Genomic DNA, 42779 nt, shown 5'->3' with positions numbered 1-42779 from the left:
CCACCGGCGGTGGCCGAGGTGCCGCTCGTGCCATTGGTGCCTGCAGCGCCGTTGCCCCCATTGCCACCGTGGCCGCCGGCGCCACCGGCGCCCATGCTGCCGTTGGCGCCGCCATTGCTGCCGCCGCTGCCCGCGGCGCCGCCTGCGCCGCCGGTGCCGCCCTGGCCACCGGCCGCGCCGCTGCCGCCCGAGCTTCCGGTGTTCGAGCCACCGTTTCCGCCGTTTCCGCCTGCACCGCCGGCACCGCCGTTCCCGCCTTGCCCACCGGTGGCTCCGAGCAGGCCTACGCCGCCATTGCCGCCGGCGCCGCCTGCGCCGCCAGTGGCGCCCTGACCCCCGGCGGTGGGTGCAGTTGCCGAGTCGATGCCGTCGGTCCCGTCACCGGCAGCGACGCCGTTGCCGCCAGCGCCGCCTGCTCCGCCGGTGCCGCTGGCGCCGTAGGCGAACCCGCCGTCTCCACCTGCGCCGCCCGCGAGGGCTGCTCCCACACTGTTGGCCCCTTTGCCGCCTGCGCCGCCGGTGGCTGACCCGGTGGAGAGGTAGTTGTAGGCGGCCCCGCCGGTTCCGCCGTTCCCTCCGACTGTTGCTCCAATGCCGCCGTCGCCGCCGACCGCGCCGATGGCCGTGCCCACGGGAACCGGCACTGTGCTGTTGAGCGTGAAGTCGTAGGGACCCATGATCGCGGTGCCGCCGTCGCCGCCGTCACCGCCCGCGCCGAGAGTGCCGGTGCCCCCCTTTCCGCCGACTCCGCCGACGGCGTTTCCGAAGCCGTAGCTGACCGCCACGCCACCGGTGCCACCGGCGCCACCCGTGCCGCCGGTCCCGCCCTGACCGCCGGCTCCGCCGAAGAGCATGCCGCCGCCGCCGGTGCCGCCGGTGCCGCCGGTACCGGTCCCGCTGTTGCCACCGTTGCCGCCCGTCCCGGGCAGGTTGAGATAGCCGCCGGCTCCGCCGGCTCCGCCGGCTCCGCCCTTCCCGCTACCGAGACCGTTGCCGCCGTTACCGCCGTCGCCGCTGTTGCCGCCACCGATCAGCCCGCCTTGACCGCCCGCGCCGCCGTTGCCGCCGGCCTGACCGGAAACGGTGGCGTCCCCCCCGGTCCCGCCTACACCACCGGAGCCGAACCAGAGTGCCGATCCGCCGTTGCCGCCGGCCTGACCGTCGGTGCCGTTGCCACCTTTGCCGCCATTCCCGATGAGCCCGGCCAAGCCGCCATTGCCGCCCGCCAACCCGGATCCTGTCGGCGCAGACCAGCCGTCGCCGCCATTGCCGAAGAACCACCCACCGGGCTTCCCGTTCGGGCTATCCGCTGTCCCGTCGGCACCGTTGCCGACGAGCGGCCGGCCGGTCAGCACCGTGATGGGGTCGACGTACGCGTTTGCTCTCGGTGTTTTGGCGGCCACCAGACTATTGGGGGAGGGCAGCGAAACCCCGGATAGGGACGGGACGTGCCGCGTCGAACGGGCTGGGCTGGCGGGCGGGCGCTGAGGGAGAGGGGAGCCGGGGAGACTCGGCGTCGGGCCGCTGCGGGGACTTACGTTGCCTGTAGTCCGGCGCTGCGATGGCGCGGTGCGGCCGGTGGTTGCGGCTTTCGCGCTCGTGTCGTGTTGAGGCGAGGCGTCAGAGGGGGAATCTGCGTGGGCGACGCCGGTCGCGGCGGCAAGCGTCGCACAGAATCCGAATGTGAAGGCACCGGTTCCAAGCCACAGGGAGACTCTGCTGTGCCGTTGCTGCGCGCGACAGGTCGCATCGGCTTTCGTCCGCCCCGTCGCACGGTGCCTTCCAGCCATGGTTTGCTCCCACTTGGCACTTGGTACAAGTTCGGGAGTTTAGCAACGAACCATCTCGATGATGGGGATTCTTGGTAACTGCTGTGTCATGCCTGAAGCTTGGGTCTAAAGCCGCAGTTTAAGTAGCTTGTCTGTGACAATCGCCCTCGTTTGCGAGGTCGTGAGTCCCAAGAAATTAACAGAGAAAGGTGCTAATAGCCGCGTTGCGGCAACCTCGTGGCTATTCAGCGGATTTCTTGCCAGAAATACCAGGCCGTGCTGAACCAGCAGCCTTCTTGTTGCCGCCGCCGGTCCGCGCGGTGGCAGGAGACTTCCTCTGTCCGACGACGCGGGTGTTCGACGCACTGGCCTTCTTTCCGCTGGAAGCGGACGTCGTCGTCGTGGTCTCTGTATTGGTGCCGGCTGCGGCCGGTGCGGCTTTCCTGCTGCTGCCGACGGCGGCAGCTCCACCGGCCATAATCCCGTTGACATTGACCCCTGGCAGGGACCGCGTAATGGTGCGCAGGTTCTGTGAAATCGCACCCGCGATGGCGAAAGGCCCCCACCCGGCAGTCACGGTGTTGTTGTCGCCGAAGAAGTTGAACGCCAGGCTCAACGTGGTGTTGGGGTAGGGGCCGGCAGAGGTTACGAGGTTTCCGTTGCCGAGGAGATTCCCGGCAGCGGTCAGGATGCCCAGTGCTTTCACGATGCTATCGCCCAAGATATTGGTGGCGGAGCTCAGAAAACCCTGGGTCAGAGCGGTCCCAGCGTTACCGATGTTGAGCGCAAGATTCCCGAAGCCACCAGCGCTCGTTGCTTTTGATCCGCTTCCTCCGGTGGCGCTCGCAAGTGTGAGGTTGAGGCTGCCAATATTCGTCATGGTGCCCGGCCCTATCTGAAAGGCAATGTTGCCGACGCCGGCGACACCTGTTGACTGCGACCCGCTGCCGCTCGTCAGAACCCCTATCGCGAAGTTGAGCGCACCCATCGCTGCGGAGCTCCCCGGCCCTTGTTGCCAGGCGATGTTCAGAAATCCGGGGAGCGTCGAAGCCCTCGCGTAGTCGCCCACCGCAACCGCGAAGCTGAGGAAGCTGAGCGTGGTCGCGGAGACCGCGTTGTTGCCGAAGGAGACCGCGGTGCTGAAGAAGCCGTTGCCGGCATCGGCGGTCGCATTGGTACCGATCCCTATGGCGAAACTGGTCAGGTTGCTCGTGCAACCGCCACCATTTCCTATGCCGAAAGCCGAGATGCAACTTGCCTGCGCTGCGGGGGCTTCACCAAGGGTGCCGATGGCAAGCGCGCCGGAAAGGAGGGTGCACAGCAACGTACCGCCTCGAGCGCGAACCTGATTCATCTGCACGCCTCATGAAGTAGATATCTTTGCTGGCTGTGACCGTACGCGATGCGGATGGAGCTTACAGCTTTTCTGACGGATATTCACCCACGCTTTTCAGTCAGTGGGCAAAGCGTCACGGCGGATCGCTCGCGCGGTCGGCGGTCGGCTGGACCCGTGTTGGTTCGCGGGCCGTTCCGAATCTGCAGCTATTCACTCACTTCAGCCGGTTGCAATGAGTTGGCGCCGGAGTGCAACTTCGGTCGCTTTGCGCGCCGGGCTCGCACCGCGATCGACTCCGTTGTGTACCGGTCCGCAGGCGCTACGCCTCACCTGTCATTTAGTTTTCGGCAACGAACTGATGTTAGACACAAGTATTTGCCACGCTTAAATAAAAGCCGAAGCGGCGGTGCGGTCGCTTGCGGGGGAGTCCGCCCGGTTGCGGCTGATGACCAGAGAGATTTCGCACGAAACGTCAGCCTCGCTCCCGCAATGGCAGCTCCCTTATGGCTTCCGGTGCTTCCCGGCGCCGGTGCCGTGGGAGCCGCCACCGTTGGAAGCAGATTTCGCACTATCGCTGGAGTTGCTCGCTGAATCTGGTTTCCGATGGCGACCGCCGGAAGCGGTGGACCTTGTCTGTCCGGTGTCGCCGGTCGCGGTTGTTGCCTCGGGAGCGCGATGACGACCGGAGTAGGTCAGGTTCTTGGTGTTGCTGTCGTCGGATACGGCCGTCCCGGTGTTCGTGTTGCTGGACGGGGTCGCTGCGCTGGTATCGACGCTGGCCGTAGTCGTGGCCTCGGCGGACACCGCGGTGGCGTTAGTCGTTGTCGTCGTACGTAAGGAGGTCGAGCGCCGTCCGCTGCTGGCGACTCCTTCTTCGGACCCGCCAGACCCGTTGGTCGAGCCACCGTCGCCGCCCGTCGAGTCGCCGCCAGACCCGGCAGCGGGCAGGTGAAGAGTCGGCAGGTGAAGTGTCGGCGGCGAGAACGTCAGTGAAGAGACCGTCGGCAAGTGAAAGTTGTTGAAGTTGATCCCGGGGCCCTTGAGGAAAAGCGTCTGAGCTTCCTGATTGAAGGACAGCATGAACGATAACGGGCCATTGATGGCGGTCAGGACGTTGTCGATGCCGAGCAGGTTGACCACCATGCTCAGCGGCGCCAAGGGGGCGCCGGTCAGACTGATGGAGTTCCCGGTGCCGAAGAGGTTCGCCCCAAGGCTCAGCAGTCCTTGGACCAGGATGTTGTTGCCCTCGCCGAGTATGTTCAGGGCGGAACTGAAGTAGCTCTGCACCACCGTCGAGCTCGCCCCGCCGAAGAAATTGAGAGCGACGGTGCCGATGAGCCCGGCGACAGTAGATTGCTGCCCCCCATTGTTTGGCGCGATACTGATGGCGACGTTAAGGCCGCCGACGGTGGTGGTGCTGCCCGGCCCGATCTGCAGAGCGAGATTGCCCAGGCCGGAGGCGCCAGTAACTTGACCCCCGCTGCCGCCCGGCAGTCCAACTACGATATTGAGGCCACCCAGCGCCGACGAAGTGCCGGGGCCTAGTTGGATCGCGACGTTGCCGAGACCGATCGCGCCAGCTACCGCACCAGTTTGCGAGGCGCCGAGGACAAAGTTGAGAACGCCGCCGAGGGTTGATGCTGTACCCGGCCCAAATTGCAGATTGATCCCGAAGAGGGACGACAGCGTTGACGAAATAGCACCGGCACCGAACGCCCCCGCGAAGTTGAAAGCTGCGATGTTGGTGATCGCGCTCGCGCCGTTGCCGATCGCGATGGCGCCGCCGAACAGGGCATTGCCGGCGTTTGCGGTGGCGCCGGGGCCAATCGCTATCGCCAGAGTGGTCAGGTTGCTCGTGCAGCCATTGCCGTTGTTCAAGCCGAAAGCCGAGAAGCAGTTGGCCTGGGCTGAAGGTGTTGCGGTGAACGCCCCAGCCGCAAGCGCGCTGGAGACCAACGCGCCGAGCGCCGCGTTACGACTCCGTTGGACCCGCCCCACCGACCATCCCGTCACTCGAACCTGTCTTTGCTGGTTTGGACCGTACCGGACAAGTACGCGCAACTGACAGTCTTCTTATGGATCTTCGCCGGTGATTCATGTCTGATCGTCGACGGCCAGTGAGTGATGACGAGATCGCGCAGCGCGAGACCGTTGGGTCCCGAGGTCCACAAATCGCACCGAAATTCGCGAGCTGTCGATGGGTGGCTTGAGGCGGTGGCGTCGGACGCGCGTGGAGCACACTCGATCGTGACTGCATTCCAAAGGGGCGCAGCAGAATTACCTCAACGGCGATCGGCATTCTGACGACGGCGGTCCCATCTGGATCCCGCTTCGACATGAGTGCCCCCGGCAGGATTCGAACCTGCGGCCTTCTGCTCCGGAGGCAGCTCAGACCCGTTCACGGCGGTTCGCGCCCGGTCGCAATCCGACTTCCAGAGTCCGCAGAAAACAAACCTCACCTGCGGGGATAGTGCGTAGCCGTTCACGTCAGTTCACCCTCGTTCGCCAGGGAAGTTGCGGGGGAGTTGTGACAGCGTCGTGACATCGGGCAAGGACGTCGGACGTCGAACTATCCTGAGCTGTCCTATTGCACGCGACTCGGGGTGTCAACAGAAGTGACGAACGACGACGAGTCTTCGCCTGGCTACTGGGATGGCGTTCCCTTGATGCAGGAGCGGACCGCAATCGAGTGGTTGATGGCCACCAACGACGGGACCGGTGTAGACAGCTGGCATTGGCTGATCGAGTCGACCACTACGTCGTTTTACGTCAAGGCGATGCATCACGCTCTAGAGGGAACCAAAGTCAGCATCCACGGCCCCGATGACAACCACCCCGGCGCAGATCATTTCCGATTCGATCTGATACGTACCGACGGTGAGACCCTAGATCAGAAGGCTGCCGACAAAGCTGCCCGCGCTGGTGGCCGCTGGCTCACCGACCCGAACGAAATGCCGCACTACTTCCCTGGCAGAGGCATCAACGATGACGTGAGGCATGTCGTTCGATTCAGCACAGCTTGGGATGCGTTCATCGCAGGAGCGGAACCGGCAGGTCCGTCAAGAATGCCCAAAGCGAAATCTGACATGAAGGTACTCGTGCCCGTACCGAAAGAGGGGCGCGTCCGATATGTTGACCTCTACCTCAGCACCAACGGGGAGCCGTACTGGCCCCACGGGGAGCAGGCAATCCGAGCAGCGGGCGCCGGCATCGGCTATCTCACCAACTCGTTGAACTGGAAGCTGTCGGCAGTGATCATGGATCACGAGGCGACCGAGGAAACCGACCCCGTCGGCAGCGGCTTTCGTGGTGACACACCGCTATCTCAGTGCTCGCGGGGTCTCGTTGCCTGGGTTGATGACACGGGGCTTCTGTGGCTGTGCGAGACGCTGATGGCAGCACCACCCCCCAGCCGGGCCGAAGCACAGCACGAGACCGCGACGTGAACCTGAGGCAAAAGACCCAACGCGACACCCATCATGGGGAGTTCAATATCGAAGTATGACCACACCGACGAGACCGCCGCTTGACTGGACCGAGGACAACCACGCTTACCGGGACCGTGCCCACTATCACGCTTATAAGCGGGCATCACCTGATCCATCTGGCCGAGAGTGGAATCTGGCCGTATTCAGCATGCACAGCAACGAACCGGGCGGAGTCGAGGAAAAGCTCGGCGATTACGTACTGACGACCCTTCTCGATGCCAGAGAGTTCGCTCAAGGGCTGGCGGATCAGCGCAGCTGGGCTTGGTAGACCAGTGGATCGGCTCCCCGCAATAGAGGCTAAGTCGGTGGTCGGAGCGTGTACAGCAGACAAGCCCTTCAACCCGCTGGTCCCGCCAACCCATCGGGTCGCCGCCAAGTAGCAGGCCAAGAGAATCGGCCCACCTGCCCCAAACAGGTGTGTTAGAACATCAGGCGACTGCCGATCTCGGGTGTACGTGCGAGGGGACGGACGGGCTATGAGCAGTATTGCGCGACTAGGCGTGGCCGCTGGGGTGGTCGCGCTGGTAGCCGTGACGGCAGCTGGAACAGCCCACGCCGACGTCGATCCGACCAGCTACTACGACGATTTGCGCTCATGGGGCGATTTCCAGGTGGACGCCAGCAACGAGAACTACTTCTTGAGCTTGGCGAGCATCGTCTGCAACATGGAAAACGCAGGTATATCGGGTAGCGACATCGGCGATTACATCGCCCGACGGGAGAGCCTGACAAATCGACAAGGCAGCCGGATTCAGTTGTCGGCCAGCATCTACATCTGCACACAGCTTCATCCGAACCTGTTGGCTCCCGGACACTGACCACCAGTACAAACCATCTCACCGGTCGTCAAAGTCGGCGTCTTCGAGCCGCGCCAACGCGCGCGACACGCCGCCTTTAGACATGCGCGGCACCACCGCCGCCCCGATGGCCTCGAGCGACCTGCCCTCACGGCGCAACCTCATGATGGTGGCGTCCCGTACATGCTTCGGCATCGCCTCCGGTGGGCGCGGCTCCGTCGCCGGCACCGGCACCCCCCGCTCCCGGTATGCCCACACCGACTGCAACCGGTACAGCTCCAGAGCGTTAAGGCCCGCCGTCACGTACTCCCGGGTCCAGCCCATATAGGCCAGCTCGACATCCGACAACACCCCCGGATCATCAGGCTCATCCGGCGCGGCCACAGCCACGGCGCGGCGTGCCAGCAGGACACGATGGACCTTCCCTCGGTTGATCCCGAGATCTTGGGCAATCCCCCGAACCGACCGCCCAGCGGCAGCAAGCGCGCAAATCTGATCCTCCATGTCGACCATTGTCGGCGCCCGTGTTCGACGAAGCCGGTGTCACACGCCAAAACGTGACACTGTCACGCCATCATCAACCAGTGTAAAGTTGGTGTCATAGCGTGAAAAACATTGGGGGACAACGTTATTCGCGCAAACTCCTGACTCCAAATCCGTTGCTGCGGCGCCGATTCCGCACGTCAGCGCCCCGTCACGGTTGCGGGTATCGCGATTGTGAGCGACCGCTCCCCGGACCTCCAGTTCGGCCAGACTTTGCCCGTAATCGCTTGTACCACAGCACATTTGGATGGACCGAAGCGTCTGCGCGTCGTAGGATCGAAGGTACTGAGATGAACGTATCGGCCCAGTTCAACGACAAAATTGGAGGCAGTATGGACGTAGATTTTGACCCCGTCAGCAAATACCGACTGGCCACGTGGACGGACGATCCGATTGACCAAGCGGTGAGCGACGTGCTCGCGGCGTTCTTCGAAGGCTTCGAAGGCAATCCGATGTCGCCTGCGGTCTATGAGCCGCCACCGGCACCGCCGGCGCCAAGCTCAATCCCCGTGCACACCGTCGCCGTGGGTGATGACCTCATTCTGAGTGTCGTTCGTGTGGACCTGCCCGGGATGTTGGTCTCGTACCAGCTATACGCCGCGTCGGCTGAGACGTGGGCGTTGGTAGGGGTGGCCGGGCTGTTCGCGGATGCGATTTCGGAGATCTGCATATGGCAGAACTACGTCCGCCGGGGTGGCACGCTGGCCGCCTGGAAAATCGCGCACCCCGATGGCGTCGAGGTCCAGTCATGACGGCCATTGCCCAAAAAGTAGGGAACGTCTGGGATCGTGTCGTGGCCGGTGCGGTTGTGGCCAACGCTGGTGTGGTGTTGCTCGCCGGTCTGCTCGGTCTTGATGAGCGGGTGCTCGACGTGGCGGAGCATGCGTTCCTAGCGTTCTTTTGTCTCGAATGGGCGGTTCGGTTTCGGGCTGCCGGCTGGCGGCTCGGCGCTTGGGGTTGGTTCGATTTGGCGGTCATCGTGGTGGCGTTGTTGCCGTTGGGGGGTGGCGTGCTGGCGCTGCGCGTCGCCAGGGTGGCGCGGCTGGCGCGACTATTGCACTTGACGAAGCATGTCGCTGTGCATCTCCGTCACATGCGCGTTCGACAGCTTGGCGTCATCAGTTCGAGGCGCTGATTCGGTCCCGTTCTGCCTTGGCTGCCGTTGTCACTGCCGCAAGCAACGGGTAGTGCGCGGAAATGTCGGACGCGGTGGGTATCGTCGCCTGTCCGTCGGCGTCGCAGGTGATGGCAACGTATGCGAGGACGGTCAGTTCGTCGTCGGTGCAACTGTGGGTGCTCATTGTGTGGCGGAGGAGGCGGACGGCCCCTTCGAAGCGTGGATGCTTGTTCGGCAGCTCGGGCAGGTCAGGGTTGATCACGGCGTGTCAGTCATCAGGCTGTTGCTCTTTCAGTTGAGGTACTCGGTGTAGTCCGAATACGGGCACTGACCGGGCTCACACGCATCACACGGGCCTGCCCAATCGGCGGGGGTGAACTGGTTACCCGGGTCGGGATCGGCAGGGTTCTCGCCGTCGTCGAACTGCGACGGGTCGAACATCTCGCGGAGCTGGCGTAGCGCGTCCTCGACGGCGGTCATGCGACCGACCCCCACGCGCTCCACTCACACGCTTGAATGATCGGGAGTTCGACCGTGTCGCCTCCTTCGTACACGTGGCCTTCGTGGAGGACTCGCCAGCCCGGTAGCACGGTCACCGTGGCGGTCATGTCGGCAGCCCACTGACGAGCATGATTGCCGGCGGACGGGTCACACAAAGAACGAGTCTTTCCTCGCACACGGTGCGCAGTATGTTGTGTACGAGGTCATCCCCGCTATAGCCGATCCGCATGGACAGGGGTTCGCGCACTGCGACGTAACCGAATTCGGAAGTGTCGATCAGCAGCCCGTACCCAGCTGGCTGCTGCGTGGTCTGGAGGACCGGTATTCCCCACAGCTCGTTAGCTTCCCCAGTCGTGGGATCGGGCTGCACCAGGAACCGACCGTACAAATCTTTTGTGCGTCTGACCGCTGACCACGTTTCAGGGTTAAGCACCAGAAGGTCCGGGACTGCCAGGGCAGGGCCGGTTCGCATTCGGGCGATAGCGATCTCGATGCTGTCCAAACTGGTGACGGCGGTACCGGTGTCGCCGGCGGCGTCGTGGGTCAAGATGCCCGGGGTCGACATGAAGCCGTTCATGCCCGAGGGGCCAGCTCCGACAGTGGTTCCGGTGAACTCGGCGCCGGCGTTGCCCTGGATCAACTCCTCATTTTCGACGTCGATGAGCTGTCGGTAAAGCTCCGTCCCGCAGTAGGACTGGAAGGCCGGCCAATCGTTGATGATCTCCCACGACAACCCGTTGTGAGCGGCGAGCTTGACCGCGGTCGCGGTCAGGGAATCGACGTTGAAAATAACTTCGGGTTTGAGTCCGCCTTCGGCCGTGGCAGCTGGCGCACCAGTTGTACTGACGTGCCTGATGAAAGTGACGCTCGGAGTTTCGATGGCATATCCCGGCAGCCGGTCCAGCAGGCGTGACTCGTGGATCGCGCTCACCGGGTACGGAAAGAGTTGGCTGGGTAGCAGCGGGTCGGCGGTGGAGAAGTCACGCGACTCGATCCGCGCACCCTCCCCACGCTGCGCCGCCACCTGTAACCGGCGGAGCTCTTGATCCGGGAATGCGAGGGGCGACAGCTGGCCGGCCGTGGTCAGGGAGCGGCCGGCGCCGGCACGGCCGGGCTGACCGAACTGCGGAATGCTGCCCGCACGCTCCACCTCGGCCTCTTGCTCCTTGATGCGCTGATCAAGTTGACGCAATTCGCCCAAGATGGCTTTCTCGCGGGGCAGCATGTTCTCGCGGCCATCACGTTTGGCGCGCTCAAGATGTTGGTCCAACAGGTCGCGCAGTTCGATTCGGCGGTCACGCAGCATTGACAACTGGCCGACGATGGCGCTGGGTCCGGACATGGTGTTCCTTATCGGGGATCATTGAACGAGACCCGGCGAAACCCCGGGCCGATTATGAAATTCGGCTGTCCCCGATTGGACAGAGACCCGACGCCGGTAGCCGCTGACCCCGGTGCGTCGAACGTCGTGTTTCACGGTAGGGCAGGTGTGAGCGGCGTGTCCATAGGCAGCGCGCTGTGAATTGGGTTGCGCTGGAATCTATTTCAACAGCGCGCTGTGAATTAGTTCTCTTTGAGCCAGTCGAGTTCCGTTTGGGCGTTGTCGACGGTTGTGGTGGACGCGGTCGACCACGGCGGTGGTGGGTTGTCCAGGGGGGCAGCCGGATCGAGGGAGCGGTCCAAGGCCCAGAGGATGGCCGCCTGTGCGGCGTCGTATGCCGCTAGAGCCGCTTCCCGGCCTCTGGCTATCTCGGCGGCTGTGAACGTGCGCCGCCGGAAATTCTGGGGGCCAAATGGTTCATTCATCGGTGCTCGGTCCTGGTCGTCGGCGGCAACGCGAACCGAAACGACGACTGTCGACAACCGCGAACGGCAGGTCGGTGGGCGCGGCGGCGCGGGCTGCGGCCTCGGTCGCGAAGTATTCGACTCCGGCTAGGCTGCCGGCGTCGGTGTACCGGATGAGCGCCCACGGCGCGGCAGGCGGTTCGGGTTCATGGCGTTGTGGATTTGGCTTTCCTGGCCAACGGTGTTCGTTTGGTTGGCCGTTTTCGAGGTGCACGGTCAGGCCCCGTCGTCGAGTTCGGCCAATCGTTCCCGGATGACAGATGCCCGCTGTTGCGCAAGGTCGGTGCCGGCGTCTACTATCTGCCAGCCCAGCGCAACTGCTGTTTCCAGCGCCGCCAAAAAGTCCCGCAACGTGGCATCAGTCATCCGGGTTCCCCTCCACTGGTCTGCCTGTCGCAGACGACGCGGACCCTGGCCTGCCAATGCGCCGGTAGCGAGCCGGTTCCCTCGTGCGACTGGAACGCGTCACCCGTCGGGCACGGTGCGTTCAGCTGGCTTGGATCCATCAACCAGTAAGTCGAATTGCCGGCGGCATCGACCACCGAACCGGCCCAGTGGTCCCAGTCGCCGTATTCGCAAAGGCAGATCAGGCCAGCCCAATCCACCAGCAAGGGCGGCATCTCGTCGTCAGTCATCGTGGCGCGCCTTTCCGTCGTAGCGCATCAATCCGGGGTTCTGCTCATCACGGGGCAGCTTGTCGAGTTGGCACTGGTAATGCGCTGGGATGCCGGAGCGCGTCACCTGACGAGCTGCGCACACTTCGCGGCACACGATGCACGTGACCGCGTCAGGGTGGACCTGAGGGCCGTTCATGACGCCGCCTGCGCCGGTGGCTGCCAATCGGTGGTAGGCACCGGCCCGTAAATTTTCATCCCGCTGCCGCTCTTGCGGGATTTGTTCGCGGTGGCAACTGCAAGCCCAGAGTCCACTGCGAAAGTCAGGGCGTGGTAAGCGGGGCCGTTGCGGATCGTTTCGTCGGGGTGTGTCCGCAGCGCTCGTTCGATGTCATCGAAAGTCATCTCCCGGTGGTGGTACGTGCGGAGGACGTGAACAACAGCGGCCACGAGCGGCGGCAGTTCCGCTTTTGGGGTATCAACGACGACGAAGTCGGCGTTGGGGGCTTCTTCAGGTTCTTCACTCAGTTCTACAGAAGAAGAAGAATGTGCAGATTCATACAGGTGGGTGTGCAGATTCGCAACGGCCCCTTGCAGATTCGCACATTGCAGGTCGGCCACCTGTTGCGAATCTGCACATTGCTGGTTAGGACTGTTGCGATTCTGCACATTGCTGGTCAGAGGGGGGTGTGCAGATTCGCACATTGCAGCGCGGTACGCCTTGGTTTGATCCCCGCCTGAAGCGCCCGGAGTGCGGCACTCTAAAGCGCCGGCCTCTTCTAGGCGCGACATGATTCGACCGACGGTGTAGCGGGTGAGACCGCCTAGGACATAACCGATTTCACGATGTGTGACTTGCCAAAACATCTGCCCGGCTATCAGTAGGCGCCCGTTATGTTCGCCCGGAAGGCCCGTCACGTAGCGGATCAATGCCAGCACGCACGCGGCATCGGCACCGTGGACCCCAATGTCGGCGGGTATCACCTTGAGGAACGGGGGCGGCTTCATCCCGGCCGCCCGCGTCCGGTAATGGCAAGTGTTACAGTGGATGTCAGTTCGTTGGTTTGTTGAGGTGCCGTCCCGTCGCCACGGGGCGGCCCTTTTTTGGCGTTGGCCACGTCAAGACGCCCGCCCTGTGGTCGATGCCTCGGTCAGCCGGGCAACGTAGGCGTGCAGCGATTCGTTGACGATGTACGAACGTGAGCCAATCTTGACCAACGTCAGTTCGCCGTTTCTGACCAGCTGATACAGCATTGTCTTGCCGCAGCCGAGGGCTTCCCACGCCTCGCGGACGGGTGATAGCAGGCGCCCGGCGGGGCGGATATCGGAGACAGGTTGGGCCATAACGGGCCTCTTCCAGTGAAATTGGGGACACGCCAGTGGACGGGGGACTGTTGCCCGAACCCCCGCATTTCTGCGGTTAGAACCAATTTCACGGGGCGCGCAGGGTTCTGCGTGCTGCCTTACGTTGTATCACAGCATTTCCGTGGACGTATTCGTTCGTCCGTGTGCGTATGTTGCTCTTGACGTCCCTCTTACCTGGGGCGGAAACTGCGGCCATGGCGAAAGCACGGCAGCAGTTGCCGCCGCAGATCAAGAAAATCGAAATCGTGGATCGTAAGACAGCGAAAGTTGTTGTCCGCTATCAGGTCACTGTCGATGCTGGCATAAATCCCGATACTGGCAGGCGGCAACAGGTGCGCCGTCGATACAACAGCGAGAAGGCGGCACGCGATGCTCTCGGCGAAATCACCGACCAAGCAACCAAGGGGATGTTCGTCCCGCGTAAAGCCGTCACCGTCGAGCAGCTATGCACCAACTGGTTGGCGTCGCTGCACAATACCCGCGCCACGACCTCTCTCGGCTACGAGTATCTGCTGGCCCCGCTGCGCGAGTCATACGGCGATGTCGCGGTGCAAAGGTTGACCCGCGCCGACCTCGACACACTGCTGATCGCGCTACGTGACGGCGGCACCAAAACCGCCAAGGGCGCGACCCGCCGCCCATGGTCAGCCCGCTCGGTGAATAAAGCCGTTGATGCGTGGCGGGCTGTGCTGGCCTACGGCGTCGAGTCCCGCGAAGTCGCCTACAACGTCGCCGAGTCCATGAAAAAGGTTCCCCGGGTCCGCAAAGAGATGGACACCTACACCCCGGCGGAGATCGGCGCGGTGCTGCGCGCCGCTGATAGGGACCGCTCCGGACACCTGTGGTATCTCGCGTTGAGCGGTCTCAGGCGCTCGGAGATAGCGGGCCTGCAATGGTCGGACGTCGACCTCACCGAAGGCACCCTGAGCGTGAAACGGGGCCGTGTGCAGGCCGGTGCCGGAACCGTGGTGGAGAACGAGCCCAAGACGAAGTCGTCGAAACGGACGTTGCCGCTCGATGAGGGATTAGTGGCGGTGCTCAAGCGCGCGTCGGCGCGCTACGCCGAGGAGAAACTGGCTCTCGGTGCTGCCCACGCCGACAGCGGGTACGTCGCGGTCAACGAGGCCGGGAACCCGTACACGCCTGACACCCTGAGTCGGATGTGGCACAAGAACACCAAGACAGCCAAGGTGCGTCCGATCCGGTTGCACGATGCCCGCCATTCCTGCGGCACCGCGATGCACCTCCGAGGTGTGCCGCTGGCCGTGATCGCTAAGTGGCTGGGCCATGCCGACGCTGAGACCACTGCCCGCATTTACGCGCACTCGCAGGACGCTGAGCTGAGAGCCGCCGGGGTGACGCTCGGTGCAGTCGTCACGGCCAGCCACTAGAGATGAATGTTGGCGACTCAGTGACCCATGCGCTCCGCGAGTGGGGACGATCAGAGTGGGACGCTGCGATGCTCCACGCATGCAATGCCGTCGACGGGACCGGCAAGAAGCGTTACCCAAACCGGCGGGTCGGGGCACGTTTTAAGCGGACCATCCGCGACTCCATCGACATCTTCGGCGCGGTCGCCCTTACCGGACTTAACGTCCCACTATTGCGCTTCCCGGTCGCGGTGAAATCGGACCTTCCTGACAAACGTCCCGACGTGGCAGACGTGATCTACGGTATCCACCGCTGCACCCACGGTCACGGAGACGAACTTCCAGAAGGCTTCGAACTAACGCCGATCCAAGACGGCGGCGACGCAGTGAATATTCGGCTGACGCTTGATGGCAAGCTGCAACTCCCGACCTCGGTCGTCATGGGCCTGCTGGCTGTCGCGATCTTCGCGCCGGAAAACAACGACCAGGTCATCGGGGGCGGCGGCAATTATGGACTCACCCTTGTGTGGCAGCGGTTGATGGTGAACGACTGGTGGGGTCGAGGAGACGATTTCCGCGAACTCGTCAGACTTGACCAAGCGCCCAGCGGGTTCACTGTCGACTTCGGGCGGTTTTGGAACGACTGGAAACCTGTTTGATTCGAGTTGTGACAACGTCGTGACAGGGAGCCATTCCGTCTTGGCGAACGAAAAGGCCCGATCTGCGGACTTGCAGGTCGGGCCTCGTTTCGATGGTGCCCCCGGCAGGATTCGAACCTGCGGCCTTCTGCTCCGGAGGCAGACGCTCTATCCCCTGAGCTACGGGGGCGCACGCACAGCTGCGCCAATGGGCTCCGACAGCCTAACTCATCTGAGTGACTGCTCCTGCCCGCCGGATCCATCCCCGGGTCGCTGCGCTCCTGCCCGCCGGATCCATCCCCGGGTCGCTGCGCTCCTGCCCGCCGGGGGCCGAGATATGGATTCGGGCGCTGACCACGTCAGACCATAGGATGGACCCTCGTGACACCCGCCGACCTCGCCGAGCTGCTCAAGAACACCGCCGCCGCGGTGCTCGCCGAGCATGACCTGGACATCGCCGCCCTGCCAGCGACAGTGACCGTCGAGCGTCCACGCAACCCTGAGCACGGTGATTACGCGACCAACCTGGCGCTGCAGCTGGCCAAAAAGGTCGGCGCCAACCCTCGTGAGCTGGCCGGCTGGCTGGCCGCGGCGTTGGCTGAGGCGGACGGCATCTCCGCCGCCGAGGTCGCCGGGCCCGGCTTCGTGAATCTGCGCATCGAGGCCTCCGCGCAGGGTGTGATCGTGAGCAACGTGCTCGCCGCGGGCGCGAGCTACGGCAATTCCACCGCGCTCGACGGCACCAACATCAACCTCGAGTTCGTCTCGGCCAACCCGACCGGCCCGATTCACATCGGCGGCACCCGCTGGGCCGCCGTCGGTGACGCCCTCGGTCGGCTGCTGAGCACCCAGGGTGCCGCGGTCACCCGGGAGTACTACTTCAACGACCACGGCGCACAGATCGACCGGTTCACCAACTCCCTGATCGCCGCGGCGAACGGCGAGCCCGCGCCCGAAGACGGCTACGCCGGCGACTACATCAAGGACATCGCCGACCAGGTGCTGACGAAGGCCCCCGACGCGCTGAGCCAGACCGGCGACGAGCAGAAGGAGACTTTCCGCTCCATCGGCGTGGACCTGATGTTCAACCACATCAAGGAATCGCTGCACGAGTTCGGCACCGACTTCGACGTCTACACCCACGAAGACTCGATGCACACCAGTGGGCGAGTCGATCAGGCCATCGCCAAGCTGCGCCAGACCGGCAACATTTACGAGAAGGACGGCGCAACGTGGTTGCGCACAACGGAATTCGGTGACGACAAGGACCGGGTTGTCATCAAGAGCGACGGTCAGCCTGCGTACATCGCCGGCGACCTGGCCTACTACCTGGACAAGCGTCAGCGCGGATTCGACCTGTGCATCTACATGCTGGGCGCCGACCACCACGGCTACATCGCCCGGCTCAAGGCCGCCGCGGCCGCCCTCGGTGACGACCCCGACACCGTCGAGGTACTGATCGGACAGATGGTCAACCTGGTTCGCGACGGACAGCCGGTCCGGATGAGCAAGCGCGCCGGAACCGTCATCACCCTCGACGATCTCGTCGAGGCCATCGGCGTGGACGCGGCCCGCTACTCGCTGACCCGGTCCTCGGTGGACACCCCGATCGACATCGACTTGCAGCTGTGGTCGTCGGCGTCCAGCGAAAACCCGGTCTATTACGTGCAATACGCGCACGCACGGCTGTCGGCTCTGGCCCGCAACGCCGCCGATCTGGGGTTGGCTCCCGACACCGCGCACCTGGAACTGCTCACCCACGACAAAGAGGGCGCGCTGATCCGCAACCTCGGCGAGTTCAGTCGGGTGCTCACGGCAGGCGCCTCACTGCGCGAGCCGCACCGGGTGTGCCGCTACCTCGAAGACCTGGCCGGCGACTATCACCGCTTCTACGACTCGTGCCGGGTGCTGCCCATGGGCGACGAAGAGCCCGGCGATCTGCATCGTGCGCGGTTGGCTCTGTGTGCGGCCACCCGGCAGGTGATCGCCAACGGTCTGAACATCCTCGGCGTGTCGGCACCGGAGCGGATGTGAACGCTCACCCCGCGGGTCCACGCCATGCCGACGAGATCCATCACGGTGGCGCGCCGCAGCAACCGCAGACCGCCGCAGACGCATTGTCACTCGCGCCGAATGTGTGGCCGCGCAACCTTGTTCGTGGTGACGACGGCGAGGTATCGATCGCGGGCATGTCGGTGACCGACCTGGCGGCCGAATACGGAACGCCGCTGTTCGTCATCGACGAGGACGATTTCCGCGCCCGGTGCCGCGAGATCGCCTCGGCGTTCGGCGGCGGCCACAACGTGCACTATGCGGGTAAAGCGTTCCTGTGCAGCGAGATTGCCCGCTGGGTGGACCAGGAAGGTCTCTCGCTGGACGTCGCCAGCGGCGGGGAACTCGCCGTTGCACTGCACGCCGGGTTCCCGGCCGAGCGAATTGCCTTCCACGGCAACAACAAATCGGTCCAAGAGCTCACGACCGCCGTCAAGGTGGGTGTCGGACACATCGTGCTGGACTCGATCACCGAAATCGAACGCCTCGACACGATCGCCGGCGAGGCCGGTGTGGTGCAGGACGTGTTGCTCCGGGTCACCGTCGGCGTCGAGGCGCACACTCACGAGTTCATCGCGACCGCCCACGAGGACCAGAAGTTCGGCCTGTCGCTGGCCAGCGGTGCGGCCATGGATGCGGTCCGCCGGGTGTTCGCCGCCGATCACCTGCGCCTGGTCGGACTGCACAGTCACATCGGCTCGCAGATATTCGACGTGGCGGGTTTCGAGCTTGCTGCCCACCGGGTGATAGGTCTGCTGCGCGACGTGGTCGCCGAGTTCGGGGTCGACAAGACCGCGCAGATGGCCGTTGTCGATCTCGGTGGGGGATTGGGCATTTCCTATCTGCCCCAAGATGATCCGCCGCCGATCGAGGATCTGGCCGGAAAGCTCGACGCGATCGTGCGCAGTGAGTCGGCAGCTGTCGGGCTGCCCGCGCCCCGTCTGGTCGTCGAGCCCGGACGGGCGATTGCAGGGCCGGGCACGGTGACGCTGTATGAGGTCGGCACCGTCAAAGACGTCGCGATCGGCTCGGGCGCCTCGCGCTGCTACGTCAGTGTCGACGGCGGGATGAGCGACAACATCCGGCCGGCGCTCTACGGTGCAGAGTACGACGTGCGGTTGGTATCCCGAGTGTCCGACTCCGCGCCGACGCTGGCCCGGATTGTCGGAAAGCATTGCGAGAGCGGCGATATCGTCGTCCGAGACGCCTGGGTGCCCGAGGACGTCACACCCGGTGACCTGCTGGCGGTAGCGGCGACGGGCGCCTACTGCTATTCGATGTCCAGTCGATACAACCTGATCGGTCGCCCCGCAGTGGTGGCCGTGCGCGACGGGCGGGCTCGCCTGATCCTGCGCCGGGAGACTGTCGACGATCTGCTGAGTTTGGAAGTGAGGTAGGAACCGATGACGGAAAAAGCAATAGGCGTAGCGGTATTGGGCCTGGGTAACGTCGGCAGCGAGGTTGCCCGGATCATCGAGGAGAGCGCGCCGGACCTGGCGGCCCGCATCGGCGCACCGCTGGAGCTGCGTGGCGTGGCGGTGCGCCGGGTCGCCGCTGACCGCGGTCTGCCGGTGGAGTTGCTCACCGACAACGTCGAGGAGCTGGTCTCCCGCGAGGACGTGGACCTCGTCGTCGAGGTGATGGGCCCCGTCGAACCCGCGCGCAAGGCCATCCTGACCGCGCTCGAGGGGGGCAAGTCGGTGGTCACCGCCAACAAGGCGCTGCTGGCCCAGTCCACCGGTGAGCTGGCCCAGGCCGCCGAACGGGCGCATGTCGATTTGTATTTCGAGGCCGCTGTGGCCGGCGCCATCCCGGTGATCCGGCCGCTGACCCAGTCGCTGGCCGGTGACACCGTGCTGCGGGTGGCGGGCATCGTCAACGGCACCACGAACTACATCTTGTCCGAAATGTCGTCCACCGGCGCTGATTACAGTTCAGCGCTGGCCGATGCGAGCGCTCTGGGATATGCCGAGGCCGATCCGACAGCCGATGTCGAGGGCTACGACGCGGCGGCCAAGGCCGCGATCCTGGCATCGATCGCGTTCCATACCCGGGTGACCGCCGACGACGTCTACCGCGAGGGCATCACCAAGATCACCCCGGAAGACTTCGAGTCGGCCAAAGCCCTGGGCTGCACCATCAAACTGCTGTCGATCTGCGAGCGCGTCACCGGAAGCGATGGACAGCAACGGGTTTCAGCCCGGGTATACCCGGCGCTGGTCCCGCTGAGTCACCCGCTGGCCAACGTCAACGGGGCCTTCAACGCTGTCGTCGTCGAGGCCGAGGCTGCCGGCCGGTTGATGTTCTACGGCCAGGGCGCCGGCGGCGCGCCGACGGCCTCGGCTGTGATGGGCGATCTGGTGATGGCAGCCCGCAACCGGGTGCAAGGTGGCCGCGGTCCGCGCGAATCCAAGTACGCGCAGCTGCCGATCGCGCCGATGGGCATGATCGAGACCCGGTACTACGTCAGCATGACCGTCACCGACCGACCCGGCGTGTTGGCCTCGGTCGCAGCCGAATTCGCCAAGCGTGACGTCAGCATCGCCGAGGTGCGCCAGGAGAGCATGGCCGACGAGGGCGCCCGCATCGTCGTGGTGACCCACCGGGCCACTGACGCGGCGCTGTCGGAAACCGTCGCCGCACTTGCCGATCACGACGCTGTTCAGGAAGTCAACAGCGTGCTGCGTCTGGAGGGAACTAGCGAATGAGCTCCATCAAGGCATCTCCCGTACACACCCCGTGGCGCGGACTGATCGAGGCCTACCGGGACCGGCTGCCGGTTGGCGCGGACTGGACCCCGGTCACCCTTCTCGAGGGTGGCACCCCACTCCTCAGCGCACCCCGGCTCTCTGAAAGAACCGGCTGCACAGTCCATTTGAAGGTCGAGGGCCTCAACCCCACCGGCTCCTTCAAGGACCGCGGTATGACCATGGCGGTCACCGACGCCGTCGCCCGCGGCCAGCAGGCCGTGCTCTGCGCCTCGACCGGCAACACCTCTGCGTCGGCGGCTGCCTACGCCGCGCGGGCAGGCATCACCTGTGCGGTGCTGATCCCGCAGGGCAAGATCGCGATGGGCAAGCTGGCGCAGGCGGTCATGCACGGCGCCAAGATCATTCAGATCGACGGCAACTTCGACGACTGCCTGGAGCTGGCCCGCAAGCTGACCAACGATTACCCGACCATCGCGCTGGTCAACAGTGTGAACCCGGTGCGGATCGAGGGCCAGAAGACCGCGGCATTCGAAATCGTCGACGCGCTGGGCATTGCGCCGGACGTGCACTCGCTGCCGGTCGGCAACGCAGGCAATATCACTGCGTACTGGAAGGGCTACCGCGAATACCACCGCGACGGCCTGTCCGAGCGGCTGCCCCGCATGCTCGGCACGCAGGCTGCCGGCGCGGCGCCGCTGGTGTCGGGGCAGCCGGTCACCAACCCCGAGACCATCGCCACCGCGATCCGCATCGGTTCGCCGGCGTCCTGGGACGGGGCGGTGACGGCCCAGCAGGAGTCCGGCGGCCGGTTCCTGGCGGCCACCGATGACGAGATCCTCGCGGCATATCACCTGGTCGCCGAGCTGGAGGGCGTGTTCGTCGAGCCGGCGTCGGCCGCCAGCATCGCCGGCCTGCTGAAATCGGTCGAGGACGGCTGGGTCAAGCCCAATTCCTCGGTGGTGTGCACCGTGACCGGCAACGGTCTGAAGGATCCGGACACCGCGCTGCGCGACATGCCGGAAGTCAAACCGTTGCCGGTGGATCCGGGCGCCGTCGTCGCCGAGCTTGGCCTGGTCTGAGAGACGCACCCCGGTGACCGTGAAACTGCCTGCCGGCCTGACCTCCCACGCGACCGTGGCGGCGTCCAGCGCCAACCTCGGCCCGGGCTTCGACAGTCTTGGCCTGGCGCTTGGGCTTTACGACGAGATCGTGGTCGAGACCACCGATGCCGGGCTGATCATCGAGGTGGAGGGCGAAGGCGCTGGGCAGGTGCCGCAGACCGCCGAGCACCTGGTGGTCCGGGCTCTGCACCGGGGCCTGACGGCCGGTGGTGCGGGAGTCCCGGGACTGCTTGTGCGCTGCCGCAACGCGATTCCGCACTCCCGCGGTCTCGGCTCGTCCGCTGCGGCCGTCGTCGGAGGGCTGGCAGCGGCGAATGGCCTTCTGGCACAAGCGGATCTGGAACCGTTGACCGATGCGCAACTGATCCAACTGTCCTCGGAATTCGAGGGTCATCCCGACAACGCGGCGGCCGCGGTACTTGGTGGGGCAGTGGTGTCGTGGACCGACACCCGGACAACGCCCCCGACGTACGCGGCGGTCCCGCTGCGGCTGCATCCCGACATCCGCGTGTTCCCCGCAATTCCGCAGGTGAAGTCGTCGACCGCCGAGACCCGGGTACTGCTTCCTGACCACGTCAGCCACGTCGACGCTCGGTTCAACCTCAGCCGCGCGGCATTGCTGGTGGTCGCGCTCACGCAGCGCCCGGACTTGCTGATGGTCGCCACCGAGGACGTCCTGCACCAGCCGCAACGAGGCCCGGCCATGCCCGCCTCGGCGGAATACCTGCAGATGCTCCGGCGTTGTGGAGTCTCAGCGGTGCTTTCCGGTGCTGGTCCGGCCGTTCTGGCCCTTACGACCAGCGCAGAACTGCCGGCGGAGGCCGTCGAGTTCGGCACCGCGACGGGATTCACCGTCAGCGAGATGAGCGTCGGCGAAGCAGTTCGCTGGAGCTCAGGCGTCGCCGTCCGCGGTTGAGTTGCGCACACGCCGGTGGCGATTTCTTGCTTTCCGGCGGTAAAGGGGGATATCCTCGGTGCCGTCCCGGCAATCGCAGCGACTGTTCCTGCGCCGACACTAGGACGACCACCAATTTCTCTTGTGTTCAACTCATGGACTGACGGTTCGCCATATCTCCATGGCCGCGAATCCCGGCGATCACCGTTGACACACAGACGATGGTGAGACTTCGCATTCAGCGAATCGGCTGAATGCCAGAACCCCTCGCCCCGATGAACGGCGGGGGAAAGAAAGGAAATCCGTGACCGATACGGACCTGATCACGGCTGCAGAACGCGCCCCCCAGACGGAGGCGCCCGCCGTGACCGCAGAATCCCCCTCGGCGCCTGATTCTCGGCCGGACACCTCCTCGCAGGCCGCCCCCAGTGGGGACGCCGGCCCGAGCGGCTCGCTCTCCACGATGGTTTTGCCCGAACTTCGTGCCCTGGCCAGCCGCGTTGGTGTCAAGGGAACCTCCGGAATGCGCAAGAGCGATCTCATCGCCGCCATCAAGGAGCACCAGAACGGCGGCAACGGGACCGCCCCGCGCAGTGCCGACACCGCCGAGAAGGCGCCTGCCGCGCAGCCCGCCGAGGCCCGCGACAACGCCGCGAACACCGCCGACACCGCCACCGCCGACACCAATGGCGGCGAGCCGCGTCGCCGTGAGCGGCGGACCGCCACCCGTGAGGCGGGCGCCACCGGATCCGACGCCGGAGAGCAGCCGAAGTCGCAGGACAATCGGCCCGAGCAGGGCGAGAAGCAGTCCGAGAACAAGGCCGACACCCGCGACTCGGGTGCCCAGGGCGCCAACCAGTCCGGCGGCCAGCAGAACCAGAACCGCGGTGACAACCAGAACCGCGGCGACAACCAAAGCAATCAGAACCGTGGTGACAATCAGAACCGCGGCGACAACCAGAACAACCAAAACCGCGGCAACAACCAAAGCAACCAGAACCGCGACAACGACGGCGACGATGACGACCGCCAGGGCCGTCGCGGCCGCCGGTTCCGTGACCGTCGCCGCCGCGGTGAGCGGCAGGGCGGCGAGGGCGGTGGCGGCAACGACACCGAACTGCGCGAAGACGACGTCGTCCAGCCGGTTGCCGGCATCCTCGACGTGCTGGACAACTATGCGTTCGTCCGCACCTCGGGCTACCTGGCCGGTCCCAACGACGTCTACGTCTCGATGAACATGGTCCGCAAGAACGGCCTGCGGCGCGGCGATGCCGTCACCGGTGCGGTCCGGGTGGCCAAAGAGGGTGAGCAGAACAACCAGCGGCAGAAGTTCAACCCGCTGGTCCGCCTGGACAGCGTCAACGGCGGCCCGGTCGAGGCGGCCAAGAACCGGCCCGACTTCACCAAGATGACGCCGCTGTACCCGAACCAGCGACTGCGCCTTGAGACCACGAGCGACCGACTGACCACCCGCGTCATCGACCTGATCATGCCGATCGGCAAGGGTCAGCGGGCCCTGATCGTGTCGCCGCCCAAGGCCGGTAAGACCACGATCATGCAGGACATCGCGAACGCGATCACCCGCAACAACCCCGAGTGCCACTTGATGGTGGTGCTGGTCGACGAGCGTCCCGAAGAAGTCACCGACATGCAGCGTTCGGTCAAGGGTGAGGTCATCGCCTCGACCTTCGACCGCCCGCCGTCAGACCACACCCAGGCCGCCGAGCTGGCCATCGAGCGGGCCAAGCGCCTGGTCGAGCAGGGTAAGGACGTTGTCGTCCTGCTGGACTCGATCACCCGCCTCGGCCGCGCTTACAACAACGCCTCGCCGGCGTCCGGCCGCATCCTGTCCGGTGGTGTGGACTCGACCGCGCTCTATCCGCCGAAGCGGTTCCTGGGCGCGGCCCGCAACATTGAGCACGGTGGCTCGCTGACGATCATCGCGACGGCCATGGTGGAGACCGGTTCGACCGGTGACACCGTGATCTTCGAAGAGTTCAAGGGCACCGGCAACGCCGAGCTCAAGCTCGACCGCAAGATCGCCGAGCGCCGGGTGTTCCCCGCGGTCGACGTCAACCCGTCGGGCACCCGTAAGGACGAGCTGCTGCTGAGCCCTGACGAGTTCGCGATCGTGCACAAGTTGCGGCGCGTGTTGTCCGGGTTGGACTCGCATCAGGCGATCGACCTGTTGATGAGCCAGCTGCGCAAGACCAAGAACAACTACGAGTTCCTGGTTCAGGTGTCCAAGAACACCCCCGGCGGGCCCACCGGCAACGGCGATCTGGACTAGTCCGAAACTTCGGCGCGCCAACCGGTGCTGTGCCCCGGTTTTCGCGCCGAACTAGCTCTGTTTCAGCGCGTCCATGCCGGGCGCCAGCAGACCGTCGAGTGCCGACCAGGGCACTGTGATCGTCGGTGTGCCGTGGAAGAACTGGTAATCGGCGAAGTGGATCTCCAACCCCGCCGGCGTTGGGATCCAGTTCGCAAAGTTCGCCTCTACAGGCGCGTTGCCCGGTTCGTCGGGCATCGGGGTCGGCCCAACTCCGCTGACTGCGGGCAATAACGCTTTCGTCTGTTCGGAGAGCTTGTCCAATCCCGCTTGCTTGTCGGTGAACAAGTCTCCCAACGTGATCGGCTTGGCGCTGCGCGCGTCGATCACCACGGTGCTGACGAAGCTGCTCGGATGCGCCGACGGCGTATGGACGTACAGGCCGCTGATCAGTTCCGACACCGATGCGCCGCCGAAGTAGATCTGCGGCTGGGTCTCGAACGTCCAGGTGCCGTCCGGATCGGCGTCGCGTTTGACCGGTTCCAGCTGTCCGGCCGCGGAGGCGTGCACCGCGCTGTTGAAGGCGCCGGCCACCCGCGGATCGCCACCGGTGATGGTGTCGACGACCAGTGTCCATCGGCCCTTGCCGTCGGTGGTGGCATCCCCGGCGGTGGACCGGGTGACCGAGTATGTCTGCTTATTGGCCACGCCCTTGGTGGGCGCCTCGGTCGTGGGCGAGGCTGTCGCGGATCCCGACGAGCTGACGGCCGCTGTGGTGGCCGTCGTCTTGGCCGACGTGCTTGTCGAACCCCCGCATGCGGTGAGACCGACGGCCAAGACTGCAACCAAGACCGCCCCCCGGCGGCTGCGTGTGCCCATGTCCGACATTGTGTCAGGAGGTTGGTCGGTGCGGCGCATAGATCATGATTACGCTTGGCGCACAATGCTTTTCGGCAGTGTCTACTCTGCTGCGGGTGCCGTACGAAGTCCTGGCAGCACGTAGCGGCGCATGAAGCGCAGCACCGCGGCGTGGTCGTCGGGGTCGATCGTCTCCCCGGGAACTGTGCCCAGGGTGATCTGCACCCGGGCCACCCACTCGGCTGCCTCGTCGAGGTCGGTCTCGGCGTGGATCTCGCCGCCGTCGCGTGCCGCCTCCAGGTATGGCCGCCAGAACCGGCCGAGATCGGGCACCAGGCCCTGCACGCCGGCGCCTGCGCACGCCGCGAACTCCTCGGGTTCGTCGCGTCGCAGCTGCATCACGAGCGCGCCGGGGGAGTCGTAGGCGCTGCGGCCGAGCCGGACCCCGACGGCCAATCGATCTTCGAAGGTGTCGAGTCCGTCGAGCACTTGGTGCGATTCGGCCCAGAACGCATTGTTGAGGCGCACGATCGCCGCACCCAGCAGCGAGGCTTTGTCGGGGTAGTGCCGGTAGAGCCAGCCTCGGGAGACCCCCGCGGCCTCGGCCACCTCCGAGACCGTGGTTGCCCGGATGCCCTTGGCCCGCAAGCAGGATTCCGCGGCGTCCACCAGCCGCTCCTGCACGGACTTCTGTCGGCTGTCGGCGCCGGCGCTGGCAGTCACCTTGGTGGCCCTCCTTGTCTCGACCCGACAGTCCCGATCCGGACATCCTGTCAAACGGCACGCGGCAGCCGTCCCGCACACCGGTAGACAGATTTGGCATTCTGTTTACCCTGCGCTTCTATTGTGACCTAAGGCACCCTGGAAAGCCGGGGGATGCCGAAGTTGGCCCGAGAGGGGAGATCCGTGGCCGAGACCGTCCAGCAGCTGCTTCGTCAGCGCGTCGACGACACCACCCCGGCGGTGAAGTTCGGCGAGCAGGTGTGGACCTGGCGCGAACACCTCGACGAGGCGGCGCGCCAGGCGGCGGGCCTTATCGCGATCGCTGACGCGGAGCGGCCGCTGCACGTCGGGACGCTGCTGGGCAATACCCCGGCGATGCTGACCGCCATGGCGGCGGCCGGCCTCGGCGGCTATGTGCTGTGCGGAGTGAACAACACCCGCCGTGGCTCCGCGCTGGCCCGGGACATCCTCAAGGCCGACTGCCAGATCCTGCTCACCGACTCGTCGCACCGCGAACTGGTAGACGGTCTGGAGCTGCCGGGCGTGCGGGTGTTCGACGTCGATTCCGACGAGTGGTCGGCGCTGCTGGCCGGCGCCGGGGAGCTGACACCGCACCGGGAAGTCGCCGCGACCGACACGTTCATGCTGATCTTCACCTCCGGCACCAGCGGCGAACCCAAGGCGGTGCAGGTCGCGCACATGATGGTGCCGTTCGCCGGCGTCGCACTGGCCGACCGGTTCGGGATCACCGCCGACGACGTCTGCTACCTGTCGATGCCGCTGTTCCACTCCAACGCGCTGATGGCCGGCTGGGCGGTGGCGCTCAACGCCGGCGCGGCGATGGCCCCGGCCGCGTTCTCGGCGTCCGGTCTGCTCGCCGATCTGCGCCGATACGGCGCCACCTACATGAACTACGTCGGCAAGCCGTTGGCTTATGTATTGGCGACGCCGGAGCAGCCCGACGACCACGACAATCCGCTGCGGGTCGCCTTCGGCAACGAGGCCACCGACCGCGACATCGCCGAATTCGGCCGCCGGTTCGGGTGTGCGGTGTGGGACGGGTTCGGCTCCACCGAGGGTGCGGTCATCATCACCCGCGAGGACGACTGCCCGCCCGGTTCGGTCGGGCGGGGCTTCCCCGGCGTCGCCATCTACGACCCCGAGACCCGGCAGGAATGCGCGACGGCGGTCTTCGACGAGACCGGCGCGCTGGCCAATGCCGACGAGGCAGTGGGGGAGATCGTCAACACCACCGGCGGGGGCATGTTCGGCGGCTACTACAACGACGGCAACGCCACCGACGAACGCCTGCGCCACGGAATGTACTGGTCCGGTGATCTCGGCTACCGCGACGCCGACGGCTGGATCTACCTGGCCGGCCGGACCGCCGACTGGATGCGCGTAGACGGTGAGAACATGGCGGCTGCGCCCATCGAGCGGATCATCCTGCGGTTGCCCCAGGTCAGCCAGGTCGCGGTGTACCCGGTGCCCGACGAGCATGTGGGAGATCAGGTGATGGCGGCGATCGTGCTCGCCGACCATGCCGAACTGACCCCCGCCGAGCTCGAGGAGTTCCTGGCCCAGCAGTCGGACCTGTCGCCCAAGTCGTGGCCCCGGTACGTCTGGATCGCCGACGAACTGCCGGCCACCGCCACCAACAAGGTGCTCAAACGCGAGCTGATCACCCAGGGGACCAAGCCGCAGAAGGGTGTGCTCTGGACCCGCGCTGCGCGGTCGAGGAGCTACGAAATCGCCTGAGGAATAGGCCGAGACGACCGCGCGTTTGGGCTGGTGACGGTCCACCTGGCATACTGGATCGTCGACCACCTCAGGTACCGGTTCACGCTCGAATTGCCAGGAAACACTCGGGCGACCCGGCGACCATCGAATGCAGAGGACACCATGAAAACTGGGATTCATCCCGCTTACGCCGAGACCACCGTGGTCTGCGGTTGTGGCAATTCGTTCACCACTCGCAGCACCAAGGACGGCGGACACATCACCGTCGAGGTGTGCTCGCAGTGCCACCCGTTCTACACCGGCAAGCAGAAGATCCTCGACAGCGGCGGCCGCGTCGCCCGCTTCGAGAAGCGCTACGGCAAGCGCAAGGCCGGCGAGACTGCCGACAAGTAGCTGTTTTACCGACGCCCGCTCTGCTGCCATGCGCGCAGGCCGGGCGTCGGTTTGCGTTCGGGGCCGGTTGACGACAGGAGGAAGCGATCATGACGCACGCGACTGTTGAAGCTGTGCTGACCGAGCACGCCGACCTCGAACGTCAGATGTCCGATCCGGCACTGCACGCCGACGCAGGAAATGCCCGGCGGGTGGGCCGGCGCTTCGCACAGCTGGCGCCGATCGTCACCACCTACCGCAGGCTGGAGACCGCCCGCGGCGATCTCGACGCTGCCCGCGAGCTGGCCGCCGAAGACGCCTCTTTCGCCGCCGAGGTGCCCGAGCTCGAGGCCAGGGTCGCCGAGCTCGACGCCCACCTGACCGACCTGCTGGCGCCGCGGGATCCGCACGACGCCGACGACATCGTCCTCGAGGTGAAATCCGGTGAAGGTGGCGAGGAGTCGGCGCTGTTCGCCGCCGACCTGGCGCGCATGTACATCCGCTACGCCGAGCGGCACGGCTGGACGGTCACGATGCTCGACGAGACGTGGTCGGACCTCGGTGGCTACAAGGACGCGACGCTGTCGATCCGCAGCAAGGGCGACTCGGCAGACGGTGTGTGGTCGCGGATGAAGTTCGAGGGCGGCGTGCACCGGGTGCAGCGGGTGCCGGTCACCGAATCGCAGGGCCGAGTTCACACGTCCGCGGCCGGTGTTCTGGTCTACCCCGAGCCCGAAGACGTCGAAGCCGTCCAGATCGACGAAAACGACCTCCGGATCGATGTGTACCGCAGCTCGGGTAAGGGCGGCCAGGGCGTCAACACCACCGACTCGGCGGTCCGCATCACGCACCTGCCCACCGGCATCGTCGTCACCTGCCAGAACGAACGCTCGCAGCTGCAGAACAAGGCCCGCGCGATGGTGGTGCTGGCTGCCCGCCTGCAAGCCCTGGCCGAGGAGCAGGCGTCGGCCGACGCGTCGGCCGACCGGGCCAGCCAGATCCGCACGGTCGACCGCAGCGAGCGGATCCGCACCTACAACTTTCCCGAGAACCGCATCGCCGATCACCGGATCAACTTCAAGGCGCACAACCTCGATCAGGTGCTCGACGGCGATCTCGACCCGCTGCTGGATGCTCTGGCCGAGGCGGACAAGCAGACCCGGCTTCAGCAGGCATGAGCCGAAGCCTGCGGCAGGCCATCGATGTGGCCACCGCTGCGCTCGCCCGCGCGGGCATCGACTCGGCACGCATCGACGCTGAGCTGCTGGCCGCCCATCTGGCCGGCACCGACCGTGGCCGGCTGGCCACCATCGACGAGCCCGACGCCGACTTCTTCCGCCGCTATGACGAGATCATCGACGCCCGGCGCACCCGCATCCCGGTGCAACACCTGACCGGCTCGGCGCCGTTCGGCCCGCTGGATCTGACGGTCGGCCCCGGGGTGTTCATCCCGCGCCCGGAGACCGAGGCACTGCTGGAATGGGCTCTGGCGCAACGCATGCCCGAGCATCCGGTAATCGTCGACCTGTGCACCGGATCCGGTGCACTGGCGATCGCGCTGGCCACTGCGCGGCCGCAGGCGCGGGTGATCGCCGTCGACGACGACCCCACCGCGCTGGGCTACGCACGGCGCAACGCCGAATCGACCGCCGTCGAAGTCGTGCGGGCTGACGTGACCGTCGCAGGGCTGCTCCCAGAGTTGCGCGGTAGCGTCGACCTCGTGGTGTCCAACCCGCCGTACATCCCGCTCGGGGCGCAGCTGGAACCCGAAGTGGCCGACCACGACCCGGCGCACGCGCTGTTCGGCGGCGACGACGGTATGGCCGTGATCGGGCCGATGGCGCGCCTGGCCGGCGGCTGGCTCAAGCCCGGCGGGTTCTTCGCCGTCGAGCACGACGACACCACCTCGCAGCTCACCGTCGAAACCATCAGCGCCACAGAGCTTTTCACTGACATCACCCCCCGCCATGATCTGGCCGGCCGGCCGCGGTTCGTGACGGCGTGCAGGACGGCGTGCAACCCAAAGGAGCCAGCGTGACCCAGGTGTTCGACTGTGCCGACCCCAACCAGCGCTCCGAAGCGATCGCCGCCGCGGCGGCGGCGGTCAAGAGCAGCCGGCTGGTCGTGATGCCCACCGACACGGTGTACGGCATCGGGGCGGACGCTTTCGACAACGGAGCCGTCGCGGCGCTTCTGGCCGCCAAGGGCCGGGGTCGTGACATGCCGGTCGGCCTCCTGGTCGGCTCGTGGCACACCATCGAAGGCCTGGTGTATTCGGTACCGCACAGTGCGCGCGAACTGATCCGGGCGTTCTGGCCGGGCGCGCTGAGCCTGGTTGTGCAGCAGGCGCCGTCGCTGCAGTGGGACCTCGGCGACGCCCGCGGCACCGTGATGTTGCGGATGCCGCTGCATCCGGTCGCGATCGAACTGCTGCGCGAGACCGGCCCGATGGCGGTCTCCAGCGCGAACCTGTCCGGCCGTCCGGCGGCGACGACCTCGGAGGAGGCGCAGCGCCAGCTCGGCGATCTGGTTCAGGTGTACCTCGACGCCGGGCCGTCGCAGGAGCAGGCAGCTTCGACGATCGTCGACCTCACCGGGTCCACCCCGCGGCTGCTGCGCGAGGGACCGATAAGCGCGGCCGCCATCGCCGAGGTGCTCGGCACCGACGTCGCCTCGTTGACCGCCTGAACCGTCACAGATTGGTGCAGTACGGTTTTTGCGATGGCCAGCACATCGGAGATCCTCGCGAGCACCGTGCTCGCGCTGGCTGACCGCGGCGCCGGGGTTCCGTTGCGCGAGTTGGCTCTTGTCGGGCTGACCGCCGCGATCATCACCTATTTCGCCACCGGCTGGGTGCGGGTGTTCGCCACCCGGGTCGGAGCGGTGGCCTATCCCCGCGAGCGTGACGTCCACCTCAAGCCGACCCCACGGATGGGCGGCCTGGCGATGTACGCGGGCGTCGTCGTTGCGGTCTTCCTGGCGTCTCAGCTGCCCGCGCTCACCCGCGGCTTCATCTACTCCTCTGGCATGCCTGCGGTCGTGGTCGCCGGTGGACTGATCATGGGCATCGGGCTGATCGACGACCGGTGGGGCCTGGACGCGCTGACCAAGTTCGCGGGCCAGATCACCGCTGCCAGCGTCCTGGTCACGATGGGCGTGGCGTGGAGTGTGTTGTACATCCCGCTCGGCGGCGTCGGCACCATCGTGCTGGACCAGGTGTCGTCGATTCTGCTGACTCTGGCGCTGACGGTGTCGATCGTGAACGCGATGAACTTCGTCGACGGCCTCGACGGGTTGGCGGCGGGCCTCGGGCTGATCACCGCCCTGGCGATCTGCATCTTCTCGGTCGGACTGCTGCGCGACCATGGCGGCGACGTGTTGTTCTACCCGCCCGCGGTGATCTCGGTGGTGCTGGCAGGCGCGTGTCTGGGGTTCCTGCCGCACAACTTCTACCGCGCCAAGATCTTCATGGGCGATTCCGGCTCGATGCTCATCGGCCTGATGCTGGCCGCCGCCTCCACCACCGCGGCCGGCCCGATCTCGCAGAGCGCGTACGGCGCGCGCGATGTGTTCGCCCTGCTCTCGCCGTTCCTGTTGGTCGTCGCGGTGATGCTGGTGCCGGCGCTGGACACGTTGCTGGCGATAGTCCGCCGCACCCGGGCCGGCCGCAGCCCGCTGAGCCCGGACAAAATGCATCTGCATCACCGGCTGCTGCAGATCGGGCACTCGCATCGTCGTGCCGTCCTGCTCATCTACCTGTGGGTGGGCATCATCGCCTTCGGTGCGGCGGCCACCATCTTCTTCGACCCGCGGTACACCGGGGCGGTCATGCTTGCCGCGATCGTGGTCGCCATCGTGGTCACGTTGATCCCGCTGTTGCGCCGCCGGGACGACGATTACGAGGGACTTTACGACAGTAAGTAGTAGACGTGTTTTCTGCCGTCTACCATGTGGTACGGTGCTGGCAGAACCCAGCCGAGACACAGCAAGAAACCTCGCGGGTTGCCGGCCCGGCCCATCGGATTCACGTCCGATCGGCGCCGATTTACGACCGACAAAGGGAGCTGCCCCTTGGGTGATTCCAGCGCGCCTGCCGCCCTCCGATACGCTCGGCGGACCAGGACGAAGGATCACTTGACCGGCTCCCCAGAACGCAAGATTGAGGTGAACCTGTGACGACACCAGCGCAAGATGCGCCGTTGGTGTTTCCGTCCGTTGCCTTTCGGCCCGTTCGGCTCCTTGCGATCTGCGCTGCGCTGACCGCCCTCGCGGTGGTGCTGGCCGCGGTGGCCGGCCACCTCCTGTTCGGGGTTTTCTTCGGCGTCGGCCTGGCGCTGGGTCTGGTCAACGCCATTCTGGTTCAGCGGTCGGTGGAGTCGATCACCGCCGGTGACCACCCGCTCAAGCGCAAAATGGCACTGAATTCCGCGACCCGGTTGCTGGTGATCACCTCGATCGGCTTGGCCATCGCGATCATCTTCCGGCCGCTGGGGCTGGGTGTGCTCTTTGGTTTGGCGCTGTTTCAAGTTCTTTTGGTTTTGAGCACCGCGTTGCCGGTGTGGAAGAAGATTCGCACGGGCGACCACGACGCCGACGTAGTTGCAAGCCCCGGAGCTGCCGGCTCCGCCGACGAAGCACCGAAGGATTGACCACGCGATGAGTGAACGCATCCTCGCCGAGGCCGCCATCGAGGTCGGCCACCACGACACCGCCACGTGGCTGGGTATGACGGTCAACGTCGACACCATCATGGCGACGGCGATCGCCGCCGTGATCGTGATCGCGCTGGCGTTCGTGCTGCGAGCGAAGGTCACCTCGACCGGCGTGCCCAGCGGCGTGCAGCTGCTGTGGGAGACGCTGACGACTCAGATGCGGGGCCAGATCGAATCCGCGATCGGCATGAAGATCGCCCCGTTCGTGTTGCCGCTGGCGGTGGCGCTGTTCATCTTCATCCTGATCGCCAACTGGATCTCGGTGCTGCCGGTGCAGTACGGCACCCCCGACGGTGGTACCCACGAGCTGCTCAAGCCGCCGGCCGCCGACATCAACTTCGTGCTCGCGCTCGCCCTGTTCGTGTTCTTCTGCTACCACGCGGCAGGCATCTGGCGTCGCGGCCTGATCGGCCACCCGGTGAAGCTGCTCAAGGGCCACGTCGCGTTCCTCGCGCCGATCAACCTCGTCGAGGAACTGGCCAAGCCGATCTCGTTGTCGCTCCGACTTTTCGGCAACATCTTCGCCGGCGGCATCATGGTCGCGCTGATCGCGCTGTTCCCGCCGTACATCATGTGGGCGCCCAACGCGATCTGGAAGACCTTCGACTTGTTCGTCGGCCTGATCCAGGCGTTCATCTTCGCGCTTCTGACGATCCTGTACTTCAGCCAGTCGATGGAACTGGAAGAAGACCACCACTAAAAGACGTGTTCGACCCAAGGACCACCCACTCACCTGGTAGGAGTCCTACCAGCAACCAAGGAGGATAAGTAATGGCAGACCCTCAAATCGTCATGGGAGCCCTGATCGGCGGCGGGCTCATCCTGGGCGGCGGTGCCATCGGCGCCGGTATCGGTGACGGCATCGCCGGCAACGCCCTGATTTCCGGCATCGCCCGGCAGCCCGAGGCCCAGGGCCGGCTGTTCACGCCTTTCTTCATCACTGTTGGTCTGGTGGAAGCGGCGTACTTCATCAACCTGGCGTTCATGGCCCTGTTCGTGTTCGCCACGCCTGGCGCTTCCTAGTCGGCATGGGGGAGCACAGCGTCACTCTGTTGGCGGCCGAGGAAGGTGGCACCCAGAACTTCCTCGTCCCCAACGGCACCTTCTTCTTCGTACTCGCGATCTTCCTGATCGTGCTGGGCGTCATCGGCAAGTTCGTCGTGCCGCCGGTCCAGAAGGTGCTCGGTGAGCGCGAGAAGATGGTCGCCAAGACCACCGAGAACAACCGCAAGGCCACTGAGCTGGACGCCGCCGCGGACTCCGACTTCCAGAAGGTGATGGCCGAGGCCCGCACCGAGGCATCGGGGATCCGCGACGAGGCCCGGGCCGAGGGTCGCAAGATCCTCGAGGAGCACCGGGGCCGCGCCAGCGAGGAGGCTGCCGCAACCCTGCAGCAGGCGGCCGATCAGCTCAAGCAGCAGAGCGACAGCATCTCCGGGGACCTGAGGTCGTCGGTGGACACGCTTTCTGCCACGCTGGCCAGCCGCGTTCTGGGTGTTGAGGTCTCCAGCGAGTCGGCGACAACGGCGCCGGGACGGTAGGACATGTCAACCTTCATCGGACAGCTCATCGGCTTCGCGGTCATCGTGGCCATCATCTGGCGGTACGTCGTGCCGCCGCTGAAGAAGATGATGGCCAACCAGAAAGAGGCCGTCCGCACTCAGCTCGACGACAGCGCGAAGGCTGCTGCGCGGTTGGCTGATGCCGACAAGCATCACGCCAAGCGGGTCGACGAGGCCAAGGCTGAAGCCAAGCGCATCGTCGAAGAGGCGCGGGTCGATGCCGAGGGCATCACCGCGCAGCTGCGTGCGCAGGCAGATGTCGAGGTGGAGCGGATCAAAGTCCAAGGTGCGCAACAGGTTCAGTTGCTGCGCGCTCAGCTGATTCGGCAGTTGCGCCAAGACCTCGGCAGTGAGTCGGTGCGCCGCGCGGGCGAGTTGGTGCGTGCGCATGTCGCTGACTCGCAGTCGCAGTCCGCCACCGTCGACCGCTTCTTGGATGAGCTGGATTCGATGGCGCCGGCGGCCTACACGCCTGAGGCAGGGTCGGATCTGCGGTCGGCCAGTCGCGACGCGCAGGCCGCGGTGGTCGAGAAGTTCGACGCACTGTCCTCGGATCTGTCGGCCGATGCGTTGTCCGCCCTGTCCGATGACCTCGCGTCGGTGGCCGGGCTGCTGATCGCAGAACCTATCCTCGCCCGCCATCTCGCGGAGTCGTCCGGAGAGGTCGACGCCAAGAAGCAGTTGGTTCACCGCCTGCTGGACGGCAAGGTCGGCGACAAGACGCTTGAGCTGCTCGAGACCGCGGTGTCGGTTCGCTGGTCGTTGACGTCGGATCTGGTCGACGTGGTCGAGCATGTCGCGCGGCTGGCACTGCTGACCCGTGCGGAGCGCGAAAACCAGGCCGACGAGGTGGAGGAGCAGCTCTTCCGTTTCACCCGCATCCTGGACGAGCAGCCCCGGCTGACCTCCCTGCTGGGTGACTACGCCGCACCGGCCGCCGGCCGAATCGAGTTGCTGCGCAAGGTCCTCAGTGACGGCACCGGAGCCAACGCGACCGCGACCGCCCTGCTGGTTCAGACCGTCAGCCTGCTGCGCGGCGACCGCGCCGACGAAGCGGTGCTCGCACTCGCGCAACTTGCGGTCGCCCGGCGCGGCGAGGTCGTCGCTCAGGTCAGTGCGGCTGCCGAGCTCAGTTCGGAGCAGCGCACCCGCCTGACCGAGGTGCTGACCCGGATCTACAACCACCCTGTTTCGGTGCAGCTGAACATCGATCCCTCTCTGCTGGGCGGCCTTTCGGTCGCCGTCGGCGATGAGGTGATCGACGGGACGTTGTCCTCACGGCTGGATGCAGCTGTGACGCGGCTTCCCGATTAGCCGACCGACTGACCGGCCTCAAGGCCACCCGAACCCCAAGACCCATAACAAAGGCAGGAAGACGAAAAGCCATGGCAGAGTTGACAATCTCGGCTGACGACATCCAGGGCGCCGTCCAGGAGTACGTCTCGAGCTTCGAGGCGGATACCGGGCGCGAGGAGGTCGGTACCGTCATCGACGCCGGCGACGGCATCGCCCACGTCGAGGGCCTGCCCTCGGTGATGACCCAGGAACTGCTGGAGTTCCCCGGCGGCGTGCTCGGTGTCGCGCTGAACCTCGACGAGCACAGCATCGGCGCGGTCATCCTCGGTGAGTTCGAGAAGATCGAAGAGGGTCAGCAGGTCAAGCGGACCGGCGAGGTGCTCTCGGTGCCCGTCGGCGACGCCTTCCTGGGCCGCGTCATCAACCCGCTCGGCCAGCCGATCGACGGTCAGGGCGACATCGAGGCCGAGGGTCGTCGCGAACTCGAGCTGCAGGCACCGTCGGTGGTGCAGCGCCAAGGCGTCGGTGAGCCGCTGCAGACCGGCATCAAGGCCATCGACGCGATGACCCCGATCGGCCGCGGCCAGCGCCAGCTGATCATCGGTGACCGCAAGACCGGCAAGACCGCCGTCTGCGTCGACACCATCCTCAACCAGCGGGAAGCGTGGGAGACCGGCGATCCCAACCAGCAGGTGCGCTGTGTCTACGTCGCGATCGGCCAGAAAGGCACCACGATCGCTTCGGTGAAGCGGGCCCTCGAAGACGGTGGCGCGATGGAGTACACCACCATCGTCGCGGCGCCGGCTTCCGACGCCGCTGGCTTCAAATGGCTTGCGCCGTACACGGGTTCGGCCATCGGCCAGCACTGGATGTACAACGGCAAGCACGTGCTGATCGTGTTCGACGATCTGTCCAAGCAGGCCGACGCCTACCGCGCGATCTCGCTGCTGCTGCGCCGCCCGCCGGGCCGCGAAGCCTTCCCCGGCGACGTGTTCTACCTGCACTCCCGCCTGCTGGAGCGTTGCGCCAAGCTGTCCGACGAGCTCGGCGGCGGCTCGATGACCGGTCTGCCGATCATCGAGACCAAGGCCAACGACATCTCGGCGTTCATCCCGACCAACGTCATCTCGATCACCGACGGCCAGTGCTTCCTGGAGTCCGACCTGTTCAACCAGGGTGTGCGCCCGGCCGTGAACGTCGGTGTGTCGGTGTCCCGCGTCGGTGGTGCCGCCCAGATCAAGGCGATGAAAGAGGTTGCCGGTTCGCTGCGTCTGGACCTGTCGCAGTACCGCGAGCTGGAGGCCTTCGCGGCGTTCGCATCCGACCTGGATGCCGCGTCGAAGGCTCAGCTGGACCGCGGTGTGCGCCTCGTCGAGCTGCTCAAGCAGGCCCAGTACAGCCCGATGGCGGTCGAGGATCAGGTCGTCGCGATCTTCCTCGGCACTCAGGGGCATCTGGATTCGGTTCCGGCCGAGGATGTTTCGCGCTTCGAGTCCGAGTTCCTGGAGCACGTGAAGGCCAGTCACTCCGAGATCCTCGAGGGCATCAAGGAGTCCAAGAAGCTTTCCGAGGACGCCGAGAAGAAGCTGGTCTCGGTCATCGACGAGTTCAAGAAGGGCTTCGCCGCATCTGACGGCAGCTCTGTGGTCGCTGACGAGCACGACGCCGAGGCTCTGGATCCCGAGGACCTGGAGAAGGAATCGGTCAAGGTCCGTAAGCCGGCGCCCAAAAAGAACTAGTAGAAGAGCTATAGGAAAATGGCAGCCACACTTCGCGAACTACGCGGACGTATCCGCTCCGCCTCGTCGATCAAGAAGATCACGAAGGCTCAGGAGCTGATCGCCACGTCGCGGATCGCCAAGGCGCAGGCCCGGGTCGATGCGGCTCGGCCCTACTCCAGCGAGATCACGAATATGCTCACCGAGCTGGCGGGCGCGAGCGCGCTCGATCACCCGCTGCTCGTCGCGCGGGAGAACCCACGCCGGGCCGGTGTGCTGGTGGTCTCGTCGGATCGCGGTCTGTGCGGCGGCTACAACGCGAACGTGTTGCGCCGGGCCGAGGAACTCTTCTCGCTGTTGCGGGAAGAGGGCAAGGATCCGGTGCTCTACGTCGTCGGCCGGAAAGCGCTGGGCTACTACAGCTTCCGTCAGCGCGAGGTCAAGGAGTCGTGGACCGGCTTCTCCGAGCGGCCCGAGTACGACAACGCCAAGGAGATCGCCGACACCCTGGTGACGGCGTTCATGTCCGGCGTCGACGACGAGGGTGACGAGGCCGGCGCCGACGGAGTCCTCGGTGTCGACGAACTCCACATCGTGTCGACGGAGTTCAAGTCGATGCTGTCGCAGACAGCCGCGGCGCTGAGGATCGCTCCGATGGTCGTCGAGTACGTCGGCGAACCGGAAACCGGCCCGCAGACCCTGTTCTCGTTCGAGCCCAATGCCGAGGAGCTGTTCGATTCACTGCTGCCGCGATACATCGCCACGCGTGTGTACGCGGCGTTGCTCGAGGCGGCGGCGTCGGAGTCGGCATCTCGTCGGCGCGCCATGAAGTCGGCGACCGATAACGCCGACGATCTCATCAAGGCACTCACGCTGGCGGCCAACCGCGAACGTCAGGCGCAGATCACCCAGGAAATCAGCGAAATCGTCGGTGGCGCCAACGCGCTGGCCGACGCGAAATAGGCCACACAGGAAGCGAAGAGAGAATGACTGCTGCCGTAGAGACCAAGACCGCCGGACGCGTCGTCCGCATCACCGGCCCCGTGGTGGACGTCGAGTTCCCGCGTGGCTCAGTGCCCGAACTGTTCAACGCGCTGCACGCCGAGATCACCTTCGGCGCGCTGGCCAAGACCCTGACCCTCGAGGTTGCCCAGCACCTGGGTGACAACCTGGTGCGCTGCATCTCCATGCAGCCGACCGACGGCCTGGTGCGTGGCGTCGAGGTGTCCGACACTGGCGCCTCGATCTCCGTGCCGGTTGGTGACGGGGTGAAGGGCCACGTGTTCAACGCCCTGGGCGACTGCCTCGACGACCCCGGCTACGGCAAGGACTTCGAGCACTGGTCCATCCACCGCAAGCCGCCGGCCTTCGCCGACCTCGAGCCGCGCACCGAGATGCTGGAGACCGGCCTCAAGGTCGTCGACCTGCTGACCCCGTACGTGCGTGGCGGCAAGATCGCCCTGTTCGGCGGTGCCGGCGTCGGTAAGACCGTGCTGATCCAGGAGATGATCAACCGCATCGCCCGCAACTTCGGTGGCACCTCGGTGTTCGCCGGCGTGGGGGAGCGCACCCGTGAGGGCAACGACCTCTGGGTCGAGCTCGCGGACGCCAACGTGCTCAAGGACACCGCGTTGGTGTTCGGCCAGATGGACGAGCCGCCGGGCACCCGTATGCGCGTCGCACTGTCCGCGCTGACCATGGCGGAGTTCTTCCGCGATGAGCAGGGCCAGGACGTGCTGCTGTTCATCGACAACATCTTCCGGTTCACCCAGGCCGGGTCCGAGGTGTCCACCTTGCTCGGCCGTATGCCGTCTGCGGTGGGTTACCAGCCGACGCTGGCTGACGAGATGGGTGAGCTCCAGGAGCGCATCACCTCGACGCGTGGTCGTTCCATCACCTCGATGCAGGCCGTGTACGTGCCCGCCGACGACTACACCGACCCGGCGCCGGCCACCACGTTCGCGCACCTGGATGCCACCACCGAGCTTTCTCGCGCGGTGTTCTCCAAGGGCATCTTCCCGGCGGTGGATCCGCTGGCGTCGAGCTCGACGATCCTGCACCCGAGCGTGGTCGGTGACGAGCACTACCGGGTCGCCCAGGAAGTCATCCGGATCCTGCAGCGCTACAAGGATCTTCAGGACATCATCGCGATCCTCGGTATCGACGAGCTCTCCGAAGAGGACAAGGTGCTGGTGTACCGCGCCCGCAAGATCGAGCGCTTCCTGAGCCAGAACATGATGGCTGCCGAGCAGTTCACCGGCCAGCCCGGTTCCACGGTGCCGCTCAAGGAAACCGTCGAGGCCTTCGACAAGCTGGCCAAGGGCGAGTTCGACCACCTGCCCGAGCAGGCGTTCTTCCTGATCGGCGGCCTGGACGACCTGGCGAAGAAGGCCGAGAGCCTCGGCGCCAAGCTGTGACGGTACAGACGCGAAAGGTGATGTGAGATGGCCGAATTGGACGTCGACATCGTCGCCGTCGAGCGCAAGATCTGGTCGGGTAAGGCGACGTTCGTCTTCACCCGCACCACGTCGGGCGAGATCGGCATCCTGCCTCGGCACATCCCGCTCGTGGCACAGCTCGTCGATGACGCGATGGTGCGTGTCGAGCGCGAGGGCGAGGACGATCTGCGGATCGCCGTCGACGGCGGTTATCTGTCGGTCACCGAGGAGGGCGTGACGATCCTCGCCGAGTCCGCGGAGTTCGAGTCCGAGATCGACGCGGACGCCGCCAAGTCCGATGCGGAGTCCGATGATCCGCAGACCGCCGCCCGGGGTCGGGCGCGTCTGCGCGCCCTAGGCCAGATCGACTAGTCGAGAGCCAGCGACTGATGAGCGCGCCGATGATGTTCATGGTCGCGCTGGTCAGTGTGCTGGGACTTGTCGTCGCGGCCCTGACCTACCGGTTGTGGAAGCTTCGGCAGGGTGGGACGGCGGCGATTCTGCGTGACACCCCGGCGGTCGGTGGGCACGGCTGGCGGCACGGGGTGATCCGTTATCGCGGTGATGAGGCCAGGTTCTATCGGTTGTCGAGTCTGCGGTGGTGGCCTGATCGCCGGCTGAGCCGGCGCGGGCTCGAGGTCATCGCACGACGTGGTCCGCGTGGCGACGAGTTCGACATCATGTCCGACGCGATCGTTGTGCTGGAACTGCACGACACGACCGGCGAGCGCGGACGCGGATACGAGATGGCGCTGGACCGCGGTGCGCTGACGGCGTTTCTGTCCTGGGTGGAATCGAGTCCGTCGCCGCGTGCGCGGCGCCGCACGGCCTGAGCTATTTCTTCGCAGGCCCTTCGGCTTTGCCGCCGCCGGGCTGCCACAACACGTCACCGCCGGGATTGGCCACCCGGCACAGGATGAACAGCAGGTCGGATAGCCGATTGAGGTACCGCGCCGGCAGTGGGCTGACGGTATCGGGGTAGGCCCTGACCGCGACCCACGCCGAGCGCTCGGCGCGCCGGGTCACCGTCCGCGCGACATGCAACAAGGCCGACAGCGGGGTGCCGCCGGGCAGGATGAACGAGTTTAGTGCCGGCAGGTTTTCGTTGTAGTGATCGCACCACGCCTCGAGCCGCTCTACGTACGGCGCGGTGATCCGCAACGGCGGATAGTCGGGGTTTTCGACGACCGGAGTGGACAGGTCGGCGCCCGCGTCGAACAAGTCGTTTTGAATCTGCACCAGGACTTTGCGCAGGTCCTCGTCGGGTTGGCCCAGGGCGACGGCCACGCCGAGCGCGGCATTGGCCTCGTCACAGTCGGCGTACGCGATCAGCCGCGGGTCATTCTTGTCCACCCGTGAGAAATCACTCAGTCCGGATGTCCCGTCGTCGCCGGTCCGGGTATAAATGCGGGTCAGGTGTACTGCCATGAGTGAAACCGTACCGGCCTGGTGGCACGTTGCAGGGCCGTGCCTCCACTAAACTAACGGCCGTGGGCGAGCGTTTCGTGGTGACCGGCGGCAACCGGTTGTCGGGCGAAGTCGCCGTTGGGGGCGCCAAAAACAGCGTTCTGAAACTGATGGCGGCCAGTCTGCTGGCCGAGGGCACCACCACGATCACCAACTGCCCCGACATTCTTGACGTGCCATTGATGGCGGAGGTCCTCCGCGGCCTCGGCGCCAACGTGGAACTCGACGGTTCGGTCGTGCGGATCACCTCGCCCGACGAGCCAAAGTACGAAGCGGACTTCGCCGCGGTGCGCCAGTTCCGGGCCTCGGTCTGTGTACTGGGACCGTTGGTCGGACGGTGTAAACGCGCGCGGGTCGCACTGCCCGGTGGCGACGCGATCGGCTCGCGCCCACTGGATATGCATCAGGCGGGGCTTCGGCAGCTGGGCGCCGACTGCACGATCGAGCACGGCTGCGTGGTAGCCACCGCCGAGCGTTTACACGGTGCGGAGATCCAGCTGGAGTTCCCGTCGGTGGGGGCGACCGAGAACATCCTGATGGCTGCGGTGGTCGCCGAGGGTGTCACCACGATCCACAATGCGGCCCGCGAGCCCGACGTCGTCGACCTCTGCGAAATGCTCTGCCAGATGGGCGCCCACATCGAGGGCGCGGGTACGTCGACGCTGACGATCACCGGCGTCCCGCGGCTGCACCCGACCGAGCACCGGGTGATCGGCGACCGAATCGTCGCCGCGACCTGGGGGATCGCCGCGGCGATGACCCGCGGCGACATCGCGGTCACCGGGGTGGACCCGGCTCACCTCCAGCTGGTGTTGCACAAGTTGCACGACGCGGGCGCCACCGTCACCCAGCACGACAACGGGTTCCGGGTGGTGCAGTACGACCGCCCGAAGGCCGGCAATGTCGCGACGCTGCCGTTCCCGGGTTTTCCCACCGATCTGCAGCCGATGGCGATCGCGTTGGCGTCGATCGCCGACGGGACGTCGATGATCACCGAGAACGTGTTCGAGGCGAGGTTCCGGTTCGTCGAGGAGATGATCCGCCTGGGCGCGGATGCCCGGACGGACGGCCACCACGCTGTGGTGCGGGGGATCCCGCAGCTCTCGAGTGCGCCGGTGTGGTGTTCGGACATCCGGGCCGGCGCCGGTTTGGTGCTGGCCGGGCTGGTCGCAGACGGAGAAACCGAAGTTCACGACGTGTTTCACATCGACCGGGGCTACCCGCTCTTCGTGGAGAATCTGGTGCGACTTGGAGCTGAGATAGAACGCGTGTAGTGTAGGCAGTCGGCCAGCCGCGCCGGACCCGGAGACGGGAGGGCAGCGGCAGTTGACGCCGCCAAAGACTTGTAGTAAGTTGGTGGGGTTGCCTGCTGGCGGATGCTAGCCGGGTGTGTTGTTTGAGAACTCAATAGTGTGTTTGGTGGTTTTTGTTTGTTGTTGTTTTTTGCCGTGCCCTGATACCC

The 42779-nt window shown here is 65.7% G+C and carries 45 protein-coding genes and 2 tRNA genes; 30 read left to right on the top strand and 17 right to left on the bottom strand.

Annotated elements, in window-relative coordinates; translation table 11 throughout:
• The 4 genes from BST42_RS30370 to BST42_RS27065 form a co-directional block, all read right to left on the bottom strand.
• A partial coding sequence (locus tag BST42_RS30370; protein WP_336389867.1) for a PGRS repeat-containing protein occupies positions 1-1403 on the bottom strand: 1403 nt, incomplete at its 3' end.
• A gap of 607 nt (positions 1404-2010) precedes the next feature.
• Positions 2011-3123, bottom strand: a complete 1113-nt coding sequence (locus BST42_RS27075) for a hypothetical protein (protein ID WP_133057527.1) — start codon at positions 3121-3123, stop codon at positions 2011-2013.
• Between the two features lie 483 nt (positions 3124-3606).
• Positions 3607-5118, bottom strand: coding sequence for a hypothetical protein (locus BST42_RS27070; protein ID WP_133057526.1), 1512 nt, complete (start codon positions 5116-5118; stop codon positions 3607-3609).
• 328 nt (positions 5119-5446) lie between these two features.
• Positions 5447-5510: transfer RNA gene (locus BST42_RS27065), tRNA-Ser, on the bottom strand.
• Between the two features lie 210 nt (positions 5511-5720).
• Between BST42_RS27065 and BST42_RS27060 the strand changes: the two genes are divergently transcribed.
• The 3 genes from BST42_RS27060 (at position 5721) to BST42_RS27055 (ending at position 7411) form a co-directional block, all read left to right on the top strand.
• The gene (locus tag BST42_RS27060; RefSeq protein ID WP_133057525.1) at positions 5721-6551 is read left to right on the top strand and encodes a hypothetical protein; all 831 of its coding nucleotides are present in this window, start codon (positions 5721-5723) and stop codon (positions 6549-6551) included.
• 55 nt (positions 6552-6606) lie between these two features.
• Positions 6607-6861 carry a hypothetical protein gene (locus BST42_RS29450; protein ID WP_133057524.1) on the top strand — a complete coding sequence of 85 codons (255 nt, stop codon included), beginning with the start codon at positions 6607-6609 and terminating at the stop codon, positions 6859-6861.
• Positions 6862-7069: 208 nt separating this feature from the next.
• A complete protein-coding gene (locus BST42_RS27055; protein WP_083122798.1) occupies positions 7070-7411 on the top strand; it encodes a DUF732 domain-containing protein in 342 nt (113 codons plus the stop codon).
• An 18-nt stretch (positions 7412-7429) separates the two neighbouring features.
• Here BST42_RS27055 and BST42_RS27050 read toward each other — a convergent pair whose 3' ends face one another.
• Positions 7430-7894 (bottom strand): hypothetical protein, encoded by a 465-nt coding sequence (locus BST42_RS27050; RefSeq protein ID WP_133057523.1) that lies wholly within the window; start codon positions 7892-7894, stop codon positions 7430-7432.
• Positions 7895-8223: 329 nt separating this feature from the next.
• On the opposite strand from BST42_RS27050, the gene BST42_RS27045 reads away from it, so the two are divergent.
• The gene (locus tag BST42_RS27045) at positions 8224-8685 is read left to right on the top strand and encodes a hypothetical protein (protein ID WP_083122796.1); all 462 of its coding nucleotides are present in this window, start codon (positions 8224-8226) and stop codon (positions 8683-8685) included.
• Entirely contained in the window at positions 8682-9068 is a 387-nt protein-coding gene (locus BST42_RS27040) for an ion transporter (RefSeq protein ID WP_165760939.1), read from the top strand. Before BST42_RS27045 ends, BST42_RS27040 begins: the two co-directional genes overlap by 4 nt.
• Here the strand turns inward: BST42_RS27040 and BST42_RS27035 are convergent.
• The 8 genes from BST42_RS27035 to BST42_RS27000 form a co-directional block, all read right to left on the bottom strand.
• Positions 9052-9234 (bottom strand): hypothetical protein, encoded by a 183-nt coding sequence (locus BST42_RS27035; protein ID WP_133057522.1) that lies wholly within the window; start codon positions 9232-9234, stop codon positions 9052-9054. The genes BST42_RS27040 and BST42_RS27035 overlap by 17 nt on opposite strands.
• 107 nt (positions 9235-9341) lie before the next feature.
• Complete coding sequence (locus tag BST42_RS27030) at positions 9342-9530, bottom strand: hypothetical protein (RefSeq protein WP_133057521.1); 189 nt, start codon at positions 9528-9530, stop codon at positions 9342-9344.
• Positions 9531-9654: 124 nt separating this feature from the next.
• Positions 9655-10893 (bottom strand): phage major capsid protein, encoded by a 1239-nt coding sequence (locus tag BST42_RS27025; RefSeq protein WP_083122792.1) that lies wholly within the window; start codon positions 10891-10893, stop codon positions 9655-9657.
• A gap of 221 nt (positions 10894-11114) precedes the next feature.
• Positions 11115-11357: a hypothetical protein gene (locus BST42_RS27020; protein WP_133057520.1), complete on the bottom strand. Its 243-nt coding sequence runs from the start codon at positions 11355-11357 to the stop codon at positions 11115-11117.
• Positions 11358-11612: 255 nt separating this feature from the next.
• Entirely contained in the window at positions 11613-11762 is a 150-nt protein-coding gene (locus BST42_RS29745) for a hypothetical protein (RefSeq protein WP_165760938.1), read from the bottom strand.
• Positions 11759-12031: a hypothetical protein gene (locus BST42_RS27015; RefSeq protein WP_083122790.1), complete on the bottom strand. Its 273-nt coding sequence runs from the start codon at positions 12029-12031 to the stop codon at positions 11759-11761. The genes BST42_RS29745 and BST42_RS27015 overlap by 4 nt, the downstream gene beginning before the upstream one ends.
• A gap of 174 nt (positions 12032-12205) precedes the next feature.
• Positions 12206-13018: a helix-turn-helix domain-containing protein gene (locus BST42_RS29445; RefSeq protein WP_133057519.1), complete on the bottom strand. Its 813-nt coding sequence runs from the start codon at positions 13016-13018 to the stop codon at positions 12206-12208.
• A gap of 111 nt (positions 13019-13129) precedes the next feature.
• On the bottom strand, positions 13130-13354 hold the full coding sequence (locus BST42_RS27000; RefSeq protein ID WP_083122787.1) for an excisionase family DNA-binding protein: 225 nt from the start codon (positions 13352-13354) through the stop codon (positions 13130-13132).
• Between the two features lie 353 nt (positions 13355-13707).
• Between BST42_RS27000 and BST42_RS26995 the strand changes: the two genes are divergently transcribed.
• Together BST42_RS26995 and BST42_RS26990 are read left to right on the top strand one after the other, a co-directional pair.
• A complete protein-coding gene (locus tag BST42_RS26995) occupies positions 13708-14766 on the top strand; it encodes a tyrosine-type recombinase/integrase (protein ID WP_237159607.1) in 1059 nt (352 codons plus the stop codon).
• 2 nt (positions 14767-14768) lie between these two features.
• Positions 14769-15404, top strand: coding sequence for an Rv1289 family protein (locus BST42_RS26990; RefSeq protein WP_083122785.1), 636 nt, complete (start codon positions 14769-14771; stop codon positions 15402-15404).
• Positions 15405-15497: 93 nt separating this feature from the next.
• On the opposite strand, the gene BST42_RS26985 is transcribed toward BST42_RS26990, so the two are convergent.
• A tRNA-Arg gene (locus BST42_RS26985) sits at positions 15498-15573 on the bottom strand.
• A 191-nt stretch (positions 15574-15764) separates the two neighbouring features.
• Here BST42_RS26985 and argS point away from each other — a divergent pair.
• The 6 genes from argS to rho all read left to right on the top strand — a co-directional run bounded on the left by argS (position 15765) and on the right by rho (position 24452).
• Positions 15765-17417, top strand: coding sequence for an arginine--tRNA ligase (gene argS / locus BST42_RS26980; RefSeq protein ID WP_083122784.1), 1653 nt, complete (start codon positions 15765-15767; stop codon positions 17415-17417).
• Positions 17414-18832, top strand: coding sequence for a diaminopimelate decarboxylase (gene lysA, locus BST42_RS26975; RefSeq protein WP_083122783.1), 1419 nt, complete (start codon positions 17414-17416; stop codon positions 18830-18832). Before argS ends, lysA begins: the two co-directional genes overlap by 4 nt.
• A gap of 6 nt (positions 18833-18838) precedes the next feature.
• On the top strand, positions 18839-20143 hold the full coding sequence (locus BST42_RS26970; protein WP_083122782.1) for a homoserine dehydrogenase: 1305 nt from the start codon (positions 18839-18841) through the stop codon (positions 20141-20143).
• Positions 20140-21225: a threonine synthase gene (gene thrC, locus BST42_RS26965; RefSeq protein WP_083122781.1), complete on the top strand. Its 1086-nt coding sequence runs from the start codon at positions 20140-20142 to the stop codon at positions 21223-21225. The genes BST42_RS26970 and thrC overlap by 4 nt, the downstream gene beginning before the upstream one ends.
• A 13-nt stretch (positions 21226-21238) precedes the next feature.
• The gene (gene thrB, locus BST42_RS26960; protein WP_083122780.1) at positions 21239-22183 is read left to right on the top strand and encodes a homoserine kinase; all 945 of its coding nucleotides are present in this window, start codon (positions 21239-21241) and stop codon (positions 22181-22183) included.
• A 283-nt stretch (positions 22184-22466) separates the two neighbouring features.
• Positions 22467-24452, top strand: coding sequence for a transcription termination factor Rho (gene rho, locus BST42_RS26955; RefSeq protein WP_083122779.1), 1986 nt, complete (start codon positions 22467-22469; stop codon positions 24450-24452).
• Between the two features lie 51 nt (positions 24453-24503).
• Here the strand turns inward: rho and BST42_RS30200 are convergent, their stop codons facing one another.
• Together BST42_RS30200 and BST42_RS26945 are read right to left on the bottom strand one after the other, a co-directional pair.
• On the bottom strand, positions 24504-25310 hold the full coding sequence (locus tag BST42_RS30200; protein WP_083122778.1) for an RsiV family protein: 807 nt from the start codon (positions 25308-25310) through the stop codon (positions 24504-24506).
• An 81-nt stretch (positions 25311-25391) separates the two neighbouring features.
• Positions 25392-26012 (bottom strand): TetR/AcrR family transcriptional regulator, encoded by a 621-nt coding sequence (locus BST42_RS26945; protein ID WP_083122777.1) that lies wholly within the window; start codon positions 26010-26012, stop codon positions 25392-25394.
• 183 nt (positions 26013-26195) lie between these two features.
• Between BST42_RS26945 and fadD1 the strand changes: the two genes are divergently transcribed.
• The 16 genes from fadD1 (at position 26196) to BST42_RS26865 (ending at position 40683) form a co-directional block, all read left to right on the top strand.
• Entirely contained in the window at positions 26196-27770 is a 1575-nt protein-coding gene (gene fadD1 / locus BST42_RS26940; protein WP_083122776.1) for a fatty-acid--CoA ligase FadD1, read from the top strand.
• Positions 27771-27914: 144 nt separating this feature from the next.
• On the top strand, positions 27915-28145 hold the full coding sequence (gene rpmE / locus BST42_RS26935) for a 50S ribosomal protein L31 (protein ID WP_036343974.1): 231 nt from the start codon (positions 27915-27917) through the stop codon (positions 28143-28145).
• 89 nt (positions 28146-28234) lie between these two features.
• A complete protein-coding gene (gene prfA, locus BST42_RS26930; protein WP_083122775.1) occupies positions 28235-29302 on the top strand; it encodes a peptide chain release factor 1 in 1068 nt (355 codons plus the stop codon).
• Entirely contained in the window at positions 29299-30162 is an 864-nt protein-coding gene (prmC, locus tag BST42_RS26925; protein ID WP_083122774.1) for a peptide chain release factor N(5)-glutamine methyltransferase, read from the top strand. Before prfA ends, prmC begins: the two co-directional genes overlap by 4 nt.
• Positions 30159-30812, top strand: coding sequence for an L-threonylcarbamoyladenylate synthase (locus BST42_RS26920; RefSeq protein WP_083122802.1), 654 nt, complete (start codon positions 30159-30161; stop codon positions 30810-30812). The genes prmC and BST42_RS26920 overlap by 4 nt, the downstream gene beginning before the upstream one ends.
• A gap of 33 nt (positions 30813-30845) precedes the next feature.
• Positions 30846-32048: a glycosyltransferase family 4 protein gene (locus tag BST42_RS26915; RefSeq protein WP_083122773.1), complete on the top strand. Its 1203-nt coding sequence runs from the start codon at positions 30846-30848 to the stop codon at positions 32046-32048.
• Positions 32049-32296: 248 nt separating this feature from the next.
• Positions 32297-32773 carry an ATP synthase subunit I gene (locus tag BST42_RS26910; RefSeq protein ID WP_083122772.1) on the top strand — a complete coding sequence of 159 codons (477 nt, stop codon included), beginning with the start codon at positions 32297-32299 and terminating at the stop codon, positions 32771-32773.
• Positions 32774-32780: 7 nt separating this feature from the next.
• Entirely contained in the window at positions 32781-33536 is a 756-nt protein-coding gene (gene atpB, locus BST42_RS26905) for a F0F1 ATP synthase subunit A (RefSeq protein WP_083122771.1), read from the top strand.
• 71 nt (positions 33537-33607) lie between these two features.
• Positions 33608-33859 carry a F0F1 ATP synthase subunit C gene (locus BST42_RS26900; protein WP_036343982.1) on the top strand — a complete coding sequence of 84 codons (252 nt, stop codon included), beginning with the start codon at positions 33608-33610 and terminating at the stop codon, positions 33857-33859.
• 5 nt (positions 33860-33864) lie between these two features.
• Positions 33865-34377: a F0F1 ATP synthase subunit B gene (locus BST42_RS26895; protein WP_083122770.1), complete on the top strand. Its 513-nt coding sequence runs from the start codon at positions 33865-33867 to the stop codon at positions 34375-34377.
• Between the two features lie 3 nt (positions 34378-34380).
• Positions 34381-35712 (top strand): F0F1 ATP synthase subunit B/delta, encoded by a 1332-nt coding sequence (locus tag BST42_RS26890; protein ID WP_083122769.1) that lies wholly within the window; start codon positions 34381-34383, stop codon positions 35710-35712.
• A gap of 71 nt (positions 35713-35783) precedes the next feature.
• The gene (gene atpA, locus BST42_RS26885) at positions 35784-37433 is read left to right on the top strand and encodes a F0F1 ATP synthase subunit alpha (RefSeq protein ID WP_083122768.1); all 1650 of its coding nucleotides are present in this window, start codon (positions 35784-35786) and stop codon (positions 37431-37433) included.
• Between the two features lie 18 nt (positions 37434-37451).
• Positions 37452-38375, top strand: a complete 924-nt coding sequence (locus BST42_RS26880; protein ID WP_083122767.1) for a F0F1 ATP synthase subunit gamma — start codon at positions 37452-37454, stop codon at positions 38373-38375.
• A gap of 23 nt (positions 38376-38398) precedes the next feature.
• Positions 38399-39829 carry a F0F1 ATP synthase subunit beta gene (gene atpD / locus BST42_RS26875; RefSeq protein ID WP_083122766.1) on the top strand — a complete coding sequence of 477 codons (1431 nt, stop codon included), beginning with the start codon at positions 38399-38401 and terminating at the stop codon, positions 39827-39829.
• Between the two features lie 27 nt (positions 39830-39856).
• On the top strand, positions 39857-40222 hold the full coding sequence (locus tag BST42_RS26870) for a F0F1 ATP synthase subunit epsilon (protein WP_083122765.1): 366 nt from the start codon (positions 39857-39859) through the stop codon (positions 40220-40222).
• A 17-nt stretch (positions 40223-40239) separates the two neighbouring features.
• Positions 40240-40683 (top strand): DUF2550 domain-containing protein, encoded by a 444-nt coding sequence (locus BST42_RS26865; RefSeq protein WP_083122764.1) that lies wholly within the window; start codon positions 40240-40242, stop codon positions 40681-40683.
• A gap of 1 nt (position 40684) precedes the next feature.
• Here BST42_RS26865 and BST42_RS26860 read toward each other — a convergent pair whose 3' ends face one another.
• On the bottom strand, positions 40685-41278 hold the full coding sequence (locus tag BST42_RS26860) for a cob(I)yrinic acid a,c-diamide adenosyltransferase (protein ID WP_083122763.1): 594 nt from the start codon (positions 41276-41278) through the stop codon (positions 40685-40687).
• A 62-nt stretch (positions 41279-41340) separates the two neighbouring features.
• Between BST42_RS26860 and murA the strand changes: the two genes are divergently transcribed.
• On the top strand, positions 41341-42591 hold the full coding sequence (gene murA / locus BST42_RS26855) for a UDP-N-acetylglucosamine 1-carboxyvinyltransferase (RefSeq protein ID WP_083122762.1): 1251 nt from the start codon (positions 41341-41343) through the stop codon (positions 42589-42591).
• Positions 42592-42779 lie beyond the last annotated feature (188 nt).

This window comes from Mycolicibacterium rhodesiae, from assembly GCF_002086695.1.
In the GTDB taxonomy this organism is placed as follows: domain Bacteria; phylum Actinomycetota; class Actinomycetes; order Mycobacteriales; family Mycobacteriaceae; genus Mycobacterium; species Mycobacterium rhodesiae.
Note: the sequence above shows the minus strand (reverse complement) of the source record. Positions and strands in the feature narration are given on the sequence as shown.

Bases quoted from the DNA above. Each gene is read 5' to 3' on its own strand.
- BST42_RS27075 (WP_133057527.1), bottom strand. From the start codon at position 3,123: ATGAATCAGGTTCGCGCTCGAGGCGGTACGTTGCTGTGCACCCTCCTT.
- BST42_RS29450 (WP_133057524.1), top strand. From the start codon at position 6,607: ATGACCACACCGACGAGACCGCCGCTTGACTGGACCGAGGACAACCAC.
- BST42_RS27055 (WP_083122798.1), top strand. From the start codon at position 7,070: ATGAGCAGTATTGCGCGACTAGGCGTGGCCGCTGGGGTGGTCGCGCTG.
- BST42_RS27050 (WP_133057523.1), bottom strand. From the start codon at position 7,894: ATGGAGGATCAGATTTGCGCGCTTGCTGCCGCTGGGCGGTCGGTTCGG.
- BST42_RS27045 (WP_083122796.1), top strand. From the start codon at position 8,224: ATGAACGTATCGGCCCAGTTCAACGACAAAATTGGAGGCAGTATGGAC.
- BST42_RS27040 (WP_165760939.1), top strand. From the start codon at position 8,682: ATGACGGCCATTGCCCAAAAAGTAGGGAACGTCTGGGATCGTGTCGTG.
- BST42_RS27035 (WP_133057522.1), bottom strand. From the start codon at position 9,234: ATGAGCACCCACAGTTGCACCGACGACGAACTGACCGTCCTCGCATAC.
- BST42_RS27030 (WP_133057521.1), bottom strand. From the start codon at position 9,530: ATGACCGCCGTCGAGGACGCGCTACGCCAGCTCCGCGAGATGTTCGAC.
- BST42_RS27025 (WP_083122792.1), bottom strand. From the start codon at position 10,893: ATGTCCGGACCCAGCGCCATCGTCGGCCAGTTGTCAATGCTGCGTGAC.
- BST42_RS27020 (WP_133057520.1), bottom strand. From the start codon at position 11,357: ATGAATGAACCATTTGGCCCCCAGAATTTCCGGCGGCGCACGTTCACA.
- BST42_RS29745 (WP_165760938.1), bottom strand. From the start codon at position 11,762: ATGACTGATGCCACGTTGCGGGACTTTTTGGCGGCGCTGGAAACAGCA.
- BST42_RS27015 (WP_083122790.1), bottom strand. From the start codon at position 12,031: ATGACTGACGACGAGATGCCGCCCTTGCTGGTGGATTGGGCTGGCCTG.
- BST42_RS29445 (WP_133057519.1), bottom strand. From the start codon at position 13,018: ATGAAGCCGCCCCCGTTCCTCAAGGTGATACCCGCCGACATTGGGGTC.
- BST42_RS27000 (WP_083122787.1), bottom strand. From the start codon at position 13,354: ATGGCCCAACCTGTCTCCGATATCCGCCCCGCCGGGCGCCTGCTATCA.
- BST42_RS26990 (WP_083122785.1), top strand. From the start codon at position 14,769: ATGAATGTTGGCGACTCAGTGACCCATGCGCTCCGCGAGTGGGGACGA.
- BST42_RS26970 (WP_083122782.1), top strand. From the start codon at position 18,839: ATGACGGAAAAAGCAATAGGCGTAGCGGTATTGGGCCTGGGTAACGTC.
- thrC (WP_083122781.1), top strand. From the start codon at position 20,140: ATGAGCTCCATCAAGGCATCTCCCGTACACACCCCGTGGCGCGGACTG.
- BST42_RS30200 (WP_083122778.1), bottom strand. From the start codon at position 25,310: ATGGGCACACGCAGCCGCCGGGGGGCGGTCTTGGTTGCAGTCTTGGCC.
- rpmE (WP_036343974.1), top strand. From the start codon at position 27,915: ATGAAAACTGGGATTCATCCCGCTTACGCCGAGACCACCGTGGTCTGC.
- prfA (WP_083122775.1), top strand. From the start codon at position 28,235: ATGACGCACGCGACTGTTGAAGCTGTGCTGACCGAGCACGCCGACCTC.
- prmC (WP_083122774.1), top strand. From the start codon at position 29,299: ATGAGCCGAAGCCTGCGGCAGGCCATCGATGTGGCCACCGCTGCGCTC.
- BST42_RS26915 (WP_083122773.1), top strand. From the start codon at position 30,846: ATGGCCAGCACATCGGAGATCCTCGCGAGCACCGTGCTCGCGCTGGCT.
- atpB (WP_083122771.1), top strand. From the start codon at position 32,781: ATGAGTGAACGCATCCTCGCCGAGGCCGCCATCGAGGTCGGCCACCAC.
- BST42_RS26900 (WP_036343982.1), top strand. From the start codon at position 33,608: ATGGCAGACCCTCAAATCGTCATGGGAGCCCTGATCGGCGGCGGGCTC.
- BST42_RS26895 (WP_083122770.1), top strand. From the start codon at position 33,865: ATGGGGGAGCACAGCGTCACTCTGTTGGCGGCCGAGGAAGGTGGCACC.
- BST42_RS26890 (WP_083122769.1), top strand. From the start codon at position 34,381: ATGTCAACCTTCATCGGACAGCTCATCGGCTTCGCGGTCATCGTGGCC.
- atpA (WP_083122768.1), top strand. From the start codon at position 35,784: ATGGCAGAGTTGACAATCTCGGCTGACGACATCCAGGGCGCCGTCCAG.
- BST42_RS26880 (WP_083122767.1), top strand. From the start codon at position 37,452: ATGGCAGCCACACTTCGCGAACTACGCGGACGTATCCGCTCCGCCTCG.
- atpD (WP_083122766.1), top strand. From the start codon at position 38,399: ATGACTGCTGCCGTAGAGACCAAGACCGCCGGACGCGTCGTCCGCATC.
- BST42_RS26870 (WP_083122765.1), top strand. From the start codon at position 39,857: ATGGCCGAATTGGACGTCGACATCGTCGCCGTCGAGCGCAAGATCTGG.
- BST42_RS26865 (WP_083122764.1), top strand. From the start codon at position 40,240: ATGAGCGCGCCGATGATGTTCATGGTCGCGCTGGTCAGTGTGCTGGGA.
- BST42_RS26860 (WP_083122763.1), bottom strand. From the start codon at position 41,278: ATGGCAGTACACCTGACCCGCATTTATACCCGGACCGGCGACGACGGG.